Source organism: Pseudomonas sp. A (assembly GCF_056270345.1).
This window is the reverse complement of sequence record NZ_CM149873.1, coordinates 5,067,373-5,125,043: the sequence shown is the minus strand read 5'-3', so window position 1 is coordinate 5,125,043 and position 57,671 is coordinate 5,067,373. Positions and strand designations below refer to the sequence as shown.

Annotated in this window: 28 protein-coding genes and 2 pseudogenes (2 of these 30 only partly in view); 20 read left to right on the top strand and 10 right to left on the bottom strand. The window is 63.7% G+C overall.

Going from position 1 to position 57,671, the window contains the following annotated elements; genetic code table 11:
• From AC0MAZ_RS22785 to AC0MAZ_RS22735, 11 genes are all read left to right on the top strand, one after another.
• Positions 1-10,338, top strand: the 3' portion of a protein-coding gene (locus AC0MAZ_RS22785) for a hemagglutinin repeat-containing protein (protein WP_475859259.1). It extends 3,009 nt beyond the left edge of the window; only the last 10,338 of its 13,347 coding nucleotides appear in the window; its start codon lies off the left edge, out of view; its stop codon occupies positions 10,336-10,338.
• 19 nt (positions 10,339-10,357) lie between these two features.
• A complete protein-coding gene (locus AC0MAZ_RS22780; RefSeq protein WP_232857788.1) occupies positions 10,358-10,750 on the top strand; it encodes an SMI1/KNR4 family protein in 393 nt (130 codons plus the stop codon).
• A gap of 485 nt (positions 10,751-11,235) precedes the next feature.
• Positions 11,236-24,804, top strand: coding sequence for a hemagglutinin repeat-containing protein (locus AC0MAZ_RS22775; RefSeq protein WP_475859257.1), 13,569 nt, complete (start codon positions 11,236-11,238; stop codon positions 24,802-24,804).
• A gap of 7 nt (positions 24,805-24,811) precedes the next feature.
• On the top strand, positions 24,812-25,174 hold the full coding sequence (gene cdiI, locus AC0MAZ_RS22770; protein WP_475859256.1) for a ribonuclease toxin immunity protein CdiI: 363 nt from the start codon (positions 24,812-24,814) through the stop codon (positions 25,172-25,174).
• A 290-nt stretch (positions 25,175-25,464) separates the two neighbouring features.
• Positions 25,465-25,764: a hypothetical protein gene (locus AC0MAZ_RS22765; RefSeq protein WP_475861484.1), complete on the top strand. Its 300-nt coding sequence runs from the start codon at positions 25,465-25,467 to the stop codon at positions 25,762-25,764.
• A gap of 495 nt (positions 25,765-26,259) precedes the next feature.
• Positions 26,260-26,613 carry a hypothetical protein gene (locus AC0MAZ_RS22760; RefSeq protein ID WP_475859254.1) on the top strand — a complete coding sequence of 118 codons (354 nt, stop codon included), beginning with the start codon at positions 26,260-26,262 and terminating at the stop codon, positions 26,611-26,613.
• A gap of 278 nt (positions 26,614-26,891) precedes the next feature.
• Positions 26,892-27,215: a hypothetical protein gene (locus AC0MAZ_RS22755; RefSeq protein ID WP_475859253.1), complete on the top strand. Its 324-nt coding sequence runs from the start codon at positions 26,892-26,894 to the stop codon at positions 27,213-27,215.
• A gap of 294 nt (positions 27,216-27,509) precedes the next feature.
• Positions 27,510-27,728, top strand: a complete 219-nt coding sequence (locus AC0MAZ_RS22750) for a hypothetical protein (RefSeq protein ID WP_475859252.1) — start codon at positions 27,510-27,512, stop codon at positions 27,726-27,728.
• A 240-nt stretch (positions 27,729-27,968) separates the two neighbouring features.
• Positions 27,969-28,568 (top strand): hypothetical protein, encoded by a 600-nt coding sequence (locus AC0MAZ_RS22745; RefSeq protein WP_475859250.1) that lies wholly within the window; start codon positions 27,969-27,971, stop codon positions 28,566-28,568.
• Between the two features lie 141 nt (positions 28,569-28,709).
• The gene (locus AC0MAZ_RS22740) at positions 28,710-29,114 is read left to right on the top strand and encodes a transcriptional regulator (RefSeq protein WP_475859247.1); all 405 of its coding nucleotides are present in this window, start codon (positions 28,710-28,712) and stop codon (positions 29,112-29,114) included.
• 91 nt (positions 29,115-29,205) lie between these two features.
• Positions 29,206-30,132 (top strand): DMT family transporter, encoded by a 927-nt coding sequence (locus tag AC0MAZ_RS22735; protein WP_186600156.1) that lies wholly within the window; start codon positions 29,206-29,208, stop codon positions 30,130-30,132.
• A gap of 16 nt (positions 30,133-30,148) precedes the next feature.
• Here the strand turns inward: AC0MAZ_RS22735 and AC0MAZ_RS22730 are convergent.
• Positions 30,149-30,292: pseudogene (locus AC0MAZ_RS22730) on the bottom strand (helix-turn-helix domain-containing transcriptional regulator); the annotation flags it as partial.
• A 95-nt stretch (positions 30,293-30,387) separates the two neighbouring features.
• A complete protein-coding gene (locus AC0MAZ_RS22725; protein ID WP_475859245.1) occupies positions 30,388-31,557 on the bottom strand; it encodes an MFS transporter in 1,170 nt (389 codons plus the stop codon).
• A gap of 106 nt (positions 31,558-31,663) precedes the next feature.
• Here AC0MAZ_RS22725 and ptrR point away from each other — a divergent pair, with 106 nt between their 5' ends.
• On the top strand, positions 31,664-32,557 hold the full coding sequence (gene ptrR / locus AC0MAZ_RS22720; RefSeq protein ID WP_203651486.1) for a putrescine utilization regulator PtrR: 894 nt from the start codon (positions 31,664-31,666) through the stop codon (positions 32,555-32,557).
• 124 nt (positions 32,558-32,681) lie between these two features.
• Entirely contained in the window at positions 32,682-32,810 is a 129-nt protein-coding gene (locus AC0MAZ_RS22715) for a PA1414 family protein (RefSeq protein WP_256206021.1), read from the top strand.
• A gap of 210 nt (positions 32,811-33,020) precedes the next feature.
• Here the strand turns inward: AC0MAZ_RS22715 and AC0MAZ_RS22710 are convergent, their stop codons facing one another.
• On the bottom strand, positions 33,021-34,400 hold the full coding sequence (locus AC0MAZ_RS22710) for a sodium:solute symporter family protein (RefSeq protein ID WP_475859244.1): 1,380 nt from the start codon (positions 34,398-34,400) through the stop codon (positions 33,021-33,023).
• Positions 34,401-34,687: 287 nt separating this feature from the next.
• A complete protein-coding gene (speB, locus tag AC0MAZ_RS22705) occupies positions 34,688-35,638 on the bottom strand; it encodes an agmatinase (protein WP_062574808.1) in 951 nt (316 codons plus the stop codon).
• A 226-nt stretch (positions 35,639-35,864) separates the two neighbouring features.
• Between speB and AC0MAZ_RS22700 the strand changes: the two genes are divergently transcribed.
• From AC0MAZ_RS22700 to AC0MAZ_RS22685, 4 genes and pseudogenes are all read left to right on the top strand, one after another.
• Positions 35,865-36,758 carry a LysR family transcriptional regulator gene (locus AC0MAZ_RS22700; RefSeq protein WP_028691117.1) on the top strand — a complete coding sequence of 298 codons (894 nt, stop codon included), beginning with the start codon at positions 35,865-35,867 and terminating at the stop codon, positions 36,756-36,758.
• A 98-nt stretch (positions 36,759-36,856) separates the two neighbouring features.
• Positions 36,857-37,201: pseudogene (locus tag AC0MAZ_RS22695) on the top strand (PAS domain-containing protein); the annotation flags it as partial.
• A gap of 234 nt (positions 37,202-37,435) precedes the next feature.
• Positions 37,436-38,464, top strand: coding sequence for a methyl-accepting chemotaxis protein (locus AC0MAZ_RS22690; RefSeq protein WP_371263157.1), 1,029 nt, complete (start codon positions 37,436-37,438; stop codon positions 38,462-38,464).
• Positions 38,465-38,615: 151 nt separating this feature from the next.
• Entirely contained in the window at positions 38,616-39,215 is a 600-nt protein-coding gene (locus tag AC0MAZ_RS22685) for a tRNA-uridine aminocarboxypropyltransferase (protein WP_475859242.1), read from the top strand.
• 280 nt (positions 39,216-39,495) lie between these two features.
• Here AC0MAZ_RS22685 and AC0MAZ_RS22680 read toward each other — a convergent pair whose 3' ends face one another.
• The 3 genes from AC0MAZ_RS22680 to AC0MAZ_RS22670 form a co-directional block, all read right to left on the bottom strand.
• On the bottom strand, positions 39,496-40,851 hold the full coding sequence (locus tag AC0MAZ_RS22680; protein WP_203651489.1) for an HlyD family type I secretion periplasmic adaptor subunit: 1,356 nt from the start codon (positions 40,849-40,851) through the stop codon (positions 39,496-39,498).
• 130 nt (positions 40,852-40,981) lie between these two features.
• On the bottom strand, positions 40,982-43,117 hold the full coding sequence (locus tag AC0MAZ_RS22675; RefSeq protein ID WP_475861482.1) for a type I secretion system permease/ATPase: 2,136 nt from the start codon (positions 43,115-43,117) through the stop codon (positions 40,982-40,984).
• A 77-nt stretch (positions 43,118-43,194) separates the two neighbouring features.
• Positions 43,195-44,568 (bottom strand): TolC family outer membrane protein, encoded by a 1,374-nt coding sequence (locus AC0MAZ_RS22670; RefSeq protein WP_186714529.1) that lies wholly within the window; start codon positions 44,566-44,568, stop codon positions 43,195-43,197.
• Positions 44,569-45,056: 488 nt separating this feature from the next.
• Between AC0MAZ_RS22670 and AC0MAZ_RS22665 the strand changes: the two genes are divergently transcribed.
• Positions 45,057-51,428 carry a retention module-containing protein gene (locus AC0MAZ_RS22665; RefSeq protein WP_475859240.1) on the top strand — a complete coding sequence of 2,124 codons (6,372 nt, stop codon included), beginning with the start codon at positions 45,057-45,059 and terminating at the stop codon, positions 51,426-51,428.
• A gap of 161 nt (positions 51,429-51,589) precedes the next feature.
• On the opposite strand, the gene AC0MAZ_RS22660 is transcribed toward AC0MAZ_RS22665, so the two are convergent.
• Together AC0MAZ_RS22660 and AC0MAZ_RS22655 are read right to left on the bottom strand one after the other, a co-directional pair.
• Entirely contained in the window at positions 51,590-51,955 is a 366-nt protein-coding gene (locus tag AC0MAZ_RS22660) for a YbaN family protein (protein WP_203651494.1), read from the bottom strand.
• Between the two features lie 8 nt (positions 51,956-51,963).
• Positions 51,964-52,551, bottom strand: coding sequence for a UPF0149 family protein (locus AC0MAZ_RS22655; RefSeq protein ID WP_232857331.1), 588 nt, complete (start codon positions 52,549-52,551; stop codon positions 51,964-51,966).
• Between the two features lie 244 nt (positions 52,552-52,795).
• On the opposite strand from AC0MAZ_RS22655, the gene recQ reads away from it, so the two are divergent.
• Positions 52,796-54,943: a DNA helicase RecQ gene (gene recQ / locus AC0MAZ_RS22650; RefSeq protein ID WP_203651498.1), complete on the top strand. Its 2,148-nt coding sequence runs from the start codon at positions 52,796-52,798 to the stop codon at positions 54,941-54,943.
• Positions 54,944-55,081: 138 nt separating this feature from the next.
• Positions 55,082-55,519 carry a MarR family transcriptional regulator gene (locus AC0MAZ_RS22645; protein WP_028691103.1) on the top strand — a complete coding sequence of 146 codons (438 nt, stop codon included), beginning with the start codon at positions 55,082-55,084 and terminating at the stop codon, positions 55,517-55,519.
• A gap of 95 nt (positions 55,520-55,614) precedes the next feature.
• On the opposite strand, the gene AC0MAZ_RS22640 is transcribed toward AC0MAZ_RS22645, so the two are convergent.
• Positions 55,615-57,671, bottom strand: partial view of a patatin-like phospholipase family protein gene (locus AC0MAZ_RS22640; protein ID WP_232857332.1) — the 3' portion only. Its footprint extends 130 nt past the window's final position; the window shows 2,057 of its 2,187 coding nt (coding positions 131-2,187); its start codon lies beyond the right edge, outside the window; the stop codon is at positions 55,615-55,617.

Here is a 57,671-nt window from a genome sequence, read left to right as displayed (position 1 = left end):
ACCCTAGACCTGGGCCAGGGCGCGTTGGTCAACCATGGCCTGATCAAGGCTCCGCTACTGGTGCTGAATAACCTCGGCAGCGTCGACAACCAGAAGGGCGAGATTTCCAGCCCGCAAGGTTTCACCCTCGTCACCACGACGCTGGACAACCGCCAGGGCAAGCTGATCAGCGACCAGGCGTTGACGGTGCGTATCGCCCAGGCACTGGACAATACCAAGGGGCTGGTCTCGGCCAAGGGCCTGGACCTGCGTGCCGCCAGCCTGGACAACCGCGAAGGTGAAGTCAGCAGCCGCTCCAGCCTGGTCGTGGCTATTGATGATCGCCTGGACAATCGCCAGGGCACATTGGTAGGCGACACCTCGCTGAAGCTCGACGCCAAGACCCTGGACAACAGCAAGGGCAAGATCTCCGGCAAGGGCCGCGGCGAGATCGAGGCCGCCACACTGCTCAACACTGCGGGTTCGCTGGTCAGCCTGGAGCAGTTGCGGATCAAGGGTGGCGAGCTGGACAACCGTGAGTCAGGGCTGCTCGGCAGCAACGGCGCCCTGACCCTGGACGTCGATCGGATCGACAACCGTGGCGGCGAGATCACCGGCAAGGCCGCTGTCGCGGTCACCGGCACCTCGCTGGACAACAGCGACGGCGGCCTGCTGGTGGCCGGCACGGGCATGACCCTCGCACTGCAGGCACTGCTCAATCGCAACAAGGCACGTATCGAGGCCCAGACCGGCCTGACCCTGACCGGTCTGACCCTGGACAACGACGGTGGCCGCCTGACCAGCCAGCGGGACATGACCCTGACCTTGACCGGCGCGGCGCTCAACCGCCTCGGCCTGATCAGCGCCGAGGGCCAGCTGGTGATGGCTGCGCAAAGCTTGGACAACAGCACTGGCAAACTGGATAGCGCCGGCAGCTTGAAGCTGACCACGGCAGGCGCGCTGCTCAACAAGGGTGGCGAGTTGCTGAGCGACGGTGACATCACCCTGGCCAGCGCCAGCCTGGAAAACACCGACAAGGGCGTTATTGCCAGCAAGGGCGCGCTGGCCATTACCACCGGCCACCTGGACAACAGCCGCCAGGGCAGTGTCAGCAGCAACCGCACCCTCGACCTGCACGCCGGCCAGCTGGACAACCGCGACGGCGGCCGCGTGGGCAGCCGCGAAGCACTCAGCGCGACGGTTACTGGCCTCGACCAGCAGGGCGGCAAGCTGTTCAGCGACACTTCGGTGAACCTCGACCTGGGCCATGGCCACCTGGACAACCGTGGCGGCCTGATCAACGCCCCGTCGCTGCTGCTGAACAACCTCAAGACCGTGGCCAACCAGGGTGGCGAGATTTCCAGCGCGCAAGCGTTCACCGTCGCCGCCGAGCAACTGGACAACGGCAATGGCCGTTTGCTCAGTGACCAGCGCCTGCTGCTGCAGATCAGCCAGCGCCTGGACAACCTCAAGGGCCTGATCGGTGGCCAGTCGCTGGAGGTTCATGCCGGCGTGCTGAGCAACCGCGACGGTGGCCGCATCGAAGCCAAGGACGCACTCACACTCACCAGCAAAGGCGTGGACAACCACGGCGGCAAACTGCTCGGCAGCAGCCTTGCACTGGACCTGCTCGGCGCCGACCTGGACAACGGTGCCGGCCTGATCACCACCGCCGGCCCACTGACCCTCGCCAACCTGGCCAAGCTCACCAACCAGGGCGGCGAGATCTCCACCGCCCAGGCCCTGCGCCTGGACGTCAGCGAGCTGGACAACCGTGACGGCAAGCTGATCAGCGAACAGACCCTGGCCATCACCAGCGGCGCCATCGACAACCGCAACGGCCTGGTTTCGGGCTGGCAGGGGCTGACCGTTACCGGCCAGAGCCTGGACAACCGCCAGCAAGGCACCCTGTCGAGCCGTTCCGGCGCCGTGCAGGCGACCGTGGCCGGCGCCCTGCGCAACAGTGACGGCGGCGCGCTGGTCGCCCAGCAGCGGCTGGACGTCAAGGCCGACAGCCTGGACAACAGCGCCAAGGGCATCCTGTCCAGCGGCAGCGGCCAGCAGCTGACCATCACGGGGGCACTGGATAACCATGAAGGCGGCCTGATCGATGCCGGTGAAAAGCTGGTCATCAGCGCAGGTTCCCTCGACAACCACGGCGGTCGCGTGGCCACCCGCCAGGACCTGGGCCTGAACGCCGCGAGCCTGAACAACAACGACGGCAACCTCGCCGCCCAGGGCGCCCTGACCCTCGATCTGCTCGCCGACCTGCTCAACCGCAAGGGCACGCTGTTCGCCGGCAAGGACCTGCTGATCCAGCGCGCCGGCCTGGTCGACAATCAGGCTGGCCAGATCGCCAGCCAGGGCCTGCTCAAGGTGCTGGCCGGCGGCATCGACAACAGCCAGCGCGGCACCCTGGCCGCCAATGGCGCGCTCGTGCTCAACAGCAGCGGGGCGCTCAGCAACACGAGCGATGGCCTGATCTACAGCCAGCAGGGTGAGGTAGGCCTGCAGGCGGCAAGCCTGAACAATGCCAAGGGCACCGTGCAGGCCAAGGGCGCGATCAGCGTGCAGGCCAACGGCGTGCTCGACAACCAGGGCGGCAAGCTGATCGCCCAGGACGGCGCGCTGAGCGTGACCGCCGATACCCTCGACAACCGCGGCGGCATCCTTGCCAGCCTCAAGCAGTCGCTGGGCGTGCGCACCACCGGTGTGTTGCGTAACGGCAGCGACGCCAATGGCCAGCGCGGCGTTCTCCAGGCACTGGGCCTCGATGTGCAGAGCGCCAGTCTGGACAACCACGGCGGGCGCATCGCGGCGTTGGGTGGTGATGCACTGATCCGCACCGGGCAGCTGGATAACCGCGACGGCGGCATCTCCGCCAGCGGCCTGCTCAAGGTCAACGGCGCCAGCCTGCTCAACGGTGGCGACGCGCGCGGCGAAATGGTCGGCCAGCGTATCGACATCGGGCTGAGCGGCGCGCTGGACAACCGTGGCGGCATCGTCGAAAGCGCGAGTACTTTCGCCATCACTGCCGCCAGCCTGGATAACCAGGGTGGCCAGTTGCGTGCCGTGGGCAGCACAGGCAAGAGCCAGTTCGCCATTGGCGGCCTGTTCGACAACCGCACCGGGCTGGTGGAAGTCGGTAATACCGACCTGACGCTCGGCGTCGGCGTGTTGCAGAACGTCGGCGGCAAGGTGCTGCATGCGGGCAAGGGCGTGTTCGACATCGATACGCTCAACCTGACCCGCGCTGGCGGCAATCTGATCACCCGTGGCGGTCTGACCCTGACCGCCGACAGCTGGACCAACGCCAGCGTGATCCAGGCCGGGCGCCTGACGGTCAACGTCAACAACCTCACCCAGACCGCCGGCGGCCAGTTGCTGGCATTCGACAGCCTGGTGGGCAACGGCGGCAACTGGAGCAACGATGGCCTGATTGCCAGTGACGGTGATCTCAGCCTGAACCTGGGGGGCACTTACAGCAGCGCCAATGGGCGGGTGAACAGCCTGGGTACGCTGGGCGTGAGCGCGGCGCAGATGAGCCTGGGTGGCAACGCCAGCATCACCGGCGTGGGCAACACCACGGTCAACGTGGCGGGCCTGCTGACCAACCAGGGGCGGCTGAGTGCGGCAGGTGATCTGCTGGTCAATGCCGGCAGCCTGAACAACCTGGGGACCCTGGGAGGCAACCAGCTGGTGCGCGTGACCACCGGCAGCCTGCGCAACGATCGCAGCCTGTTGTTCAGTGGCGGGGACATGCAGCTGTACACCGGGACCCTGACCAACTTCTATGGCGACGTCTACAGCCTGGCTGGGCTGACGGTGGCGGGCAATGCCGCAGGTGGGCTGGCGAGCAAGGTGGAGAACATCTCCGGCAGCCTGGAAAGTGCCGGGGACATGCGCCTGAATGCGCAGACGATCGAGAACCGCAAGGAAATCTTCAAGACCACGGGGGCCCCGACCTGGAGCTCGATCGGCATGCGTCAGACCGGTCCGGGCGGCGGTCATATGGTGCTTGAGGAGTACTACGAGAAGAAGGTCGAGATCGACTCGCCCGCCGGCGCCATCCGTGCTGGCCGCGACCTGTTCGTGCTCGGGGGGCGGCTGGAGAACTCGGCTTCGGTGATCACCGCACAGCGTGATATCACGGTCAATGTGCAGAACTTCCTCAACAAGGGCGAGGCACTGGGCACCTATTCGGTATTGAAGTCGTTCACCCTGTCAGGCGTGGACAAGGTCAAGTACGCCATGCCGTATTTTGCTGCGGTGATGCGCTACAACGCAGCCAATGACCCGCAATACACAAGGGCCAACAGTAACGGCGACAGACATCTCGTTGGCACATTGCGCATGTGGGATGCCAACTGGAACGAGTCACGCATCACGCCCTACACCCGGCTTGGCGGTACCGCGAACTTCAACACCATCGCGGTCATCGGTTGGAAGAGCTGGTTCGACGGCTTCTCGCTCAGTGCGCTGAACATTGCGCCGGCATACAACCCGAATGCGAGAGCGCCGCTGCCCGCGCAGATTCAAGGCGTCACGTTCTACGACCAGCGTACCATCGAGCACGGCACTCAGGTCGGTGCCGCGAATGCTGTGGTACAGGCGGGTGGCCGGGTAAGCATCAATGCCACCAGAGACGTGATCAACAGCGTCATCCAGGAAGGGCTGACGGTCAGTGGTCCGGCAGGCAAGGCGTTTGACCCCAAGCTGCCGGGCGCTGCCGGTAACACGGTTATCCGTATTCACGCCCAGCTTCCCCCTGACCTGGCGCAACAACAGGTCAACCCCCTGGCTTTGGGCGGCTTCACCTTGCCCACCGGCCAGAACGGACTGTTCCGCCTGAGTGGCCAGGGGGGCAGTACCGCGGGTGCCTCGCCGCAGGGTTGGACACTGGGAACTGCCGAGGTTTCGAACCAGGGCCGCCAGGCGCTGGCACCAGGCGGTCAGCCCGGCGCGCTGCAGGCCATGGACGCCAGTGCGGGGAGCCAGAGCCATCAGGACATCGACCGCATCGCCCACCAGGGCGGTGCCGTGGGCGGCAACGCAAGTGCCATCGGTGTCTACGCACCGGGCGGTGCGCCGGTTGACGCCACCCCTGTGCCGCGCCATCCCGGTACCAACGGCAACCCGTGGAGCAACTCACGTCCCGACATTGCGGGTGTCACCCGTATGCCGGACAGCCAATACACCAGCAAGCCACACAAGTACCTGATCGAGACCAACCCGGTCCTGACCGACCTCAAGCAGTTCATGAGCTCCGACTACCTGCTCGGCAACCTGGGCTACGATCCGGACCAGAGCTGGAAGCGCCTGGGCGATGGCCTCTACGAGCAACGTCTGATCCAGCAGGCGGTGGTGGCCCGTACTGGCCAGCAGTTCATCGATGGCCAGACCTCCGGCGAGCAGTTGTTCAAGTACCTGATGGACAATGCCCTGCGCAGCAAGGACCAACTGCAGCTCAGCCTGGGCGTGGGCCTGACGGCTTCCCAGGTGGCGGCGCTGACCCATGACATCGTGTGGATGGAAAAACACCAGGTCAACGGCGAGGAAGTCCTGGTGCCGGTGCTTTACCTGGCCCAGGCCAACAATCGCCTTGCCCCCAACGGCGCGTTGATCGCCGGCCAGGACGTGGAACTGATCGCCGGCGAGAACCTGACCAACGTCGGGACCTTGCAGGCCAGCCGCAACCTGTCTGCCACCGCTGGCAACAACCTGGTCAACACCGGCCTGGTCCAGGCCGGAGAGCGCCTGGAACTGCTGGCCGGCAACAACCTGAGCAACAGCGCCGGCGCCATCATCACCGGGCGCGACGTGAGCCTGACCGCGGTCAATGGGGACATCCTCAACCAGCGCGACCAGGTGCGCGCCGTCACCAACTTCGGCGGCACCAGCCAGCACAAGGACTACCTGGATAACGCCGCCCGTATCGAAGCCGGGAACAGCCTCAGCCTCAAGGCGGGCCAGGACATCAACAACGTCGCCAGTGTGATCCAGAGTGGCGGCGACCTGTCCCTCAACGCCGGGCGCGATGTCAGCCTGCTGTCGGTCGAGGAGCGCGAAGGCTTCTACAGCAACCGCCAGCGCAACAACACCGTGCAGCAGCATGGCGCGACGGTTACCGCCGGTCGCGACCTGAGCATTGGCGCGGGCCGTGATCTCACCGCGGTGGCCAGCCAGATCGATGCGGGCCGCAACCTGTCCCTGGCCGCGGGCGAAGACCTGAACCTGACCTCCGCCGCCAACGAAGCCCACAGCTTCAGCCGCAGCAAGAAGGTCACCCAGTCCAAGGACCAGGTCACCCAGGTCTCGACCACGGTCAAGGCCGGTGGTGACGTGTCGCTGTCTGCCGGCCAGGACATGGCCATCGTCGCCAGCCAGGTCAAGGGCAAGGGCGATGTCGACATCGACGTCGAGCGCGACCTGACCATCGCTTCCGCCCAGGACGAAAGTGCGTCCTACTACCTCAAGAAGAGCAAGGGTTCGTTCGGTCGCAAGAGTTCGAACCAGAAGGAGAGCTACCACAGCACCAACGTCGCCTCGGTGATCGAGGCCGGTGGTGATCTCACCGTCAACGTCAGCAAGCAGGACTATGGCGGCATCTCCCTGGATGGCGGCCGCGATGTCACGGTGATCGGCAGCCAGCTCAAGGCCGGCGGCGACCTCATGATTGGCGCGACGGGCGATGTGGCGGTGCTGTCCGGCGTCGAAGAGCATGGCGAGTTCAGCAAGAAGACCAAGTCCGGCTTCCTCGGCCTGTCGAAGAGCGGCAAGAGCCAGCTCAAGACCAGCGCCACCCAGGTGGGCAGCGAGCTCGATGCCGGCAACGACATTGTCCTGGCGGCGGGGAGCGACGTGCGCCTGCGCGCGAGCAAGGCCAATGCCGGCAACGATGTGGAACTGCGCGCCGGGTTGGTGGATGACGAGGGCGATGTCAACCTGGTATCGGCCAACGACACCGCCTATAGCCGCAGCGAGGAGTACAAACAGAAGCTCAAGCTGTCGCTTTCGGCCAAGGACATGCTGTCGCCGACAGCGCTGATGCTGCCGGGCGTGCAAAACGTCTCGATCCCCTCGGTGTCGATTGCGTCGGCAAAGACCTCCGGGCATGAAGCGCGCAGCAGCACCAGTGTCGGCAGCCAGGTGGTCGCCGTGCGCGACGCTACCCTGGAGGCGGAACGCGATATCAACGTGCTCGGTAGCGGGATCAATGCCGGACGCAATGTCAGCCTGAACGCCGGGCGTGACGTGAATATCACTGCGGCGCAGAACCAGCGTGACGATACGCAGTGGTCCAAGTCGAGCAGCGTCGGGCTGCATTCGGACACCGACGACAACGGTACCAATTTCTTCGCAGGCGTTGAAAAAGAGAAAGCCAAGGACCGCCTGCGCGAGCAGTTGGCTGCCGGCAGTCGCATCCAGGCTGGCAAGGACCTGGATATCAATGCCGGGCGTGATATCAACCAGACCGGTTCGGACTTGCTGGCAGGGCACGATATCAGCCTTGGCGCCGGACGAGACATCAATATCGATGCCGGCCGTGACACGCGTATCCAGGAGCAGGAACGCGAGTATGAGAGCCAGGGGGTCAGTGGCTCGATCAAACACAACGCCGGCAGTACCAAGGATGCGATAAGCAATACCGGCAAGGGCGAGGATGGCGTCAGCAAGGGTTCCAGCACCTTGCAGACCGTGGACGCCATCGGCCAGTTCTTCTCCGGCCCCACCGGAGACGGCAAGATCGGTACCAGCAAGCAGACCAGCAGCCAGCAAAGCGTGGAGCAGAGCAATCGGTCTTCGACGCTGGAGGCCGGCAACGATGTGAAGATGCAGGCCGGCAACGACGTCAATATCAAGGGCAGCAAGGTCCAGGCCGGGCGAGACATCGATATCAAAGGCCGGGATATCAACATCGATGTCGCCAAGGGCAGCAGCAGCCAGGAAAGCAACCAGTCGCAGAGCTGGGGTGGCGTGCATGGTGGTACCAGTGGCGGCTTCAAGGTCGGCATCGGCGGCAGCCATGGCACTGCCAGTGCCGATGGCCAGCAGGGCACCTCCACGCCTTCGCAGCTGGAGGCCGGCGGCAACATCAAGCTCGACGCCAGCAATGACCTGAACATCGTGGGCAGCCAGGTCAAGGCCGGCCGCGATGTGGAGTTGAATGCCGGCAATGAGCTGAACATCGTCGCTGCCAAGAACGACAGCCAGCAAGAGCAGAACCGTCATAGCGGCGGTGGCGAGGTCGGCCTGACCTTCGGCTCGGAAGGTGTGGGCGTCTACGCCAGCGTCAACATGGGCAAGGGCGACCTGGAGCGTGAAACCCAGCGTCATCAGCAAGCCTATGTGTATGCCGGTGACCAGCTGAAGTTCACCAGTGGCAAGGACACCAACATCAAGGGTGCCCAGGTACGCGGCGACGAAGTGATCGGCCGTGTCGGTGGCGACCTCAACGTGGCCTCGGCCATCGACACCGGCAAGGTCAAGGGCAAGGAGTTCGACATCAATGCCACCGTCACCGTGGGCCCGGGCGCCGGTGTCAGTGGCTCGGTCGGCTATGGCAAGACCACCGGCAAGACCGAGTGGGTCGAGGACCAGACGCGCATCACCGGGCGTGACAAGGTCGATATCCGCACCGAGAACCACACCCAGCTCGACGGTGCGCTGATCGCCGCCGACAACGGCAATCTCAAGCTCGATACCGGCACCCTGGGCTTCAGCGACATTGCCGGCAAGGACAAGGAGCACGGTTACTACCTGAACGTGGGTGGCAGCTGGAAGAAGGGGTCGGCCAGTGCCGAGCAGGACCCTTCCAACGGCAAGGTCACCGCAGACGCGGGCAACGGCGAGAAGGGTTCGAAGAACCAGACCAGCTGGAGCGTCAGTGGCTGGGAGTATGAAAAGGACCGCGAGCAGACCGTCCGCGCCACCGTGGGTGCAGGTGATATCACTGTGCGCAAGGACGCCGAGACCGGCCAGGACTCCACAGTCGGGCTGAACCGTGACCTCGACAAAGCCTACGAAATCACGCGGGACAAGGAGTCGCGCACCGATCTCTATGTGACCGACAGCTCGCTGCACGATGTGCTGAATCCCAAGGAGACGCTGCAGAAATGGAGCGATGGGCTGCTCGACTACGACAAGACGGCGCTGAAGAACTTCGAACAGGCCGGCAATGCCCTCAACGCCCTGGTCAATCGTTACCAGCGCATGACCGGGCGGCCAATGGACAGCGGCGCTGTTGCGGTCGCGGGCCGGGCGCTGGCGGAAAACACCCTCGAGTCGCTGATCCTGGCAGGGATGTCGCCACGCGATGCCATGGCCTTGATGGGCAAGGAAGACTTCCAGACCCAGGTATTGCAGCAGCTCAACAACCTTGAGCATGTGTTCGAGCAGTCGCAGGATTTCACCCGCGAGCTTGAGCGAAATCTGGGGGCTCTGCAGCTAGACACGACACATGTCACGGCGGAGCGCGACAGCGTCCAATGGACGCTGACCTATGTCTCGACCATCAACGAGTACCTGGACGCGCATCCGGATGGGGCCGAGGCGGTCACCGTGGCACTTGCCATGCTGCAAGGCCCCAAGGCTGTCATCCAGTTGGCTGTCAGCCAGGTGATCGACCAGACGGAGCTGGGCAAGGACTTCAATGCCAAGGTCGAGGAGGCCGTGGCGAAGGTTGGCAAATACATTGCCGAGCGCATGGAGGGAGAGGACGACCTCGACAAGAAGGAAGGTGGCGACTTCCTGATTGGCGGTGGCAAGTTGATCACCAGCGTGATCATGGGCGCCATACCAGGACGCAAGGGCGGCACCCACCATGAAGGGAGCAATGGGCCGGGATCTCACCTGGATGTGCCGGACACCCGCAAGCCGCACGAGCCGCCTGCCGGCGATGTGCCGCCCAAGGGGCCGACATCGGCGTTCACCCAGCTTTCCAGCCAGGCACGGCGTTATCTCAATGAGCTGGAGGCGCACACGGGCCTCAAGGTCACCGCCGAGCAACGCGACAACCTGGCAAATGCCTTGCGCGAAAAGAACTACACCAAGCTCACGCCCAAGGAAACCCAAAAACACCGACGCGAGTTCAACAAGGTCAAGGACGAGCTGATCGGCCAGTGGGAAACCAAGACAGGCCAGACGTGGCCCCGCTACACCGAGAACGTGATGAGCAAGGATGGAACAAAGGTGGTACGCAAGGCCGGACAGCCCTACGATGCGCACCACATCATCGAAAGTGGGTTCGGTGGACCTAACGAATGGTGGAACATGCACCCGGCACGCTTCCCCGACCAGCATCAAGGTGGCATCCATGGGAAAGACAGCGTGGGCAGGGAAATCTTCACATCACGATAAGAGGGCAGGGTGAATGGGAATGTATGACGATCTGCAGCCGGACAAGGTGTCCGGCCCCCTTTCCAAACTGACGACCGCCGAAGCGCAGGTGCTCTCGGCGCTGGCTGGCCCCCATTCGCAGGTGCCGGCCGATTACCTGGCGTTCATCAGGGAGCTTGGATGGGGGGAAGTGGGTGAGGCGGCCTATATGTTGTACGAAGGCCTGCTCACGCCTGACCAGGTCTACGATGAGGATGGGGACAACGCCCTGGAAGGCATCCTGCTGTTCGGCGATGACCTGCAGGGTTACTGCTCAGGGTTCGATACGAACAATGGCTGGGTGGTTGTCGATATCGACCCGGTGAGCCGTGAGGCCCATCAGGTGGCGGACAGTTTCTCCGAGTTCATACGCGAACTGTTGGGTGACTTGTAGTCCGTGTGAACTGCAAGGGCCGGGAATCACCAGGCGGTGTCTCCCGGTTTCGATTCGCGGGTCCTTGCTGGCCGCTGCGGCCAGTTCTTCTCTCCTCTGTGTGGCTTCTTGCGGTGCGCATGCCCAGATGAGGCATGGCACCGATTTCTCCCCTTCCGACGTCCTCGATAGCCCTGGATGCAGTGCGCTGGTGGCCTCTGGCTGCCTGGAGCTTCAGCTTGGGTGGCTGCTGGAACAGGCAGTAGATGGTTTCACGGTTTTTTGACGATATTTATTTGACGTTTCCGTGATGGCAAAATAACATCTCGCGCTCTTTTTTCGAGGGCCAGGCACTGGATGATGCCTGTGCGTTGTCGGCGGGGGCGAGCTTGCGTGCCTACCTTCGCCCACAGCCTGAAACGCCCCGACATGCTGACCGACAAGGAATGCCCGGTGTACTTGCGCCTGGACTTCGTCATCTGACCGCCTGATTCACGAGACCTGACATGGACGTTCGCCTGTTTGCCTTCCTGGCCCGCCAACGCTCGGCCGCAATTCAGCCCCGCGAGCGCTTCTGCGGGCTGCCCAAGCGTGGCCTGGCCTTCCTGCTGGCCAATGCCATGTTCTGGCAGCCGCTGTGGGCGCAGGCCGCCGAAGGCGTGGTGGTCAGCGGGCCGGGCACCAGCCTCGGCCAGGCGGGCAACGGCGTGCCGATCGTCAACATCGCCGCGCCCAACGGCAGCGGGCTGTCGCACAACCAGTTCAGCGACTACAACGTCGGCCAGCAGGGGCTGATCCTCAACAACGCCACCGAGCGTACCCAGGCCACCCAGCTGGGCGGGATCATCCTTGGCAACCCCAACCTCCACGGCCAGGCGGCCAATGTCATTCTCAACGAGGTCAATGGCGCCAACGCCAGTCAGTTGAGTGGCTATACCGAGGTGGCCGGGCATGCGGCGCGTGTCATCGTCGCCAACCCCCACGGCATCACCTGCGATGGCTGCGGTTTCATCAATACGCCACAGGCCACGCTGAGCACCGGCAAGCCGGTGATCGAGAACGGCCAACTGACCCGTTACCAGGTCGACCAGGGCCACATCGCCATCGAAGGCGCGGGGATCAATGCCAGCAACGTCGACAGCTTCGAGCTGATTGCCCGCAGCACCAAGATCAATGCCGAGATCCAGGCCCGCAACCTGGCCATCGTCGCCGGGCGCAACGATGTCGATGCCCGCACCTTGGCGGCCACCGCGCGTGCTGACGACGGCAGCGCCAAGCCGAGCCTGGCGATCGACTCCAGCGCGCTGGGCGGCATGTATGCCGGCGCGGTCAGGCTGGTCGGCACCGAGGCCGGTGTCGGTGTGCGCCTCGACGGGCGGATGATCGCCAGCGGTGGCGATATCCAGCTCGATGCCAATGGCCAGCTGAGCATGGCCCAGGCCAGCGCCGGGGGCGATGTGCGCATCCGGGCGACCGGTATCGAAACCCAGGGGCCGGTGCATGCCGGCAAGCAACTGCAGGTGGAAAGCCGTGGTGACCTGGTCAACCGTCAGGGGCTGACCGCGGCAGGTTCGGTGCAACTGGACGCGTCAGGCCAACTGAGCAACCTTGGGGGCATTCAGGCCGGCATCCAGGCCGATGGCAGCCGCGCGGCCGACGCCGACCTGAAGATCAGCGCCGGTGCCGTGGACAACCGCAACCAGCGCCTGATCGCCAGCGGTGACCTGACGCTGACCACGGGTGGCCGCCTGGATAACCAGGGCGGCAGCCTCAGCGCCGGGCGCCATGTCGACATCAACGCGGCAACGCTGGACAACCGCGAGCAGGGCAAGGTTGTCGGTGACGGGCGCATGACCCTCACCGGCGGGCAACTGCTCAACAGCGATCGTGGCCAGATCATCAGCCAAGGGGCACTGAATGCCACCTGGGCGCATCTCGACAACCAGGCTGGCGAGCTGTCCAGCCTCGATGCCCTGGCCCTGAACCTCGGTAGCCTGGACAACCGCAATGGCAAGGTCCTGGCCAATCGGGGCATTACCGTCACCAGCCAGGGCCTGGTCGACAACCGGACCGGCCGGATCGCCAGCCAGACCGCCCTCGATCTGACCGCCCAGGCCCTGAACAACGGCCAGGGTGGCCATATCAGCGGCAACCAGGCGGTCAGCGTCAATGTCGGGCGGCTCGACCAGCAAGGCGGCCATCTGAGCAGCGTCACCGAGCTGACCCTCGACCTGAACCAAGGCCGGCTGGACAACCGCGACGGCGAGATCGTCGCCAACCAGCTGCGTCTGCGGCAGATGGCCGATATCGACAACCAGCGTGGCGAGATCTCCAGCAAGGGGGCCTTCACCCTGACGGGTCGCAGCCTCGACAACACCGGTGGCAAGTTCTACAGCGAGCAGGCCCTGACCGTGCGCCTCGACCAGTTGCTCGATAACCTGGATGGCCTGGTCTCGGCCGACGGCCTGGATATCCAGGCCCTGGCGTTGCACAACCAGGGCGGCGTGGTCACCAGCAAGTCCGGCCTGGAGTTGACCACCCGCGCAGCCATCGATAACCAGCATGGCGAGATCTCCAGCACCGGCCACGGCCAGGTAAAGGCGGGCAACCTCGACAACCGTGAGGGTACGGTCACGGGTGGGGCGCTGGAACTGGTGTTCGCCCAGGCACTGGACAATCGCCAAGGTGTGCTGGCTGCCGGCAAGGCACTGACGCTGAACGCCGCCAGCCTCGACAACCGCGAGCAAGGCAAGCTGCTCAGCGATGGCACGCTGACCGCCAAGGTCACCGGCCTGCTGGACAACCAGGCCAAGGGCCTGGTGAATGGCCAGGGTGCCACTGATATCGACGCGGGGCAGTTGGACAACCGTGGTGGCCGGTTGCAGGGCAAGGACCTGCTGACCCTGCATGGCCAGCATTGGGACAACCGCGGCGGCAAGATCGAGGGTGATGGCGCGATTACGCTGACCATCGACCAGCTCGACAACCGTGACCAGGGCCTGGTCAGTGGCCAGGCTGGGGTGCGCTTCAATGGCACCGAGCTGCTCAACCAAATTGGTATCTTCGGCGCTAAGGGCAACCTGGATCTGGTCGCTGCGCACCTGGACAACAGCGGCGGCAGCCTGACCAGCGGTGGTGATCTCGATGGGCAGGTCACGCGCCTGGAACAGCTCGGCGGCAAGCTGTCCGCCGACGGCAAGCTGACCCTCAAGGGCAATTCGCTGGTCAACCGCCAGGGCGCCGTGCTGGGCGCCGGGCAGGGCATGCGCCTGACCGTGGGCAACGTCGACAACCGTGGCGGCGAGCTGTCCGCGGCCAAGGCGCTCAGCCTGACCGGCCAGCACCTGGACAACACCGGTGGCCAGGTCCTGGCCGACACCGACCTGTCGCTGACGGTGGCCGAGGTCATCAACCAGGCCCAGGGCCTGCTGCGCGGCAAGGGCCAACTGACCCTCGACGGCCAGACCCTGGACAACCGCGACGGGCGTGTTTCCGCCGAGCAGGGCGCGCGCCTGCGCCTGGGCCAGGCGCTCGACAACGGCAAGGGGCTGCTGACCAGCGAGGGTGACCTCGATATCGGCGCCGCCAGCCTCGACAACACCGACGCCGAGCTGAGCAGCGCCGGCAAGCTCACCCTGGCAACCACCGGCAAGGTAGACAACCAGCGCGGTTCGATCACCGCCGATGGCACCCTCGACCTGCGTAGCGCCAGCCTGGACAACCGTGCCGGCGAGATCGGCGCCCAGGGGGCCATGGACATCGCCACCGGCACACTGGACAACCGCGACAGTGGTCATGTAGTCGGCAACGATCGCCTGACCATCAAGGCCGGTCAGGTCAACAATGCAGGCAGCGATAGCCGCATCGATAGCGATGGCGCCATGCAGCTGGCCGCCAGCGGTTTCGACCAGCAGGCCGGGCGCCTGCTGAGCAAGACTTCGATCACCCTCGACCTGGGCCAGGGCGCATTGGTCAACCATGGCCTGATCAAGGCTCCGCTGCTGGTGCTGAACAATCTCGGCAGCGTCGACAACCAGCGCGGCGAGATAGTGAGTCCGCAAGGCTTCACGCTGGCCGCCGGTACGCTGGACAACCGCCAGGGCAAGCTGATCAGCGACCAGGATCTGACGGTCCGTATCGCCCAGGTACTGGAGAATACCAAGGGCCTGGTCTCGGCCAAGGGCCTGGACCTGCGCGCCACCCGCGCGGATAACCGCCAAGGCATTCTTGTGGGCGACACCGCCCTGAACATCGACGCCGGCACTTTGGACAACCGCCAGGGCAAGGTCTCCGGCAAAGGCCGTGGTGAGATCCAGGCTGGCACATTGCTCAACACTGCGGGTTCGCTGATCAGTCTGGAGCAGTTGCGGATCAAGGGTGGCGAGCTGGACAACCGTGAGTCAGGGCTGCTCGGCAGCAACGGCGCGCTGACCCTGGACGTCGATCGTATCGACAACCGTGGCGGCGAGATCACCGGCAAGGCCGCCGTCGGCGTGACCGGCACCTCGCTGGACAACAGCGACGGCGGCCTGCTGGTCGCCGGCACCGGCATGGCCCTCGCCTTGCAGGCACTGCTCAACCGCAACAAGGCACGCATCGAGGCCCAGACCGGCCTGACCCTGACCGGCCTGACCCTGGACAACGACGGTGGCCGCCTGACCAGCCAGCGGGACATGACCCTGACCTTGACCGGCGCGGCGCTCAACCGCCTCGGCCTGATCAGCGCCGAGGGCCAGCTGGTGATGGCCGCGCAAAGCCTGGACAACGGCACCGGAAAACTGAACAGTGCCGGCAGCCTGAAGCTGACCACGTCAGGCGCGCTGCTCAACCAGGGTGGCGAGTTGCTGAGCGACGGCGATATCACCCTGGCCAGCGCCAGCCTGGACAACACCGACAAGGGCGTTATTGCCAGCAAGGGCGCGCTGACCATTACCACCGGCCACCTGGACAACAGCCGCCAGGGCAGTATCAGCAGCAACCGCATCCTCGATCTGCACGCCGGCCAACTGGACAACCGCGACGGCGGCCGCGTGGGCAGCCGCGAAGCACTCAGCGCGACGGTTACCGGCCTAGACCAGCAGGGCGGCAAGCTGTTCAGCGACACTTCGGTCCATCTCGACCTGAGCCATGGCCACCTGGACAACCGTGGCGGCCTGATCAACGCCCCGTCGCTGCTGCTGAACAACCTCAAGACCGTGGCCAACCAGGGCGGTGAGATTTCCAGCGCAAAAGCGTTCACCTTCGCTTCCGAGCAACTGGACACCAGCAACGGCCGCTTACTCAGTGACCAGCGCCTGCTGCTGCGGGTCAGCCAGCGCCTGGACAACCTCAAGGGCCTGATCGGCGCCCAGTCGCTGGAGGTTCACGCCGGTGTGCTGGACAACAGCGGCGGCACCCTGAGCAGCCAGAGTGGCTTGCAGGTGACCGTAGATGGCTTGCTGAGCAACCGCGACGGTGGCCGAATCGAAGCCAAGGACGCGCTCACACTCACCAGCAAGGGCCTGGACAACCACGGCGGCAAACTGCTTGGCAGCAGCCTTGCACTGGACCTGCTCGGCGCCGACCTGAACAACGACGCCGGCCTGATCACCACCGCCGGCCCACTGACCCTCGCCAACCTGGCCAAGCTCACCAACCAGGGCGGCGAGATCTCCACCGCCCAGGCCCTGCGCCTGGATGTCAGCGAGCTGGACAACCGTGACGGCAAGCTGATCAGCGAACAGACCCTGGCCATCACCAGCGGCGCCATCGACAACCGCAACGGCCTGGTTTCGGGCTGGCAGGGGCTGACCGTTACCGGCCAGAACCTGGACAACCGCCAGCAAGGCACGCTGTCGAGTCGTTCCGGCGCCGTGCAGGCGACCGTGGCCGGCGCCCTGCGCAACAGTGACGGCGGCGCGCTGGTCGCCCAGCAGCGCCTGGAGGTCAAGGCCGACAGCCTGGACAACAGCGCCAAGGGCATCCTGTCCAGCGGCAGCGGCCAGCAGCTGACCATCACGGGGGCACTGGATAACCATGAAGGCGGCCTGATCGATGCCGGTGAAAAGCTGGTCATCAGCGCAGGTTCCCTCGACAACCACGGCGGTCGTGTGGCCACCCGCCAGGACCTGGGCCTGAACGCCGCGAGCCTGAACAACAACGACGGCAACCTCGCCGCCCAGGGCGCCCTGACCCTCGATCTGCTCGCCGACCTGCTCAACCGCAAGGGCACGCTGTTCGCCGGCAAGGACCTGCTGATCCAGCGCGCCGGCCTGGTCGACAATCAGGCTGGCCAGATCGCCAGCCAGGGCCTGCTCAAGGTGCTGGCCGGCGGCATCGACAACAGCCAGCGCGGCACCCTGGCCGCCAATGGCGCGCTCGTGCTCAACAGCAGCGGGGCGCTCAGCAACACGGGCGATGGCCTGATCTACAGCCAGCAGGGCGACGTAGGCCTGCAGGCGGCCAGCCTGAACAACACCAAGGGCACCGTGCAGGCCAAGGGCGCGATCAGCGTGCAGGCCAACGGCGTGCTCGACAACCAGGGCGGCAAGCTGATCGCCCAGGACGGCGCGCTGAGCGTGACCGCCGATACCCTCGACAACCGCGGCGGCATCCTTGCCAGCCTCAAGCAGTCGCTGGGCGTGCGCACCACCGGTGTGCTGCGTAACGGCAGCGATGCCAATGGCCAGCGCGGCGTTCTCCAGGCACTGGGCCTCGATCTGCAGAGCGCCAATCTGGACAACCACGGCGGGCGCATCGCGGCGCTGGGCGGTGATGCGCTGATTCGCACCGGGCAGTTGGACAACCGTGACGGCGGCATCTCCGCCAGTGGCCTGCTCAAGGTCACCGGCACCAACCTGCTCAACGGTGGCGACGCGCGCGGCGAGATGGTCGGCCAGCGTATCGACATCGGACTGAGCAGCGCCCTGGACAACCGCGGCGGCATCATCGAAAGCGCCAGCACCCTGGCCATCGCAGCCGCCAGCCTGGACAACCAGGCGGGGAAACTGCGTGCCCTGGGCAACAGCGGCACAACGCGATTCCAGATTGGCGGGGTGCTGGATAACCGAAACGGAACCGTAGAAACCGCCAACACCGATCTTGCCCTGGTCATCGGCGATCTGGTGAACACCGGGGGCAGCATCGCACACGTCGGCAATGGCGATTTCGGTGTCAGCAGCCAGCAGGTCATGGCGGCGGGAGGTCGCCTGTTGACGCATGGCACCCTGAATCTCAGTGCCGACAGCTGGGTCAACAGCAGCGTGCTGCAAGCCGGCACGCTCAACCTCAATGTCAACAACTTCAGCCAGACCTCGAGCGGGCAGTTGCTGGCGACCAAGGCGTTGCTGGGCACGGGCGGCAACTGGCTCAATGACGGGTTGATTGCCAGCGATGGCACATTGAACCTGACCTTGGGTGGTGCCTATTCGGGCAACGGCCGATTGACCAGCCTGGGGAACATGACCCTGACTGCGGCGCAGATGAGCCTGGGCACCGCCACAAGCATCGCGGGTGGCGACAGCATTGTGGTCAACATCGGCGACCAGCTGAGCAACCTTGGGCGCTTGTCGGCGGCCAATGACCTGACGATCAACGCGGGCAGCCTGTCCAACTACGGTGCATTGGCGGCGTCGCGCAACCTGAACTTGATCGCCCAGTCCGTCCACAACGACCAGGCTGCCGACGGAAGTCGAGGCTTGCTGTTCAGTGGGCGGGACATGACGATTAGCACCGCCGATTTCAGCAATCGCTACGCGGATGTGTACAGCCTGGGCAATCTGCTGGTTGCCGGCGTCACCGCGGGCAGCACTGCGGCAACCTTCCTCAACAGCTCCGGCACTGTCGAGGCGGCCGGTGACATCAACCTGCAGGCATCCAGTTTCGTCAACAAACGCGACAAGTTCAGGGCCAGCCACCAGATCACCGATGGCTACATGACCATCTACTGCGTCCAGCATTGCAAGGGATCGCGGTGGGTGAGGGGCCCGGTGCATATCTACAAGACCCTCGAGACCGTGATTCACGAGGACTCGCCCACGGCAACCCTGGTTTCCGGGCGTGACCTGACCATTGGCGCAGGCAGTGTGCTCAATGCTCGAAGCGTCATCTCGGCGGCCAACGATCTCACCATCACTGCCGGCAGCATTGACAACGAGGGCGAGCGTTCCAGGTCGGGAACCGTTGCAAGGGAAGTGGGGCCTGGGGTCAAGGTTCCCACGGGCTATTTCTTCCAGTTGATCAACGAAGTAAACGCCTACAACCAGGCCCACCCACGTTCCGGGCCGTTCGACGAAGCCGCCTTCAACACATTGGTCGCGAAGTTCGACCCCGGGGTATTTTACGGCATCGATGCAGAGCCCGTGGTCCAGCCGGATCAGAAGTTCATCGCTCCAGCGGTCATCCAGGCCGCCGGGACGGCCAAGCTCACTGCCGCAGGCAGCATCAGCAATATCGTTGTGAACAGGGCGGCAGCGGCTACCAGCAATCGCTCGTTCGATACCCAGGTATCCAGCGTGACGCAGCCCACGGTGGTCAACCTGAATGCGCAGTTGCCACCTGATCTGGCCCAGCGACAGGTCGATCCCACCACCCTGCCAGGCTTCAGCCTGCCAGCCGGGCAGAATGGCCTGTTCCGCCTGAGTGGCAAAGGCAGCGATGCAGCCACTGGCACCGCCCAGCGCTGGACATTGGGCAACGCCACTGTCACCTCGCATGAGCGTGAGGTGCTGGCCAGTTCCCGACCGGGCTCGATCCAGGCAATGGATGCGTCCGCGTCCAGAGGAAGTGAGCAGGCAATCGATCGCGTTGCCCACCAGCGTGTCGAGTCGGCTGCCAAGGCCAGTGTCATCGGGGTCAATGCGCCTGCGGGCGAGGTCGTGGATACCTACGTTCCCCCACCGAGCGCAGGTGCGCAGTCCGCCGAGCTGGTGGCGCAGGAGCCGGGTATCGGCGTTCGCCCCTGGATTGCGGGCGTCACTCGCCTGCCGGATAACCTGTACACGAGCAAGCCGCACAAGTATCTGATCGAAACCAATCCGGTGCTGACCGACCTCAAGCAGTTCATGAGCTCCGATTACCTGCTTGGCAACCTGGGCTTCGATCCGGACAAGAGCTGGAAGCGTCTGGGTGACGGCTTCTACGAGCAACGCCTGATCCAGCAGGCGGTGGTGGCTCGCACCGGCCAGCAGTTCATCGATGGCCAGACCTCCGGCGAGCAGCTGTACAAGCACCTGATGGACAATGCCATCCGCAGCAAAGACCAGCTCAACCTGAGCCTGGGTGTCGGTTTGACCTCCGCCCAGGTCGCGGCGTTGACCCACGACATCGTCTGGCTCGAAGCACGCGAGATCAATGGTGAGCAGGTACTCGCGCCAGTGCTGTACCTGGCCCATGCCAATGGCCGACTGGCGCCTGACGGTGCGTTGATCGCGGGGCAGGACGTCCAGTTGATCGCCGGGGAGAATCTCGACAACGTAGGCACGCTGCGTGCCACGCGCAACCTCAGCGCCACCGCCGGCAAGGACCTGACCAACACCGGCCTGGTCCAGGCCGGCGAGCGCCTGGACCTGCTGGCCGGCAACAGCCTGGTCAACAGTGCCGGTGGCATCGTCTCCGGTCGTGACGTCAGCCTGACCGCCATCAACGGTGACCTGATCAACCGACGCGACCTCACGCGCACGGACATCGTTTACGGCGGCGTGCGTGAGCAGAAGGATTATCTTGAAAGCGCCGCGCGTATCGAGGCCGGCAACAGCCTCAGCCTCAAGGCCGGGCAGGACATCAAGAACGTCGCCAGCGTGATCCAGAGCGGCGGCGACTTGTCGCTCAGTGCTGGTCGTGATGTGAGCCTGCTGTCGGTCGAAGAACGTCAAGGCTTCTACACCGATCGCCAGCGCAGCAGCACGGTGCAGCAGCACGGCGCCACGGTCAGCGCCGGCCGCGACCTGAGCCTCGGCGCCGGCCGCGACCTCACCGCCGTGGCCAGCCAGATCGACGCGGGCCGCAACCTTACCCTGGCCGCCGGCGAGGACCTGAACCTGACCTCCGCCGCCAACGAAGCCCACAGCTTCAGCCGCAGCAAGAAGGTCACCCAGTCCAATGACCAGGTCACCCAGGTCTCGACCACGGTCAAGGCCGGTGGCGACGTCTCGCTGTCCGCAGGCCAGGACATGGCCATCGTCGCCAGCCAGGTCAAGGGCAAGGGCGCTGTCGATATCGACGCCGAACGCGACCTGACCATCGCCTCCGAGCAGAACGAAAGCGCTTCGTACTACCTGAAGAAGAGCAAGGGCTCGTTCGGTCGCAGCAGCTCCAAGCAGCAGGAGAGCTACCACAGCACCAACGTCGCCTCGGTGATCGAGGCCGGTGGCGACCTGACCGTCAACGTCAGCAAGAAGGACGGCGGCGGCATCGCCCTGGACGGTGGCCGCGATGTCTCGGTGATCGGCAGCCAGCTCAAGGCCGGCGGCGATGTCATGCTCGGTGCAACCGGCGATGTGGCGGTGCTGTCCGGCGTCGAGGAGCACGGCGAGTACAGCAAGAAGACCAAGTCCGGCTTCCTGGGCCTGTCGAAGAGCGGCAAGAGCCAGCTGCAGACCCGCGCCACGCAGGTCGGCAGCGAGCTGGATGCCGGCAACGACATCGTCATCGCCGCAGGCAGCGATGTGCGCCTGCGCGCCAGTGAGGCCAATGCCGGCAAGGACGTCGAGCTGCGTGCGGGGTTGATCGACAAGGCGGGTGACATCAACCTGGTGTCGGCCAATGACACTGCCTATAGCCGGTCGGAGGAATACAAGAAGAAGTTCAAACTGTCGCTTTCCCCCGAGATCATCCTGAACCCGGCAGCGCTGATGATGCCGATCGCACCGGGCACGGTCCTGCCATCGGTGTCGATCGGTTCGGCCAAGGCTTCCGGGCAGGAGGCTCGCAGCAGCACCAGCGTCGGCAGTCAGGTGAGTGGTGAGCATGACGCCACCCTGCAGGCGGCTCGCGATATCAACGTGCTGGGCAGCGGTGTCAGCGCCGGGCGCAACGTCAGCCTCAACGCCGGGCGCGATGTAAATGTCAGCGCCGCGCAGAACCAGAGCGACAACTCGCACTGGTCGAGTTCGAGCAAGACAGGCCTGCGTTTCGACAGTGACGACAACGGCATGAACTTCTTCGCCGGTGTCGAGAAGGAGAAGGCCAAGGACCGTCTGCGCGAGCAGCTGGCTGCTGGTAGTCGCATCCAGGCGGGGCAGGATCTGGATGTCAAGGCCGGTCGCGACATCAACCAGACTGGCTCCGACCTGGTGGCCGGACATGACATCAGCCTGGGCGCCGGTCGCGATATCAACATCGACGCGGGACGCGAAACCCGTATCCAGGAACAGGAGCGTGAGTACGAGGGGCACGGTATCAGTGGCTCGGTCAATCATAACCTGGGCAAGACCAAGGACGCGCTGAGCAACACCGGCAAGGGCGAGAATGGGGTGAGCAAGGGCTCCAGCGCCCTGCAGACCCTGGATGCGATCAGTCAATTCCTCGCCGGCCCGACCGGTGACGGCAAGATCGGCAGCAGCAAGCAGACCAGCAGCCAGCAAAGTGTCGAACAGAACAACCGCCCCTCGACGCTGGACGCTGGCACCGATGTGAAGCTGCAGGCGGGCAACGACGTCAATATCAAGGGCAGCCAGGTGCAGGCCGGGCGGGATATCGACGTCAAGGCGCGCGATATCAACATCGATGTGGCCAAGGGCAGCAGCAGCCAGGAAAGCAACCGGTCGCAGAGCTGGGGGGGCATCCACGGCGGTACCAGCGGTGGCTTCAAAGTTGGTATTGGTGGCAGTCACGGTACTGCGGGTGCCGATGGCACCCAGGGCAATTCGACGCCGAGCCAGCTCGACGCGGGGCGCGATATCAAGCTCGACGCCAGCCACGACCTGAACATCGTCGGCTCGCAGGTCAAGGCAGGGCGTGACATCGACCTGGCTGCGGGCAATGACCTGAACATCCGCGCCGCGCAGAACGACTCGCACTACGAGCAGAACCGCCGCAGCGGCGGAGGTGAAGTCGGCCTGGCGTTCGGCTCGGAAGGGGTAGGTATCTATGCCAGCGTCAACCTTGGCAAGGGTGCGCTGGAGCGCGATGCCCAGCGTCACCAGGAGGCCTATGTCTACGCGGGCGACCAGCTGAAGTTCAGCAGCGGCAAGGACACCAACATCCAGGGTGCCCAGGTGCGCGGGGACGAAGTCATAGGCCGTGTGGGGGGCGACCTGAACGTGGCCTCGGCCATTGACACCGGCAAGGTCAAGGGCAAGGAGTTCGACCTGAGTGCCACCGTCACCATCGGCCCGGGCTCGGGTATCAGTGGCTCGGTCGGCAAAGGCAAGACCACGGGTGAAACCGAGTGGGTGGAGAACCAGACCCGCATCAGCGCTCGGGACAAGGTCGATATCCGTACCGAGAACCACACCCAGCTCGATGGTGCCCTGATCGCCTCCGACAACGGCAACCTCAAGCTCGACACCGGCACGTTGGGGCACCGTGATATCGCGGGCAAGGACCAGGAGCATGGTTACTACCTGAATGTCGGTGGCAGCTGGAAGCCGGTCAAGAATGCCAAGGACGAGAAGAGTGCAACCGTCAGTGGCTGGGAGTACGAGAAAGACCGCGAGCAGATTGTCCGTGCCACCGTTGGTGCCGGCGACATCACAGTGCGCGGGGATGCCGCCACCGGCCAGGACTCCACGGTCGGGCTGAATCGGGACCTGGACAAGGCTTACCAGATCACTCGAGACCACGAGTCGCGCACCGACCTCTACATCAGTGACACGGCGGTCAACGATGCGCTTCACCCAGTAGCCACGGTGAACAGGTGGTCCAACGAGCTTCGCAATTACGATAAGACTGCGCTGAAGAACCTTGAGCAGGCCGGCAATGTCGTCAATGTTCTGGTCAATCGCTTCGAGCGCCTTCAAGGGCGTCAGTTGGATGCAGGTGCCGTGGCCATTGGCGGGGTGAAGCTCGCAGAGGACACCTATGAAGCCCTGCTGATGGCGAACTTCAAGCCTGATGAAGCCAAGGCGCTCATGCGCACGCCGAGTTTCCAGCAGGAGGTGCTGGCACGCCTGAACCAGATCGAACATGTGTTCGATAAGCACGAGGAGTCGACGAACGAGCTTGCCCGTCTGTGGGGGGCGATTGAGCTTGACCCTACGCCGATCACTGAACGTCGTGGTCCGGTGCAGATGGCGCTGACCTATAGCTCGCAAATCAATGAGTATCTGGATGCAGATCCGGAGCGAGGTCAGAAACTGGCTCTGGCTCTGGCGATGATCCAGGGCCCCAAGGCGGTTATACAGCTGGCGGTGTCGACAGCGATTGGGCAGACGGAGCTCGGTCAAGACCTCAATGAACAGTACGATCGTGCCATGACCCGAGTCGGCACGATGCTTGCCGAGCATATGGAAGGCGGCGGTGTTGTCCTGAATGGGGAGTCTGACAGCGACAAATTCCTGGTGGGGGGCGGCAAGCTCATCAGCAGCATGATTCTGGGTGTTGCCTCGGGGCGCAAAGGGAGTGGTGGGCATGAGGCCAAAAAGCCAACGACTACTCCTGTGGAGTTGCCAGGGGGCGGGAAGGGTGTCATTAATGGTGCGAAAGATGTTGCAAGCTTCCCGGAAGGCATCAGCTTTAATCCAAATCTCAAAAAACATCTGAGTGGTTTCGATGGCTTGAGCCAGAAAAGTGGTATTAGTGGAACCCATAATCTGGAAGCGTTTACTAAGGCGGCATCTTCAAACGGTATAAAAATATTGAGTGAATCGCCGACTTCTGTTAATGGAATTACAAATTTTGTATATCAGATACCGGCTTATGATCGGGCGGGGAATGTGGTTGGGTATAAAGCAAAGGAATTTACTAAAACTGTTTATGATCCGAAAATATTTTCTGACCAAAAAATTCTTGATCTTGGGCAGCAGGCGGCGGCCAGTGGATACAAAGATGCTTTGTCGAAGGGTGTGACCCAGTTTGATGCTACTGCCGGCGGCGTTAGCTTCAGGGTCTATCTTGACAGAGCTACAGGGGCAGTTACTAACTTCCATCCTCAGTGAGGTTGATGTGAAAGAACTATTTGGGCAGCCATACTCTGATTCTGATCCTTACTGGGTTGTGAAAGGGTACTTTGATCGAATGTATCACGATGGTAACTTTATAAGGTCTATTGAGTTGTTGGTGGAGAGATGGGGCTTCAGTGTGGATGGTGCGTACTGTAACTTCCCTGATCTGAATAGTTTTTTTGAAGAAGAGCACTTTGAAGGCGTTGAATTTGCTTATGGTTATCCACCGAGAAATGAAGACACAGTAATTGTGAGTGAGGGGGTTTGCTCTGAGTATATGCGGGTGGCGTGTGATAAGTATGTGGGCCTTCATCCGGAGGATGCCGCAAAAGTGAAAGATATTCTGAGTCGGCTTTCTTTTTGATGAGTTATGAATTAGAGCGAAAAATGAGAAAAAAGTGGGGTATTTTTCTACTCTAATTTCGGTCTCTTTAGATGAAGAGTTCTAGCGGCCATGCAGGACCGAAAAAGGGGGTAGAACTATTTTTCCTGCTCTAGTTCCGATCCTGTAGTGGAGAAGGGGTCGAACAGTCATGCAGGGCAGTTCGAAACTAGAGTATAGAAAATAAATCTGTCCCCTTTTGCGTGATATGAAAATCACAACGCCGTAGCAGCTTCCACCTGCGCTGCAACCCGGAAGAACTATTGAATGATGTGGATATGATTGTTCGAGAAATTGGGCGGGCTGAGCCTGTGCAGGTATTTGGGATTTACTGGGTAGGGAATGAGCGCTTTTACTGGGTTATTCCCTATGAAGGTTACGGTGGTCTTATGACACTTAGTGATAGAGAGGTCAATATTGTTGACTCTACCTTGTCAGGTGATCTCATCATCTGCAAAGCAGGGGATGGGGGAGACATGATTCTGCACTGGGCAGCCGAAGATCTGATTGAAAAACTTGCGGAGCGCGATCCGCAAGCGATGGCCGAGTTTTTGAGACGCATAGAAACCTGATGATGCAAAAGGAGCTAGAGAAGTAGAAAAGTTCTGGTGTTGCCAGGGGCGGGAAGGGTGTCATTAATGGTGTGAAAGGTAATAATGTAGCTGAGGCTTTAACTAGTGTTGCCCAGAAACAGCTCGATAAAAAACAAACATGCCTCCGATTTTAGTGTGGTGACTACTAAAAAATCCAGAGGCGCTGGCTCAGTATGAGGTAGCCATCAAAAGTTACATGGTATCCACTTCTGCGACTCGGCTAGGTATATATAGTTTTGTAAGGCGGCGAAAAAGGGGGGCGGCGAAAAAGGGGACACGAAAAAGGGGACAGATTTATTTTTCCTGCTCTAGTTCCGACCCTGTAGTGGAGAAGGGGTCGAACAGTCATGCAGGGCAGGTCGAATCTAGAGTATAGAAAATAAATCTGTCCCCTTTTGCGAAATTAGAGTATGAATAATAAATCTGTCCCCTTTTTGCAAAATACTGTGCCACCTAAGCGATGAGAGTGTATTTATGATTAATGAAGCCGATTTGGCAGAGCTGGATTCAACAGTGCTTACAGGTGTGACAGTTGGGGTTGGCTCGCAAGTTTTGATATTAGGGAGTGGTGCGACCGTGCTAATACAGTGTCCCTTTGTAAGTGAAATACAAGGGCGGAAACAACAGGGGCACGGTGAGGATGTGAAAACCAGTGAGTTATTTTTTGATTATCTGAATTGCCAGGTGACAAGTGCTTCGCTTGAGGAGGGGGTTCTGGTGTTGGAGTTTGAGGGAGAGAAGTCATTGAGGGTAATCCCTGAGTGTAACGGGCTTGAGTCCTATGTGATCTCTACTCGCCTTGGTATTTGTCCTGTTGCAGTAGTTTAATGGTCTAAAAGCGACTGCGACACCACGTATGCCACTGGCTGGTCCTACTGAAAACTGGAAAACCTTTGTTAATGATGAAAGGCAGATTCAACTGGATGCAGGTGCTAGCCAACGCCTAGATCAAGTTATTAATGAAACTCTATCAAGGCTGAAAGGGGACGGTTTTTTTTCCTGCTCTAGTTTCGATCCTGTAGTGGGGAGGGGGTCGAACAGTCATGCAGGGCAGGTCGAAACTAGAGTATAGAAAATAAATCTGTCCCCTTTTGCGAGAGGGCATTATGGAAAAGGCTGAGTTGATTCGTGCTTTGATTAAGGCGGGCAGGGCGGGCGATCTTCTCGCTTTCGTCGAGGGGGAGTCTCCGTACCTGACCGATGCTTCACAGGGGGTACCGGAATCACCTTGGCTGAGAAGAATCTGGGTGCTTGTTGTAACGCATCTCAGATTTGTCACGCGGTATGGAGAGGTGACGAAGTCTCAGATCGCTGATGGCCAAGTGCTATCACACTACCCAGCAGAGTTTCAGCTGTGGTTGGCTGCAGGTGCACCGGGTATAGCACTCGAGGATTTGCAGGCCTATGTAAGAGAGCATCCATTTGAATGACGGATCTGTAACAATTGTGGGAAATAAATCAATCCCCTTTGCCCTTTGGCAGCATTGCTGACCCACTAAAGCTTCAGGCGCTTCTGGAAGGTGTTTGACCGTATGCTGCGCGGAATAGGTTTATGGCATCTCAAAGATGCCAAATGCTGGTGTGGATATTAGCACCGGTATCAGGTTGTATGTTATGTCTCTGGGGTGGTTGTTTAAGTGGTTCTGCATAGCGGTGACACGCTTCGATAGACCAGATAGTGGAAAAGCAGAATGCCAAAATTCTTGTGTAGGTGTGGGTGTATCATGAATTTGTCACATGGCTGGTCAGATCATGAGATGACACTGATGCCTGAATCTGTTATCGAGGCGGTTGGAGAACGTCTGGATGTCGAATCAATGTCCTCGGATAAATTTTATGAGGCAATTGAGCCTAGGGCTGTTACGGTTTATCGTTGCCCCCAGTGCAAACGACTCCACTTGGAAGAAGGTAAAAATCAATTTACGGTTTATGTGGTTGAGTAACGCAAATATAGAAGGCGTTGTACGATATTATTTTTAATCTGGTTTCTGCTGGTGCCTGGCCAGGATGGCAGCGAAATCAGGCCCCTATCGGAGAGAACGTGGAGCGCTACACCGGAGGCATCGAAATTAGAATCTAGAGAATAAACCTGTGCCCTTTTGATCGGTGTTTGGCGACGGGACGATGTTTCTCTTAAAAATCTTCGAAAATTGCGTGGTGACATGGCCTACGGGGAGCCAGTAATGAGCCTTGATCAGCAATGGGAGCCTGGCTTCGGTACTATATACACGTGGTTGGCCATGGATAGAGCTGGTCGAATTGCGGTCATGGTGAACAATTGTTTTGGTGGTATTCCAAAAGTGCTCTTGGCGCTGAGCGGAGCAGAGGAAATGCTGGACGCCATCAGTGAATTCATGTGGGAGGAGTCTAAGGTCTTTCGGTCGTACCCACCTTTGAAGAAAGGTGGCTTTACGGTGGACTTGTATTCGGCATGGCGCTGGCAAGGAAGAGACAAGGCTTTCGTTCTGGATGAGATGTTGCGTGATCTCGAAGAGCGAGGAATCTACAGTGAAGCCAGCCTTGCCTTTAACAAAGGATTCTTTGTCTATCACGCAGTCGAAGGTTCCCGTGAGGGAGAGGACTTCCCCGTTGGGTTTGATGGCCCTACGAGTATGGGAGACTACTTCAGGTTTCTGGTGCCAGGGGAGTATGCATCGATTGAAGAATTTCCAGAGAGCCTGAGAGCAGGAATTGTCGTCTCTCAAACCTTGGATTTCGATTCGAAACACGTGCTGAGTGGGAACAGTATCAATGAGTATTTTTGCGATCTGTATAGGTGCTAGGCCTGGCTAAAGTGTGTTCGCTACACGATTTTTAGCCTGCGAAGAGCAATGGGGTGGCCCTGCGGTTTCTGATTGAACACCTGGCAACCTCTGTCAGTCCCACGCTGTGTACCTACTTGTCCACAGCAGGAGGCTTACCCCATGAGCACATACGACTGGGACTTGATCGAACGCTTGCTGCACGAAGTGCAGAACGGCGCCGGTCACAGTTTCACGCCACGCCCCTATGCCGAGCAGCATGCCGCCGCGCTGGCCGCCGATGGCGAGGCGCCGGGCAATCTGAACAAGCTCAAGGCCCAGGCCTGCGAGTACGAAAAGATCCTCTTGGAGCGGAGTTTCATCGAGAGACGGCCTGAAGCGGAAGGCGGCAATGGCGAGAATTTCGTCCTCAGTCCGCGCGGCTCGCGCCTGCTCAGCCTGATTGACAGCAGCATTCCGGGCTTCGAACACCCACGCCAGGTGCTCGATGAACAGGCTGATGCGCTGGACGAAGCCACCTTCGAGCACGTCTCGGCCAAGGCGCAGATCGCTGGCGGATCAATTTAGACTGGCATCGCCAAGGCCGGTCCCCCGATAATCGGGATCCATTCTCACTGCCGAGCCTTGCCATGCCGTTCAACCTGCAGAGGGGCCGCCCATGACCGCGGTCCGCAAGAACCCCGACGCCTTCGCCTTCCAGGTCATGCTGGGGCTGTGCCTGATCTGGGGCTGCCAGCAGGTGCTGATCAAATCCGCTGCCGTGGACATTGCACCGGTCATGCAGGCGGCGTTTCGCAATGGCATCGCCGCGCTGCTGGTGGGGCTGCTGGTCTGCTGGCGGGGTGGCTGGAGCCAGGTGGGCAGCACCTGGCGCGCCGGGTTACTGGCCGGCGCGCTGTTCGGCCTCGAGTTCCTGTTCATCGCCGAGGGGCTGAAGCTGACCTCGGCGGCGCACATGTCGGTGTTCCTCTACACCGCGCCGATCTTCACCGCCCTGGGGCTGCATTTCATGATGCCCAGCGAACGGCTGCGGCTGTTGCAGTGGCTGGGCATCCTGCTGGCCTTCGGGGGGATTGCCCTGGCCTTCGCCGGCGGGGTTTCCCTCGAACACCTCGATGGACGCATGTTGCTGGGCGATGCCATGGCGATCCTGGCAGGCCTGGCCTGGGGCGCGACCACGGTGGTGGTGCGCGGCTCGCGCCTGTCCGAGGCGCCGGCGACCCTGACCCTGTTCTACCAGCTGGCGGTGGGGTTTGTCGGGCTGGTGCTGATCGCCCTGGTGAGCGGGCAGATCGCCGATTTCTCGCTGACCCCGCTGGCGGTGGGCAGTGTGCTGTTCCAGGGGATCGTGGTGTCGTTCGTCAGCTACCTGACCTGGTTCTGGTTGCTGCGCAAATACCTGGCCTCGAACCTGGCGGTGTTTTCCTTCATCACGCCGTTGTTCGGGGTGACCTTCGGCGTGCTGCTGCTGGATGAGCCGCTGAGCCTGAACTTCGTGATCGGCGCGGTGATGGTGCTGCTCGGGGTGGTCATGGTCAGCGCCGAGGCGTGGGTGCGGCAGCAGTTGCGCAAGCTGGTGGGATGAGAGGGTAGACGCGCCGGCCCCTGGCGCGTTCCACCACGTCCACGGCTTTTGCTACGTAGGCTGCATCTCCTGTCTCCAATGCGTCAGCCATGAACTGTGCGATGGTTTCCGGAGAAGCCAGATAGGCGGCAGCGTCGAATTCATGGAACGTTTCAGTCATTTTGCGTCCTCTGCGAGTGCTGGAGAATGTAGCCAATGAAACGTTGCCGAGAGAGGCACAAATGATTTCGATCTGTTGCTGAACTGAACCCACCATCACCCGGCAGTACGGGCATTTGAGTGGCAATCCTGCAGGTAATGACCTCCTGTCACGGCCAGCACTCCGGCCACGGCCAACCCTGCCGCTGCCAACACCAATGCTGGCTGTAATCCACCACTGAAATGACTGCTCAACGCCGCCAGCAACGGCCCGCTCAACTGCCCCAGGGCAAAGCACGCAGTCAGCAGCCCGGCATTGCGCTGCGTGGCATGGGGCGCCAGCTCTCGCGAGCGCTGCATCACCAGTTGCATGCAGGCCAGGAACGGCCCGCCGCACAGCAGCACGCCCAATGCCAGGCCGATACCGCCACCGAGCAGGCAGGCCAGTACGCCGAGCCCTTGCAGCCACAGGGTGGTGGTCAGCCAGGCAGAGGTCCGCCCCGGGCGGCGCTGGCTGACGATGGCCACGCCGAGCGCCGATGCCAATCCGAACGCGGGCCAGAACAGGTCGGCCTGCCACTGTCCGAGGAACTGCTGGCTGGCCATCTGCGACAGGAAGGTGGCTGGCAGGATGTAGCCGATCCCGTAGAGCGCATAAACCAGGCCCAGGCGTCCGATGCCGGTGCCACGGCCTTGTTCGTTGACGGCCGCAGGCGTGGCGGTGGGTTCCAGCGCTCGTGGCAGCCATGGCAGCACTGCTAGCAGCATGACCAGCGCGGCGACGCCATAGACCAGCCACAGGGCTGCCGAATCCAGCCCCAGCAGGTGCGCGCCCAGGGCCAGCACGCCCGTCACCGCGATGCCGACGCCGGGCCCGGCGAACACTAGTGCGCCGAGGCGCTGTCGGCCATGGGCGCTGGCCAGTTGCTGGCTGAGGCTGGCAATCATCACCAGCACCCAGGCGCTGGCCACGCCAGTGCCGAAACGCAGCAGCAGGTGGCTCCAGAAACCGTCGGCGGCCCACGAGGCCAGGGTCAGCAGCACGCACAGCCACAACCCCCCATGTAGACGCAGGCGCACCTGGGCCGGCCGGCGGGCGAACATGGCGTCGACCGCGCCGAGGAAGTAGCCCAGGTAGTTGGCGGCGGCGACCAGGCCGCCGGTGGTGAGGTCGAACTGGCCCTCGGCGATCAGTCGGGGCAGTTGCGGGGTGAGGGCGAAGCGGCCGATGCCCATTGCCATCATCAGCGCCACGGCGCTGGCCAGCAGTTGTACGAAGGGCGACATGGAAAGTCTCCTGCACGAAGTGATGCGATGGATGGCAGGGTAGGGTTCATTGACTTTCAATAAAATTGAATAATGATGATCAAGTTGTTCTGTTTTGGAGAATCCTATGGAGTTCAGCCAACTGCGCATCTTCCAGGCCGTGGCCGAGGAGGGCTCGGTGACCCGCGCCGCCGAGCGATTGCACCGCGTGCCGTCGAACCTGTCGACGCGCCTGCGCCAGCTTGAGGAGCAACTGGGGGTGGAGCTGTTCCTGCGCGAGCGCCAGCGCTTGCAGCTGTCGCCGGCCGGCAAGGTGCTGCTGGACTACGCCCACCGGCTGTCCAACCTGCGTGACGAGGCGTTGGCCGCGGTGCAGGGCGGCCAGCCGGCGGGGGACTTCGTGCTGGGCACCATGTACAGCACGGCGGCTATCCACTTGCCGGCGTTGCTGGCGCGCTACCACCAGGCCTACCCGGCGGTGAACCTGCAGGTGCAGGCGGCGCCCAGTGCCGAGCTGCTGGAAGGGGTGCTCAGCCATCGGCTGGACGCGGCGCTGGTGGACGGCCCGCTCAATCTGGCAGGGCTGGATGGCGTGCCGTTGTGCGAGGAGACCCTGGTGCTGATCACCAGCCCCGAGCACCCGGCGGTGCACAGCGCCAGGGATGTCGCCGGCAAGGCGGTGTTCACCTTCCGCCAGGGCTGCTCGTACCGCATGCGTCTGGAAGCCTGGTACGCCCATGCCCACACGCCCATGGGGCGGGTCATGGAGATCGAGTCGTACCAGAGCATGCTGGCCTGCGTGATCGCCGGGGCCGGGGTGGCGTTGATGGCGCAGTCCATGCTCGACAGCCTGCCGGGCCGCGAGCAGGTGCGGGCGCATCGGCTGCAGGCACCGTTCGACCAGGCGATGACCTGGCTGATGTGGCGCCAGGGCAAACGCGGGGCGAATCTGCAGGCCTGGATCGACTTGCAACAAAGCGAAACGATTGACCGACTGTCGGAAGCTGCCGTCTGCGCTTGATCCGGGTCAGAATCGGCCCTATGTGTAGGAACAGAGGCATGCGCAATACAGGACATCGGGCTATGATCTGTATGACGCACCGCAGGATCGATTGACCAAGAGGCTGACCCGTCAAGGGGGCATTATGAACGAACGCATGTATAACTGGCTCCACGACCTCGCCGTCGCCTTGGGCTTGCTCCCGCCACCGTTGCAGCCGGTGCCGATCCCGACCGACGAAGAACAGCGCAAGCGCCAGCCGCGTCGGCGCTGACAACTGACAAAAAGGCCGCCGCATCCGAGTGATGCGGCGGCCTTTTGCGTTTTACCGGCTTGAACCTCTCATCCCTGTAGGAGCGGCCTTGTGCCGCGAAAGGGCCGCAAAGCGGCCCCGTCGGATTCAGCGCTTAGCCGAGACAGGGGCCGCTACGCAGCCCTTTCGCGGCACAAGGCCGCTCCTACAGGGGATGGTGTGGAAGTGGCCTCAGGCCAGGTTCACCGTCGCCACTGGCTTGCGCGAAGCCAGGCTGACCACCACGAAGCTCACCAGGCCGATCGCCAGGCTGTAGTAGATCGGCGTGTTGGCCTCCAGGCCGTCCTTGAACATGAACAGCAGTGCGGTACCGAAGCCCAGCGTCATGCTGGCGATGGCCCCCGCGGTGGTCGCGCGCTTCCAGAAGATCGCGCCGATCAGCGGGATCAGCATGCCGCCAACCAACAGGTTGTAGGCCAGGGTCAGGGCGCTGATCACATCGTTCACCGCCAGGGCGATACCCAGCACCACCAGGCCGGTGAGCAGGGTGAACAGGCGGTTGATGCCCAGGCTCGACTGCTTGCCGCCGCGCAGCTTGGGCAGCAGGTCTTCGGTCAGGGTGGTCGAGGCGGCCAGCAGGCCCGCGCTGGCGGTGGACATCATCGCGGCCAGGGCGGCGGCCATCAGCAGGCCACGGATGCCTTCGGGCAGTTGGCCCTTGATCATCTCGGCGAAGGCGTTGTTCGGGTTGGCCAGGTCCGGCATCAGTACATGGGCGGCCATGCCGATCAGGGCGCAGGCCAGGCCGTACAGCACGCAGTAGATACCGGCGGTGGTGCCGGCGCGCTGGCAGACCTTCTCGTCACGGGCGGTGAACACCCGCTGCCAGATGTCCTGGCCGATCAGGATGCCGAAGAAGTAGATCAGGAAGTAGGTGATGATGGTGTCCCAGCCGATGGTGGTCCAGCTGAAGCTGGCCGCCGGCAGCTTGGCCACCAGGGCGTCCCAGCCGCCGGCCTTGTACAGGCACACCGGCAGCAGGATGAACATCAGGCCCACGGTCTTGATCACGAACTGGACGATGTCGGTCAGGGTCAGCGACCACATGCCGCCGATGGTCGAGTACACCACCACCACGCCGCCGCCGAACAGCAGGGCCATCCAGAACGGCACGTCGAGCAGCACCTGCAGTACGGTGCCCATGGCCAGGGTCGAGGTCACCGCGATCATCAGCGCGTAGGCGAGCATGATCGCCGCGCTGGCCTGGCGGGCCATCGGGTTGTAGCGGCGCTCCAGCACCTGGGTGACGGTGAAGATCTTCAGGCGCAGCAGCGGCTTGGCCAGGAACAGGTTGAGGGCGATGATCCCCAGGCCCAGGGCGGCGCACAGCCAGAAGCCGGAAATGCCATGGACGTAGCCCAGGCGCACGGTGCCGACGGTGGAGGCGCCGCCGAGCACGGTGGTGGCCATGGTGCCCATGTACAGGGTCGGGCCGAGGTTGCGCCCGGCCACCAGGTAGTCTTCGTGGGTCTTCGCGCGCCGCATGCCGTACCAGCCGAGGGCGAGCATGCCGGCGGCATAGATCAGTACAACGATGATGTCCAAGGCCATTGGGGGTCTCCCGATTATCTTTATTATGGCGAGATCGGCCGTCTGGACGCTGCAAGGCGCCCGGCGGTCCTGTCATGTGTTGGCGGGCCTCTATGGCCCTCCCGAATGGCTCCTGCCGGGGTCAAGCAATCGCTTGCAGCGCAATGCCCTGTGTGTAGGAGCGGCCTTGTGCCGCGAAAGGGCTGCAAGGCAGCCCCGGCGTTCTCTGCGAAAACGCTGAAAACCGGGGGCGCTGTGCGCCCCTTTCGCGGCACAAGGCCGCTCCTACAAAGGGCGGTGCTTGACGGCTAGCGACGTACCACGCCCGGCAGCACGCAGAGCATTTCGAACAGCAGGTTGGCGCCCAGCAGCGAGGTGTTGCCGGTGGTGTCGTAGGGTGGGGAGACTTCGACCAGGTCGCAGCCGATCAGGTCCAGGCCGTGGCAGCCGCGGATGATCTCCATCGCCTGGATGGTGGTCAAGCCGCCGATTTCCGGGGTGCCGGTACCGGGCGCCCAGGCCGGGTCGATGCCGTCGATGTCGAACGACAGGTACACCGGGCCGCCACCGACTTTCTCGCGCACTTCGGCCATCAGCGGCTCCAGCGACTTGTGCCAGCACTCTTCGGCCTGGACCACACGGAAGCCCTGGCGACGGCTCCAGTTGAAGTCGTCGGCGGTGTAGCCCTGCGCGCGCAGGCCGATCTGCACCACGCGGTCGCAATCGAGCAGGCCTTCTTCCACGGCGCGGCGGAAGGTGGTGCCGTGGGCGATTTTCTCGCCGAACATGTGGTCGTTGACGTCGGCGTGGGCGTCGATGTGCACCAGGCCGATCTTGCCGTGCTTCTTGTGCAGGGCGCGCAGGATCGGCAGGGTGATGGTGTGGTCGCCGCCCAGGGTCAGCGGGATGACATTGTGCTCGACGATCTCGTCGTAGGCCTCTTCGATGATGCGCACGGCGTCCAGCAGGTTGAAGGTGTTGATCGCCACGTCACCGATGTCGGCCACCGACAGCGAGTCGAACGGGGCGGCGCCGGTGGCCATGTTGTACGGGCGGATCATCACCGATTCGGCGCGGATCTGCCGCGGGCCGAAGCGGGTACCCGAGCGCAGCGAGGTGCCGATGTCCAGGGGCACGCCGATGAACGCGGCGTCGAGCCCTTCGGCGCTCTGCAGGTGGGGGAGACGGAGCATGGTGGCGATGCCGCCGAAACGCGGCATTTCGTTGCCGCCCAGTGGTTGGTGGAGAATCTTGTCCACGGTGGGCCTCATCAGTCGGTCGATTGTTCTGTTTGTTCGAACCTGTGCCGCCGCGCGCCTCGTTGCTATGGTCATGTCGGCGGGCAGGGACATTTCGCCGCAGTCTGCGCAAGGTAGTGCCCGGGAAGAATCGCTACCGACAAAAACTTACTTCAGGAATTTCTGAACTATCGGTGTGCGGCCGGGTTAGACTCTGGCCATTTCCAGCCCACGGACCCGTTGCCCCATGGCCTCATCGCTGCCCGACCTGAAACTGCTGCGCATCTTCGCCAGCGTGGTGCGTCACCAGGGCTTCGCCAATGCCCAGCGCGACCTCAACCTGTCGACCTCGGCCATCAGCACCTACATGAGCCAGCTGGAAAGCGCCCTGGGCATCGTGCTCTGCCACCGTGGCCGTGGCGGTTTCAGCCTGACCAGCAAGGGCGAGCTGTTCCACCAGGAGACCTTGCGCCTGCTGGGGGAGCTGGATGGCTTCGAGCAGTATGCGGCGGCACTCAAGGGCGAGTTGCGCGGCACCCTCAACCTGGGGGTGATCGACTCCACCGTGGGCGACCGCGCCTTGCCGCTGGCCGAGGCCATCGGTGCCTACAGTCAGGAACACCCGGCGGTGCACCTGCACCTGTCGGTGTCCAGCCCGTACGAACTGCAACTGGGCGTGCAGGACAACCGCCTGGACCTGGCCATCGGTGCGTTTTCGTCGCGCATGAGCGGCCTGGTCTACCAGCCGCTGTACCGCGAGCAGCACTGGCTGTATTGCAGCAGCCGCCATGCGCTGTTCGGCGAGCGACGGATCCCGGAGCCGGTGATTACCCAGCAGCGCATGGTCGGGCGTGGCTACTGGAGCCAGGCGGAGCTGGCCCGGCACGGTTTCAAGCACAGCGCCGCCACCGTGGAAAGCATGGAGGCGCAGCTGATTCTGATTCTCTCCGGCGCCTACATCGGCTACCTGCCCGAGCACTATGCCCAGGCCTGGGTCGACAAGGGTGATCTGCGCGTGCTGTCGCCGGCGACCTTTGGCTATCAGGCGCCGTTTTCCCTGATCATCCGCCGTGGTCGGAGCCGGGAACCCTTGATCCAGACGTTCCGCGACCTGCTCAAGAGCCAGCTCAACGTGGGCTGAGCTGGGCCGTGTTCAGCACATTCCGTCAGGTCGAGTAAATTTCCTACAAAACTTGACCGCTGACGTGATGGCCTTCTGCTAAATATCTACTTGCTTTGATGATTTTCCCACTCATCTGGATAAGCAAGGGATCGCCAACGATGCGCATGAATTTGCCCGTCACCGAGCATGAAAGAACCTTTCCCCAAGACCAGCGGCTGATCTCCACCACCGACCTGAACAGCCGCATCACCTATTGCAACGACGCATTCGTGGCCATCAGCGGTTTCACCTACGACGAACTGGTCGGCCAGCCCCATAACCTGGTGCGGCATCCCGACATGCCACCGGCGGTCTTCGGGCATATGTGGGACACCATCAAGCAAGGCAAACCCTGGATGGGCGTGGTCAAGAACCGCGCCAAGAACGGCGACTTCTACTGGGTCAGCGCCTACGTCACGGCGGTGTACGAGAACGGCCGCATCAGCGGCTACGAGTCGGTGCGCTCGGTGCCGACCCGGGAGCAGATCCGCCGGGCCGAGAACTTGTACGCCCGCCTGCGGGCAGGGCGCTCGCCGGTGCCGCTGGCGGCGCGCCTGGGGCATGGGGTCGGCCATGGCTGGCCGCTGATCGGTGCGGGATTGCTGTCGGCCGCCGCCTATCTGTGGCTGCCCCCCTACGCGGCACTGGGTGTGCTGATGGCCAGCCTGCTGGCGGCCTGGTACGTGGTCGAGCACCGGCAGAACCAGTCGATCCGGCGCACCCTGCAGGAGCACCCCAAGGCGTTCACCAGCCCGTTGGTGGCGCTGACCTACAGCGACAACCCCGGGTTGCAGGGCCAGCTCGACCTGGCGATCATCAGCGAAGAGGCGCGCCTGCAGACCGCGCTGACCCGCTTGGTGGATGCCGGTGTCGGGGTCAAGTCGCGAGCCGCGCAGTCCGCCGACCTGTCCGATGCCCAGGCGCAGATGCTCGACCGCCAGCGCAGCGAGACCGACCAGTCGGCCACCGCCATCGCGCAGATGGCGGCGACCATCCAGCAGGTCACCCACAACGTGCAGAGCACCGCCCACGCCGCCAGCGACGCCGACCAGCTGGCCCAGCAGGGTAGCGACCTGGCGCAGCAGAGCCTGCGCGCGATGGGCAGCATGAGCGAGGCGGTGAGCGACATCGGCCAGGCGGTCAATGCCCTGGCCGAGCAAACCCAGTCGATCGGCAGCGTGGTGGATGTGATCACCTCGATCGCCGAGCAGACCAACCTGCTGGCGCTCAATGCCGCCATCGAGGCGGCGCGGGCCGGCGAGCAGGGCAGAGGCTTCGCCGTGGTGGCGGACGAAGTGCGTTCGCTGGCGCAACGAACCCGCGCCTCGACCGAGGAGATCCACCATATCATCTCCACCCTGCGCTCCGGTGCCGACCGCGCGGTGGCCAGCGCCAGTCGCGGCCAGCAGATCTCCAGCGACAGCGTGCACAGCGTCGAGGCGGTGCAGGCGGCGTTGTCGGGGATCGCCCAGGCGGTTAGTCGCATCACTGGCATGAGTCAGCAGATGGCCACGGCGTCCGAGCAGCAGAGCCATGTCGCCGAGGACATCAACCAGCAGATCGTGCGCATCGCCCATCTGTGCGACGAGAGCGCGGGACAGGCCAGGCAGGGGGCCGAGATCAGCCAGGACCTGGAGCGCATGGCGGAGTACCTGCACAGCCTGGCGGAGCGGTTCAACCGCTGAAGCTGTAGCGGGTAACAGCGGGGCGTGGGAGCGGGCTTGCCCCGCGATTGCAGTGCTGGCTATGTCGCGGGGCAAGCCCGCTCCCACGAACGCCTCGCAGCCCCCGGGGATGGCAACCCTGTGGCAAACTACCCGCCCCAAGGAGCCCCCCATGCCCAGACCCCGCTGCGCGCGTTGCCAGCGCCCGCTCGCCCATTGCCTTTGCCCACTGATCCCGCACCTGGACAGCCGCACCCGCGTGGTCGTGCTGCAGCACCCCAGCGAGACCGCCCACGCCCTGAACACCGCACGCCTGGCGGCCCTTGGGCTGGTCAACGCCGAGTTGCGGATCGGCGAGGTGTTCGAAGACCTGGACGCGCTGCTGGCAACGCCAGGCTACCGACCGGCGCTGCTGTTCCCCGGTGACGAGGCCGAGGTCCTGCAAGGCTATGGTCAAGGTACCGAGCTGCCGCTGATGCTGATCGTGCCGGATGGCACCTGGCGCAAGGCGCGCAAGATGCTGTACCTGAACCCGCTGCTGGAGAGGCTGCCACGGGTGACGCTCGACCATGTCCAGCCCTCGCGCTATCGGTTGCGCAAGGCACCGGAACCGGGTGCCCTGTCGACGCTCGAGGCGGTGGTGCAGGCGTTGAATGTGCTGGAGGCTCCGGCAGCGTTCGATGAGTTACTGCGCCCGTTCGAGGCGCTGATCGAAGGGCAGATCGAGGCCATGGGAGCGCAGACATATCAACGCAATCATGGGCAGGTTTGAATCGGAGCCCGCCCCTTCAAGGTGTGATAGTAGGCGCCCGGCCTGGAGTTGCCGGGGCTGCTTTGCAGCCCTTTCGCGGCACAAGGCCGCTCCTACTGGGCACGCGTTCTCCTGTAGGAGCGGCCTTGTGCCGCGAAAGGGTTGCAAAGCGACCCCGGCAATCTTGAATTGGAGCGGCCCTTTCAAGGGGTGAGCCTGATCGCGTAACAAGCCCACCATGCGACGGGCTAATGATCAGTGGGAGCGGGCTTGCCCCGCGATTGCACTGCCATGCTGGCGATCACCGCTCGCGCAACGCCTCCGTCCGCGCCTTCAGCACCGGTTTCAACAGATAGTCCAGCACGCTCTTCTGCCCGGTGATGATATCCACCGTGGCCACCATCCCAGGGATGATCAGCAGCGGTTTGTTGTCCCCACCCAGGTGGTTCTTGTCGGTGCGCACCTGGATCAGGTAGAACGCGTTGCCCTTGTCGTCGGTGACGGTATCCGCGCCAATCAGCTCCAGCTTGGCCTTGAGCCCGCCGTAGATGGTGTAGTCGTAGGCGCTGAACTTGACCATCGCCGTCTGTCCCGGGTGCAGGAACGCCACGTCCTGGGGCCTTACCTTGGCCTCGATCAGCAGGTTGTCCTCGATCGGCACGATCTCCACCAGGTCGCTGCCGGGCTGGACCACGCCGCCGATGGTGTTGACCTTGAGCAGCTTGACGATGCCGCGCACCGGCGACACCACGGTGGTGCGGTTGACCCGGTCGTCGATGGCGATGCTGGTGGCGGTGATCTTCGACAGCTCCGTGCGCTTGTCGTTGAGCTCCTTGGCGGCGTCGGAGCGGAAGCTGGCGTCGGATTCCTGGATCTTGCTGCGGATTTCGGCGATCGCCGCCTCGGCGCGGGGGATCGCCAGGTTGGTGGCATTGAGCTGGCCGCGCGCCTCGACGCTGCGCTGCTTGAGGCGCAGGATCTCCACGGGGGAGATGGCGCCCTTGCTCACCAGTGGCGAGGACATGTCCAGTTCCTGTTGCAGCAGGCCCACGGCCGAGCGGTATTGATCGACCTTGGAGCGGAACTCGGCCAGCTCCTGGGTCTTCTGCCGCAGTTGTTCGTTGAGGGTCTGTTTCTCGCTGGCCAGACGGCGCTGGCGCGAGTCATACAGCGCGGCTTCGTCCTCGGCCACCTGTGGTGCCTTGGCGCGGACTTCGTTCGACAACACGAAGGGCCTGCCCTCGGACTCGGCCGACAGGCGCTCGACCTGGGCGGTGAGCGCGTAACGGTCGGCTTCACTCTCGCCCTTGTTCGACTTGAAGCGGGTGTCGTCCAGGCGCAGCAGGGTCGCGCCCTTGTCGACCATTTGCCCTTCACGCACGAAGATCTCGGTGACGATGCCGCCCTCGAGGTTCTGCACCACCTGCACCTTGCTCGACGGAATGGCCTTGCCCTCGCCGACGGTGACCTCGTCGAGCACCGCGAAGTTGGCCCAGACCAGGGCCACCAGCAGCAGGATCGCCGCCAGCCACACGGTCAGGCGTGACAGGCTGGGCGACTCCTGCAAGGTGGCGCCGGCCAGCTCCGGCATGTAGTCGCGTTCGGCGCGCTTGTCGGCGCCCTGGAGGTAGCTGCGCACGCTGTGGCTGAAGGGCATACATTACCTCCATTGCGGGGTTTGACACGGATCCCTGTGGGAGCGGGTTTACCCGCGAATGCTGCGGTGGCTTTGCCGACGCTTTCGCGGGTAAACCCGCTCCCACAGAGACCGCGTCGTCTTTGAAGGCCTACAGCGCCGCGCCGATACGACCCTTGCGCAGCGCGTCGATGACCGCGTCCTTCGGCCCGTCGGCGACGATCTTGCCGTTGTCCAGCACCAGCAGCCGATCCACCAGGCTGAGCATCGAGGTGCGGTGGGTGACCAGCAGCAGGGTCTTGCCCGGCACCCAGTTCAGCAGGCGCTGGCGCAGTTGCTCCTCGCTGCTGTTGTCCATGTGGCTGGTGGGTTCGTCGAGGATCAGGATCGGCGGTTCCAGCAGCAGCGCCCGGGCCAGCAGCACGGCCTGGCGCTGGCCACCGGACAACAGCTGGCCGCGTTCGCCCACCGGGCGGTCGAAGCCTTGCGGGTGCTGGCGGGCCAGTTCGCTGACCCCGGTCAGCTCGGCCACTTCGAGCATGCGCGCATCGCTGACATGACGGGCGCCGAGGGTGAGGTTGTCGCGCAGGCTACCGGCCAGCAGGGGCAGGTCGTGGGCCACGTAGCCAACCTGGCTGCGCAGGTCGGCGATGTCCAGCTGGCGCAGGTCGAGGTTGTCCAGCAACACCTGGCCTTCGTCAGGGTGATGAAAGCCCATCAGCAGGCGGGCGAGGGTGCTCTTGCCCGAGCCGCTGCGGCCGATGATGCCGATGCGCTCGCCTGGCTTGAGCGTGGCACTCATATCGTTGAGTGCCGGGGCCGCTTGCCCGGCATAGCGGAAGGTGGCGTGGTTGATGCTGATGCCACCCAGCAGCGCGGTGTGCTCCAGGGCCTGGTGCTCGGCTTCGCGTTCCTGGGGCAGGCTCATCAGCGCATCGGTGCTGCGCATGGTCAGCTGCGCCTGCTGGTAGCGGGTGATCAGCCCGGCGATCTGGCCCAGCGGCGCGAGGACCCGGCTGCCGAGCATGTAGCTGGCCACCAGCGCGCCGACGCTGAGGTTGCCGGCAATGATGCTGTACACCCCGGCGACGATGGTGGCCATGCCGCAGAACTGCTGGATGAACAGCGTGCCGTTGCTGGCCAGCGAGGACAGGTTGCGGGCATGGGCGTCGAGGCGGGCGATGGCGCCGTTGGTGTGTTCCCACTGGTACTGGCGCTCGCTTTCGGCGCCGCAGGCCTTGAGGGTTTCCAGGCCGCCGAGGGTTTCGATCAGCAGCGCCTGGCGCACCGCGCCGAGGCTCAGGCTCTTTTGCACCGTGTCACGCAGGCGCACCTGGATGAACAGCGCCAGGCCCACGGCCAGCGGGAAGGCGATCAGCGGGATTACTACCAGCCAGCCGCCGAGCAGGCCGATCACCAGCAGCATCAGCGCCACGAACGGCAGGTCGATGATGCTGGTCAGGGTGACCGCGGTGAGGAACTCACGCAGCCCCTGGAAGTCATGGATGCTCTGGGCGAAGCCGCCGATGGTGGCGGGTCGCGCCTTCATGCTCATGCCGGTGATGCGTTCGAACAGGGTGGCCGAGAGAATCAGGTCGGTCTTCTTGCCGGCCTGGTCCAGCAGGTGTGCACGAACCATGCGCAGCACCAGCTCGAAGGCGGTGCCGATGAACAGGCCGGCCACCAGCACCCACAAGGTGGACAGCGCCTGGTTGGGCACCACGCGGTCGTAGGTCTGCATGACGAACAGCGGCACCATCAACCCCAGCAGGTTGATCAGCAGGCTGGCCAGCAGGGCATCGCCATACAGCCAGCGGGAGTGGCGCAGGGTGTCGCGGAACCAGGCATTGACCCGTGGGATCAGCGGGGCGCGCACCTCTTCCAGGGTATGACGGGGACGGGCGAACAGGACCTGGCCGCTGTAGGCCTCGGCCAGGGCATCGCGTTCGACCCACTGCTCGCCGCCTTCGGCTTCGCACGGCAGCAGCAGGGCCCGGCCGTTGTTCCCCCAGCGTTGCAGCACGGCGCTGCGGCCGTCGTTGAGGATCAGCAGAACCGGCAGGTTGAGTGCCGAGATGGCGTCCAGGTCACGTTGCAGGACCCGCGCCTGCAACCCCGCCCGCGCGGCGGCGCGGGGCAGCAGGGCCAGGGGCAGGCGTTGCTCGGCCAGCGGCAGGCCGCTGCACAGGCTGGCGCGGCTGGCAGGGCAGCCGTGCAGCTTGCACAGGATCAGCAGGCCATCGAGCAACGGATCATCAACATCCAGGCGCGGTTGCGCGCTTTGCATACTGGTCACGATGGCCTACTCCTGCCGCGGTGGACGGGAAATGGGCGCTGGCGAAAAGTCCCTTGTCTCGTCAGAACCTAACGCATGTCGGGCAATTTCGCCTCGTTGCGTACTTCGGTCTTGGCGATGGCCTCGGGTGGCAGCGAGATGTGCTGCTTGCTCAGCAACTCACCCATGGTCGCCAGGACCCGATACATGGAGAACTCTTCGGTGTAGCGCACTTCGGTGTAGCGCCGGTTGGCGTTGTACAGCTCGTTCTCGCTGTCGAGCACGTCGAGCAGGGTACGTTGGCCCAGGCCGAACTGGTCCTGGTAGGCGGCGCGCACGCGCTGGGTGGTTTCGGCGTACTCGCGGGCGCTCGGGGTCTGCTTGCGGGCGTTGTTCATCGCGTTCCAGGCCAGGCTGAGGTTTTCGTTCAGCTCGCGCAGGGCGTTGTTGCGGATGTCCATCGCCTGGTTGATCTTGTGCGCGTCGGACTGCAGGCGGGCCTTGTCGCTGCCGCCGCGGAACAGGTTGTAGCTGAGCTCGACGCCGGCCTGCCAGTCGTTGTTGTCGTGGCCCTTCTGACCGCCGATGTTGTTGTTGGCGCCGGTGGCCAGCACCGCGTCCAGGCGCGGGTAGAAGGGCGACTTGGCCACTTCGTATTGCTGCTCGGCGGAGCGCACGTCAGCCTGCGCCGACTTCAGGTAGGGGTTGTTCTCCAGCATGCCCTGGCGGGCATTGAGCAGGTCACCCGGTACTTCGCCCTTGATCGTGACCGGTGTTTCCAGCTCGTCCGGCATGCGCCCGACTACGCTGTAGAAGTTGGCCTCGGCGTCGGCCAGGTCGACCTCGGCGGTGTCCAGGTTGTTCTCGGCCAGGGCGCGACGGGCGCGGGACTGGTCGAGGTCGGCGGTGCTGCCCACGCCACGTTCGCTGCGCAGGCCGATCTGGTCGTTGACCCGCAGGTGGGCCTGCAGGTTGTTCTTGGCCAGGGTCACCAGTTCGCGGCGCTTGAGCACCTCGAGGTAGACCTCAATAGCGCGCAGGGCGATGCTCTCGGCGGTGGCCTGGGTGTAGTAGGCACGCGAGGTGGCCACCGCTTCGGTGCGGGCGACCTCGTTGGAGGTATTGAAGCCATCGAACAGCATCTGCCGCAGGCGCAGTTCCGACTGGGTGTAGTTGAGGGTTTCCTTGTTGTGGTTACGCGTGCCGTCGGGGTTGAAGCCGCGGGTGTTGGTGTTGTCCGAGCGTTGCCGGCCGTAGCCTGCGACCAGATCGACGGTTGGGTAGTACCCCCCGCGGGCGAACTTCACATCCTCGTCGGCCGACAGCCTGCTGTTGCGGCTGGCGCTGATCTCGGGATGCTGGTCCACGGCGTTCTGGACAGCCTCGGTGATCGACATCGCCTGACTGTTGGCACACGCCATGGCCAACAAAATCGCACTGGTGATGGGGGTTAAAGCGCGCATGGGGTACATCTCCCTGGTCTTGAATAATGTCCTGCTAATCGCCAAAAAAATGACGAAAAATTAGAATCAAACCGTTTCAGGTTTGTAACAACAGAGCTAAGAACATTTATCGGGCGAGCTAAGAAGATTTTTTCATAAGATATATGCGAAAAAAAACTTATGCGGTCTAAGGAATCCGCGACATTGTTTCATTCAGGCGGTTACGGGAATTGGCTGGGACAGGCGATTTTCGGGCCTTGGTGAAAGTTCCAGATTTTTTGCAGCTAAGGAGACAGGGGAGGAAGGCGAAAGCGGAATTTGGCGACAGAAAAATGGCACTCGATAATGGCCATTCGCCCACTTCGCTATCGTGGCAGTCGTCACAAGGAGCGTGGTTTCTCACGAACGTGACAGCAACGATCCACCAGCCATGGCACTCGGAACGTTGCGCACATTACCCGGCACGCCTTGATCTGCGAAAAGCCCATCGGCAGGGGAGGCGTACGCTCATGGCTAAATTAGTCGGTGTAGTCGGCAAGGTGATCGGCCAGGTATTCGCGGTGGGCGACGATGGTCATCGCCGCCTGTTGGTGGAAGGCGACCGGTTGTTCGTCGGCGAACAGCTCGAGACCGGCAGCGAGGGCGCCGTGGCGGTGCGGCTGCAAAATGGTGCGCAGCTGACCCTGGGCCGCGGCAGCAGCCTGGAGATGACCACCGACCTGCTGGCCAATCGCGCGCCCCACGTGCAGGCGCCGGACGCGCAGCCCAGCGACGCCCAGCTCAGTGATGTCGAGCAACTGCAAAAAGCCATTGCCGCTGGCGCCGACCCCACGCAGGAAGCCGAAGCGACGGCGGCGGGCGGCAACCCGTCAGGCGTGTCGGGGGCGCTCGGCGGGGGTCACAGTTTCGTGATACTGACCGAGGTGGCCGCCCGGGTGGATCCCACCATCGGCTTCCCCACCGCAGGATTCAATGGTTTCCCACTGCTGGCCAATCTCGAACTCGGTGGCCTCGACGGCAACGATGACGGGCCGGTTTTGGCCGATACACCAGCGATCGACAATCCGGTCAGCCTCACTGGCCTGGAGGTCAACCCTGCAGAATTGACCCTGGACGAGGCCAACCTGGCCCAAGGCTCGGCCAGCAATCCGGCGGCCCTGACCCAGTCCGGCAGTTTCACGGTGGTGGCCGCCGATGGCGTGTTCAACCTCAGTGTCGGCGGCATCAATGTGGTCACTGCGGGCGTGGTCACCGGCATCGGGCAGTCCATCGTCACCGGGCTCGGCAATGTGCTGACCATTACCGGCTACAACCCGGCCACGGGTGTGGTGAGCTACAGCTACACCCTGACCGGCGCCGAGCATCACCCGGACGGTGCGGGCAGCAATACCCTGGGCGAGCAGTTCCCGGTGCTGGTCAGCGACACGGATGGCGACGTGGCCAGCGGTTCCCTGGACGTGATCATTCGTGACGATGTGCCACGGGCGGTGAACGACACCAATGCCACCGCCGCCACCGAGCAGCATGTGGAACTCAGCGGCAATGTGCTGGGCAACGACATCCAGGGGGCAGACCGCATCCCCAGCGGCCCGGTGGTAGCCGGTACCTTCGTCGGCACCTACGGCACCCTGGTCCTGGCGGCGGACGGCTCCTACACCTACACCCTCAACACCAACGACCCCGACTTCAAGAACCTGCAAGGCGGTGGCAATGGGGTGGAGACCTTCACCTACACCCTGAAGGACGCCGACGGCGACTCCAGCACCGCGACCCTGACCCTGAACGTCAGCAACCTCGATGACCCGGTGACCCTGGGCGGTCTGGACGTGAACGGTGGCGAGCTGACGGTCTACGAGAAAAACCTGGCCGACGGCAGCGCGCCGAACCCGGGCGCCCTGACCCAGAGCGGCACGTTCACGGTCAGTGCACCGGATGGCCTGCAATCCTTGAGCGTCGGCGGTATCAGCGTGGTCAGCGGTGGCGTGGCGGCAAGCTTCCCGCAGTCGATCACCACGGCGTTGGGCAATACCCTGACCATCACCGGCTACAATCCGGCCACGGGCGTGATCAGCTATAGCTACACCTTGCTGGACAATGAGAGCCACGCCAACGGCGACGGCGCCAACAGCCTGTCCGAGCACTTCACCGTCACGGCCACGGACACCGACGGCAGCACGGCCAGCGGCTCGCTGGATATGAACATCGTTGATGACCTGCCCAAGGCCAATCCCGATTCGGCCAGTGTCGTCGAAGGCGGCACGGTCAGCGGCAACGTGCTCGACAACGACACCTCAGGCGCCGACGTGCGCGCCGATGGCAAGTACGTGGTGGGCGTGCGGGCCGGCTCCGATACCTCGACCTCGGCCAGCGGCCAGTTGGGCACTCAGGTCCAGGGCCAGTACGGCTACCTGACCCTGGACGCCCAGGGCAACGCCACCTATCACGCCAATCCCAACGCCGTGGCACCTGCCGGGGCCACAGACGTGTTCGTCTACACCGTGCGAGACAGTGACGGCGACGAAAGCACCACCACCATCACCATCGACGTACGTGATTGCTCGCTGATCGCCGGCGCCGACAGCGAGGTCACGGTCTACGAGAAAGCGCTCGACCTGACCAAGGATGGCAACGACCTGGCTGCGGGGAACGTGGTCGGCAGCCAGCCAGGTTCGACCGCCGAGACGGCCAGCGGCTCGCTGGTCAGTTCCATCAGTGGCGGAACAGGGGCACTGACCTTCACCCTGGTCGGCAATGCCACCGGCCAGTACGGCCAGATCCAGCTGAACGCCGATGGCTCCTACACCTACACCCTGACCTCGGCGCCGAATTCGCCGAATCACGTCAACGACGGGCCGAACGTGCTGACGGAAACCTTCACCTACCAGGTGAAGGACTCGCTCGGCAACTCGACCACCAGCACCATCGTGATCAGCATCGTCGACGACGTGCCCAAGGCTCACAGCGATTTCGCCAATGTCTATGAAGGCGGCACCGTCAGCGGCAACGTGCTGGTCAACGACGTGATCGGCGCGGACGTGCCGGCCGATGGCAAGTATGTGGTCGGCGTGCGCGCAGGCAGCGACACCTCGACCTCGGCCATCGGTCAGCTGGGCAGCAATGTGGTGGGGCAATATGGCTACCTGACCCTAGACGCCCAGGGCAACGCCACCTACCACGCCAACCCCGACAGCGTGGCGCCGGCCGGTGCCACGGACGTCTTCGTCTACACCATCCGCGACGCCGATGGCGACGAGAGCACCACCACCATCACCATCGATGTGCACGATATCTCGCTGGTCGCCTGCCCCGACGACACGGCCAAGGTCTACGAGAAAGCCCTGGACCAGACCAAGGACGGCAACGACCTGGCCGCAGGCACGGTCACCGGCAGCGATCCGCACGCCACCACGGAAACCACCAGCGGCTCGCTGGCCGGTTCGGTCAGCGGCGGTATCGGCGCCCTGACCTTCACCCTGGTCGGCAATGCCGCCGGGCAGTATGGCCAGATCCAGCTGAACAGCGATGGCAGCTACACCTACACCCTGACTTCGGCACCGAACTCGCCCAACCACGCCAACGATGGCCCGAATGTGGTCACCGAGAGCTTCACCTACCAGGTGAAGGATTCGCTCGGCAACACCACCACCAGCACCATCGTGGTCAGCATCGTCGACGATGTGCCCAAGGCCCATTGCGACGTGGCTTCGGTCAAGGAGGGCGCCAGTGTCAGCGGCAACGTGCTGGACAACGATGTGGTCGGCGCCGATGTACGTGCCGACGGACAGTACGTGGTGGGCGTGCGCGCAGGTTCCGATACCTCGACTTCTGCCATTGGCCATGTGGGCGACACGATCATTGGCCAGTACGGCTACCTGACCCTGGACAGCCAGGGCAACGCCACCTACCACGCCAACCCCGACAGCGTGCCGCCCGCCGGGGCGACCGACAGCTTCGTCTACACCATTCGCGACGCCGATGGCGACGAAAGCACCACGACCATCCGCATCAATGTCCAGGACAGCAAGCTGGTGGCGTGCGAGGACAACGACGTCACCGTCTACGAAAAGGCCCTGGACCTGCACAAGGATGGCAACGACCTGGCCGCCGGCAACGTGACCGGCAGCGATCCTGGCTCCACCGGCGAGACCGCCTCCGGCAGCCTGGTCGGCTCGGTGCATGGCGGCGTCGGTGCACTGACCTACAGCCTGGTCGGCAACGCCGTGGGCCAGTACGGACAGATCCAGCTCAACGCCGACGGCTCCTATACCTACACCCTGACCTCGGCGCCGAAGACCCCGGGTGGCGCCAACGATGGGGCCAACACCGTCAACGAGTACTTCACCTACAAGGCCACCGACGCCCTGGGCAACAGCGTCACCAGCACCATCGCCATCAACATCGTCGACGATGTGCCGACGGTGCAGTGCGCGGTGCGCAGCATCACGCCCGGCCAGGTGGACTCCAACATCCTGCTGGTGGTGGACGTTTCCAGCAGCATGGCCGCAAGCTCCGGCGTGCCGGGGCTGACCCGCCTTGAACTGGCCAAGCAGGCCATCAATGCCTTGCTCGACAAGTACGATGAGATGGGCGACATCAAGGTGCAGATCGTCACCTTCGGCACCGGCGCCGAGATCAAGACGCCGGTGTGGGTCTCGATCAGCGAGGCCAAGAGCCTGATCGCCGGGCTCAATCCCGGCGGCTCGACCTATTACGACTCGGCGGCTACCAAGGCCCAGGAAGCCTTCGCCACCACCGGCAAGCTGGTGGGGGCGCAGAACATCAGCTACTTCTTCTCCGACGGCGAACCCACCAACGGCCACGCGATGACGGCGCCGCGCGAGACCGCCTGGGAAACCTTCCTCGACAACAACGGCATCAAGTCCTACGCCATCGGCATGGGCAGCGGCGTCAACGAGGGCAACCTCAACCCGCTGGCCTACGACGGCAGCAGTCATACCGACACCAACTCGGTGGTGGTCACCGACCTCAGCCAGCTGAGTGCGGTGCTCTCCGGCACGGTGCAGGGGGCGCCGATCACCGGCAGCCTGATGAGCGGCGGCGACTTCGGGGCCGACGGCGGCTTCATCAAGGCGCTGCTGGTGGACGGCACCACCTACACCTACGATCCGAAGGCCAATGGCGGGCAGGGCGGATATGCGGTCAGTGGCGGGGCGGACAAGGCTTCGTTCGACACCGTGAGCAACAGCCTGAACATCAAGACCGGCCTGGGCGGCACCCTGGTGGTGAACATGGACAGCGGCGAGTTCACCTACACGCCGCCGAAGGACAATGGCAGCGGCCAGGCGGAGAAGTTCGGCTTCACCGCCAGCGACAACGACGGCGATACCCGCAGCGCCAGCCTGACGGTGAACATCAACAGCAACGGCGCGCCGGTCGCCGGCGCCGACCACATCATCACCAACATCAAGGGCGCCACCCTGAGCGTGCCGGCAGAGGCCTTGCTGGCCAATGACAGCGATCCGGATCACGACACCCTGAGCGCCGCGCCGACCACCTTCAATACCAACTTCGCCGACAAAGGCGCGGGCTTCACGGCGGGCACGCAGGCACAGACCATTACCTTCAACGCCACCGCCAACAAGGCCGAGAACCAGCTGCGCGAGCTGGCCCGCAGCGAGTTCACCAGCCTCAACGGCAGCATGACCGCCGCCCTGGTGGTGGCCGGTTACCTGGGCTCGATCAGCACCGGCAATGCCAACGACGAGGACACCCTGACGGTCACGCTGCGCAAGGGCGAGACCCTGACCCTCGACCATGACCGGCCCGCCGGCAACCTGCTGATGGAGTGGAAGGATGCTGGCGGCAGCTACCAGACCATTGCTGATGGCGGCAGCTTCACGGCCACCCATGACGGGGTGTACAGCATCCATGTGATCAACACCGAGAACGCCTCGGGCAACAGCAAGGCCGCCGAGAACTACAAGTTGAGCCTGGTGGTGGACTACAGCAACGCCAGCAACGATGACTACCACGGCAGCTACACCGTCAGCGACAACCATGGCGGCACGGCCACCGGCGCGGTGGATATCACCTACCAGGCCGGCAATACCCTCACCGGTACGTCAGGAGACGATGTACTGCTGGCCGGAGCGGGCGACACCCTCCTGCACGGTGGTGCCGGCAATGATGTGCTGGTGGCCGGCGCAGGCAACAACAGCCTGTACGGCGGCGACGGCAACGACCTGCTGATCGGCGGGCCGGGCAATGACCTGCTCGACGGTGGCCCCGGCAACGACACCGCCAGCTATGCCAAGGCAAGCAGTGGCGTGACCGTCGACCTCGGTCATGTCGGCCAGCAGAACACCGTCGGCGCAGGCCTGGACACCCTCACCGGCATCGAGAACCTGGTCGGCTCGGACTACAACGACACCCTGACCGGCAACGACGGCGACAACCTGCTCAACGGCGGCGCGGGCAACGATGTGCTCAGGGGCGGTGGCGGCAACGACATCCTGATCGGCGGACGCGGCGATGACACCCTCACCGGTGGCAGCGGCAACGACACCTTCGTCTGGCAGAAGGGCGACACCGGCCACGACACCGTGACCGACTTCACCCCGGGCAGCGATCGGCTGGACCTGTCGCAATTGCTGCAGGGCGAGAACGCCACCAGTGCGTCGCTGGACGACTATCTGCACTTCAAGGTCAGTGGCAGCGGCGGCAATGTGGTGTCGACCATCGAAGTCAGCAGCGTCGCCGGCGCGGCGCCGACCCAGACCATCGACCTGGCCGGGGTGGACCTGGCGCAGCACTACGGGGTCGCGGCCGGGGCGGGCGGGGTGATTGCGGCGGGGCATGACACCGCGACCATCATCACCGGCATGCTCAATGACCATTCGTTGAAGGTGGATACGGTGTAAGCCGAGGCTTGCATTCCCCTGTAGGAGCGGCCTTGTGCCGCGAAAGGGGGGCGCAAGGCCCCAGGATTTCAGCATTGATGCAAAAATCGCAGGGGCCGCTGCGCGCCCCTTTCGCGGCACAAGGCCGCTCCTACACGGGGGGGTGCGCTTGGCCATCTGGCTCAATTCGGTCGCTGCAAGGTCTTCTGCTTGAGGATGTAGAGACTGACCAGCACCGCGCTGGTCAGCATGAACACCCGTGCCCAGAACAACGGCACCAGGTAGCAGGACAGGCCGATGCTGGCCCACATCAGGCCGATCGCATAGACCTTGCCCCGCAGCGGAATCCCCTCGCCGCTGAGGTAGTCGCGGATCCATGGCCCGAGTTTCGGATGATTCACCAGCCAATGGTGAAAGCGCGGCGAGCTGCGGGCGAAGCAGGCCGCCGCCAGCAGCAGGAACGGAGTGGTGGGCAGCACCGGCAGGAAGATCCCCGCCACCCCGAGCGCGACACTGAGCCAGCCGGCGGCCAGCAGCAGGTAGCGCACCACGTTGATCAGTGGTGGCGCGGCTTGAGCAGGGCAGGCTTCTCTTCGGGGGCGTGCAGCAGCAGGAACAGCGCGCTCAGCGCCTCGGGAATCTGCACGATCATGTCGTCCTGCAGGTTGGCATCCTTGGCGATGTCTTCGAACTCCGGCTGCTCGTCGAACAGGCCCGAGCCGACCATGATCGGCAGCAGCATTTCGCTGACTTCTTCCTCGGCGTTCTCGAACCAGGCCTCTTCACGCAGGAACACGCCTTCCATGAAGCCGATGCACCAGCCGCGCAGGTCGGAATCGTCCGGCTCTTCGGTCAGGTCCAGCTCGCAGGGCAGGTCGAATTCCTCGTCGCTGGCCAACTGGCGAGCGATGTGGCCCTTGAGCCCGATCAGGGTGGCCTCGATCTCTTCGCGCTGTGCTTCGCTGGCGTAGTGGGGCTCCTCGGCGAACAGCGCGTCGATCCACTCGCGGTCTGGAACTTGCTCCGAGCAGATCGACAGCGCGGTCAGGTAGCCGTGTGCGGCGACGTAGTCCAGCGCTTCTTCGTGCAGCTCATCGGCGTCGAGGAAGGCTTGCAGGCGGGTCAGTTGCTCGGCGAAGGACATTACAGGGCTACCTTGGGGAATAAACGATAGTGAATTCTAGCACCTTGCGGCGGCTGCGGGGCAAAGGGAACGTCTGTCCGCGGGGCATGCCGGGGGTGGGGCAGTCGGGTATACTCCGCAGTTTTTCGTGCTCCGGTGGCGTTTTCCCGTCATCTGGCAAAAACCGCTTACGCATTCGATGTGTGCGCGGCGGATTTATCGTCCAGCCTGAGTCCAGGATGGTACGGCGATTTTGGAGTGGCAAATGCTCGAACAGGCTCAGCGCGTCCTCAAGGATGTCTTCGGTTACGACAGTTTCCGCGGGCGCCAGGCAGCGATCATCGAATGTGTGGCTGGCGGAGGCGACGCCCTGGTGCTGATGCCAACCGGTGGCGGCAAGTCCCTGTGCTTCCAGGTGCCTGGCCTGCTGCGCCCGGGCCTGACCGTGGTGGTGTCGCCGCTGATCGCGTTGATGGACGACCAGGTCGCCACCCTCGACGAGCTGGGCGTGGCCGCCGCGGCGCTGAACTCCACGCTCAGCGCCGAGCAGCAGCGCGACCTGGCCGGGCGCCTGCGCCGCGGCGAGGTGAAGATGCTCTACCTGGCCCCCGAGCGCCTGGTGCAGCCGCGCATGCTGGACTTCCTGCGCGGCCTCGACGTTTCCCTGTTCGCCATCGACGAGGCCCACTGCGTGTCGCAATGGGGCCACGACTTCCGCCCCGAGTACCTGCAACTGGGCCAGCTCGCCGAGCTGTTCCCGCATGTACCGCGTATCGCCCTGACCGCCACCGCCGACATGCGTACCCGCGAGGAGATCGTCCAGCGCCTGCACCTGCAGGGCGCCGAGCGTTTCCTGTCGAGCTTCGACCGGCCGAACATCTTCTACCGCATCGTGCCCAAGGAGTCGCCGCGCAAGCAGCTGATGGCGTTCCTCGGCGAGCGTCGCGGCAACGCCGGCATCGTCTATTGCCTGTCGCGCAAGAAGGTCGACGAGACCGCTGCCTTCCTTTGCGAGCAGGGCTTCCCGGCGTTGCCGTATCACGCAGGCCTGGCCGCCGAGACCCGCGCCGCCAACCAGCACCGCTTCCTCAACGAGGAAGGGCTGATCATGGTCGCCACCATCGCCTTCGGCATGGGCATCGACAAGCCCAACGTGCGCTTCGTCGCCCACCTCGACCTGCCCAAGTCGCTCGAGGCCTATTACCAGGAGACCGGCCGCGCCGGCCGTGACGGCCTGCCGTCTGATGCCTGGATGGCCTACGGCCTGCAGGACATGGTGATGCTCAAGCAGATGCTGCAGAATTCCGAGGGCGACGAGCGCCACAAGCGCATCGAGCAGCACAAGCTCGACGCCATGCTGGCGCTGTGCGAAGAGACCCGCTGCCGCCGCCAGTCGCTGCTGGCCTACTTCGACGAAGTGCTCGAGCAGCCGTGCGGGCATTGCGACAACTGCGTCGACCAGGTGCAGACCTGGGACGCCACCGAACCTGCCCGTCAGGCGCTGTCGGCAGTGTTCCGCACCGGCCAGCGCTACGGCGTCGGCCACCTGGTCGACGTGCTGTTGGGCAAGGACACCGAGAAGGTGCGCAATTTCGGCCACGAGAAGCTCTCGGTGTTCGGCGTCGGCAAGTCGCTGGCCGAAGCCGAGTGGCGCTCGCTGTTCCGCCAGTTGGTGGCGCGCGGCCTGGTGGACATCGACCTGGAAGGCTACGGCGGCCTGCGGCTGTCCGACAGTTGCCGGCCGTTGCTGCGCGGCGAGGTGAACCTGCAGCTGCGCCGCGACCTCAAGCCGCAGACCGTGGCCAAGTCCTCCTCCAGCGGTGGCGGTAGCCCGGCCAGCCAGCTGGTGCGGGCCGAGGAGCGCGAGCTGTGGGAGGCGCTGCGCACCCTGCGGCGCAAGCTGGCCGAGGAGCACAGCGTGCCGCCCTATGTCATCTTCCCCGACTCCACCTTGCTGGAGATGCTGCGCAGCATGCCCACCAGCCTCAGCGACATGGCCCAGGTCAGCGGCGTCGGTGCGCGCAAGCTGGAGCGCTACGGCCAGGCCTTCCTCGAAGTGCTCAACGGCGCCGGTGGCACCGAGGAGGCGCCGAAGGTGGTGCTCGACTTGCGCCACGAACTGGTCAGCCTGGCCCGCGCCGGCATGACCCCGGCGCAGATCGCCGGGCAGCTGAACTGCACCGAGAAGAACGTCTACAGCCTGCTGGCCGAGGCCATTGGCCGCCAGGAACTGAGCCTGGAGCAGGCGCTGGACCTGCCGGAAGAGCTGATGATGGAAGTGCAGGACGCCTTCCTCGACGGCGAGGGCGAGTTGCCGCCGGTGTCCGGCGTGGCGCCGCTGTTCGGCCAGCGGGTGCCGGAAGGCGTCCTGCATTGCGTACGGGCGGCGCTGGCGCTGGAGTTCGGCCTGTGATCGCCGGCATTTGCGCCAATTGCTGACCTTTGTCATACCCTTACATGATTATCAGCCATTTCCGCGGCATCGAACCTTGCCTGATTGGCCGGGCCATGATTAGCTGGCTAATAATTAGTTCTATTCATTGAGTTGCTTATGCCCCTGACCGACAACCAACACCGCTTCGGCATGCAGCTGGCCCAGATGTCCCGGGGCTGGCGTGCCGAACTGGACCGCCGCCTGGCCGGGCTCAACCTGTCGCAAGCCCGTTGGCTGGTGCTGTTGCACCTGGCCAGGTTCGACGAGGCGCCGACCCAGCGTGAGCTGGCCCAGAGCGTGGGCGTCGAGGGCCCGACCCTGGCGCGCCTGCTCGACAGCCTCGAGAGCCAGGGGCTGGTGCGCCGCCAGGCGGTGATGGAAGATCGCCGGGCCAAGAAGATCCTGCTGTGCCCGCCGGCCAAGCCGCTGATCGACCAGATCGAGACCATCGCCAATGCCCTGCGCCTCGAGCTGTTCACCGGCATAGACGAGGCCGACATGGAAGTGTGCATGCGCGTGCATGCGAAGATTCTCGATAATCTCGAGAAGTCCTGAACCCTTCATCAATCGCGGGGCAAGCCCGCTCCCACGAGTCTGATCCCACAATTGGCTGCATGACTTGTGGGAGCGGGCTTGCCCCGCGATCATTTCTAGAAGGTATGCCCCAGGTTCAGGTACACCGCCTTCTCATGGGCATCGTTGGCCCCATAGCTCAGGTTCAACGGCCCCAGCGGCGTTTCCAGCCCCAGGAAGATGCTCGCCGCATTGATATAGCCACTGTCGAACTCATTGTCATTGTTCCATGCCCGGCCGCGCTCCAGCGAGCCGCCCAGGTACAGCGGGAAGTCCAGGGGCAGGTAGGCCCGAGGCGTCAGGCGACGGTAGTAGACCATGCGCAGCAGGCTCATGTTCTGCCCGGAGATCGAATCCTGGCGGAAACCTGACAGCTGCCGGGCGCCACCGAACACGAAGCTCGAAGTGACTACCTCGGCGTCATCCAGCGTTCGTCCATACCTGCCACCCAGCACCAGGGTGTTCGGCCCGCTGCTGAAGGCCTTGTCCAGGTTGAACAGCCACTGCCGGTAGTTCTGGTCCGAGTCCAGTGACTTGTCGTACTTGCGCACGGTCAGGCCGATATCCTCGCCACTGTGGGGGAAGTAGACGTTGTCGAAGGTATCGAAGGAATACTTGAGCTCGTAGAACCCCTCGTTGAAGCTGACCTTGGGCAGGTCCTGGTCGCCGATGCGCACCTCGGCGTTGCCCCAGGCCTTGCCCACGCCCAGGCGCACTTCGCCATAGGTGCCGATCTGCCGGCCGACGTTGAGCCCGAAGCCATAGCGCTCCAGGCGGTACTCGGCCACCGGGTCGTTGTCCAGGGTCGCCTCGACGTTCTGCGAGCCCAGCGCCAGGTAGGGCGCGATGAAGTAGCGCGAGCCCACGTCCAGCGGCTGGTAGAACTCGCTGTACAGTTCCTGCTCGTCGCCGATCTGCGCGCGGGTCAGCCATTCGCCGCCAAGCCGGTTGATGCCGTTGACCCGGTAGCTGGCGCCGAGGTTGAAAGCGCTGTCGCCGCGCAGGTCGTCCGACAGGTTCAGGCCCAGGCGCAGGTAGTCGGTGCCGCCACGCCGACCACGGGCGTTGATCACCAGGGTATGCTCGTCGCCCTTGTGCGCCACGCGGTACTGCACCTGGTCGAAGTAGTCCAGGCCGTAGAGGGTGCCCATGTCGGTCTGCAGGCGGCCGAGATCCAGCGGTTCGCCGACAGGCTGGCGAATGTAGTAGCGGATCACGTCGTCGCTGACCTTGGAGTCGTTCTCCACGCGGATGGCAGTGATGATCGGCGTGCGCTGTTTCGGTGAGCGCGCCACCGCCAGGTTGCTGTCGCCCTCGGGCTGGCGCAGCGCCGCCAGGCGCGGGTCGAGGGCGCGGGTGGCGCGGTAGCCGGCGTCGATCATGTCCTGGGCGCGGCCGAAATCGGTGACGCCGAAGGCCGACAGCGGCGGCTGGACGAGGATGTCCTCGCGACGCAGGCTGGCCAGTTGCTCCTCGGAGTTGCGCCGGGTCATCAGGGTGATCGACTGGTTGAGCACATCCACCACGGTGGCCAGCTGCTTGCGGTTGCGCAGCGGGGTGCCGATGTCGACGACAATGGCCAGGTCCACGCCCATCTCGCGCACCACGTCCACCGGGATGTTGTCGGTCATGCCGCCGTCCACCAGCAGCCGGCCGTCCAGCTCCACCGGGGCGAACACCGCCGGGATCGACATGCTGGCGCGGATCACCTGGGGCAGGTGGCCGCGGCGGAAGATCACCTTCTCGCCGCTGGTGATGTCGGTGGCCACGGCGCGGAAGGGAATCGGCAGCTTGTCGAAGTCGCGGATGTCAGCGGTGTGGGCCAGCTTGCTTTCCAGCAGCAGGGCCAGGTTCTGGCCCTGGATCACCCCCAGCGGCAGGCCCAGGCTGCCGTCGTCGCGAAAGCTCAGCCTCTGCTTGACCAGGAAGTCGCGGTCGTCCTGCTTGCGCCGAAACGGCACATCCTTGCGCGGCGGCGCATCGGACAGCGCCTGTTGCCAGTCCAGCGTGGTGGCCAGTTTTTCCAGTTCGGCGATGCTGTAGCCCGAGGCGTACAACCCGCCGACCACCGCGCCCATGCTGGTGCCGGCGATGGCGTCGATGCGCACGCCCTGTTCCTCCAGGGCCTTGAGCA

Excerpts from the sequence above, each read along its gene's own strand:
- AC0MAZ_RS22655 (WP_232857331.1), bottom strand. The coding sequence starts at position 52,551 with ATGTCCTTCGCCGAGCAACTGACCCGCCTGCAAGCCTTCCTCGACGCC.
- AC0MAZ_RS22685 (WP_475859242.1), top strand. The coding sequence starts at position 38,616 with ATGCCCAGACCCCGCTGCGCGCGTTGCCAGCGCCCGCTCGCCCATTGC.
- AC0MAZ_RS22780 (WP_232857788.1), top strand. The coding sequence starts at position 10,358 with ATGTATGACGATCTGCAGCCGGACAAGGTGTCCGGCCCCCTTTCCAAA.
- AC0MAZ_RS22715 (WP_256206021.1), top strand. The coding sequence starts at position 32,682 with ATGAACGAACGCATGTATAACTGGCTCCACGACCTCGCCGTCGCCTTG.
- AC0MAZ_RS22700 (WP_028691117.1), top strand. The coding sequence starts at position 35,865 with ATGGCCTCATCGCTGCCCGACCTGAAACTGCTGCGCATCTTCGCCAGC.
- AC0MAZ_RS22755 (WP_475859253.1), top strand. The coding sequence starts at position 26,892 with ATGGAAAAGGCTGAGTTGATTCGTGCTTTGATTAAGGCGGGCAGGGCG.
- AC0MAZ_RS22670 (WP_186714529.1), bottom strand. The coding sequence starts at position 44,568 with ATGCGCGCTTTAACCCCCATCACCAGTGCGATTTTGTTGGCCATGGCG.
- AC0MAZ_RS22750 (WP_475859252.1), top strand. The coding sequence starts at position 27,510 with ATGAATTTGTCACATGGCTGGTCAGATCATGAGATGACACTGATGCCT.
- AC0MAZ_RS22775 (WP_475859257.1), top strand. The coding sequence starts at position 11,236 with ATGGACGTTCGCCTGTTTGCCTTCCTGGCCCGCCAACGCTCGGCCGCA.
- AC0MAZ_RS22745 (WP_475859250.1), top strand. The coding sequence starts at position 27,969 with ATGAGCCTTGATCAGCAATGGGAGCCTGGCTTCGGTACTATATACACG.
- AC0MAZ_RS22710 (WP_475859244.1), bottom strand. The coding sequence starts at position 34,400 with ATGGCCTTGGACATCATCGTTGTACTGATCTATGCCGCCGGCATGCTC.
- recQ (WP_203651498.1), top strand. The coding sequence starts at position 52,796 with ATGCTCGAACAGGCTCAGCGCGTCCTCAAGGATGTCTTCGGTTACGAC.
- AC0MAZ_RS22665 (WP_475859240.1), top strand. The coding sequence starts at position 45,057 with ATGGCTAAATTAGTCGGTGTAGTCGGCAAGGTGATCGGCCAGGTATTC.
- AC0MAZ_RS22760 (WP_475859254.1), top strand. The coding sequence starts at position 26,260 with ATGATTAATGAAGCCGATTTGGCAGAGCTGGATTCAACAGTGCTTACA.
- AC0MAZ_RS22725 (WP_475859245.1), bottom strand. The coding sequence starts at position 31,557 with ATGTCGCCCTTCGTACAACTGCTGGCCAGCGCCGTGGCGCTGATGATG.
- ptrR (WP_203651486.1), top strand. The coding sequence starts at position 31,664 with ATGGAGTTCAGCCAACTGCGCATCTTCCAGGCCGTGGCCGAGGAGGGC.
- AC0MAZ_RS22680 (WP_203651489.1), bottom strand. The coding sequence starts at position 40,851 with ATGCCCTTCAGCCACAGCGTGCGCAGCTACCTCCAGGGCGCCGACAAG.
- AC0MAZ_RS22735 (WP_186600156.1), top strand. The coding sequence starts at position 29,206 with ATGACCGCGGTCCGCAAGAACCCCGACGCCTTCGCCTTCCAGGTCATG.
- AC0MAZ_RS22690 (WP_371263157.1), top strand. The coding sequence starts at position 37,436 with ATGGCCAGCCTGCTGGCGGCCTGGTACGTGGTCGAGCACCGGCAGAAC.
- AC0MAZ_RS22675 (WP_475861482.1), bottom strand. The coding sequence starts at position 43,117 with ATGCAAAGCGCGCAACCGCGCCTGGATGTTGATGATCCGTTGCTCGAT.
- AC0MAZ_RS22645 (WP_028691103.1), top strand. The coding sequence starts at position 55,082 with ATGCCCCTGACCGACAACCAACACCGCTTCGGCATGCAGCTGGCCCAG.
- AC0MAZ_RS22740 (WP_475859247.1), top strand. The coding sequence starts at position 28,710 with ATGAGCACATACGACTGGGACTTGATCGAACGCTTGCTGCACGAAGTG.